Source organism: Sphingobacterium sp. SYP-B4668, assembly GCF_027627455.1.
In the GTDB taxonomy this organism is placed as follows: Bacteria; Bacteroidota; Bacteroidia; order Sphingobacteriales; family Sphingobacteriaceae; genus Sphingobacterium.
Window position 1 is genome coordinate 5305772 of the sequence record NZ_CP115483.1, and the last position, 57671, is coordinate 5363442.

Here is a 57671-nt window from a genome sequence, read left to right on the forward strand (position 1 = left end):
GTTTACCAATACGCTCCTAGAGGTATTAAAAAATCAAAAACCATCCCATATCGCGGTTGTCTTCGATACAGAAGCACCCACCAATAGACATCTAGAATTCGAATCTTATAAGGCTCATCGCGAAAAGATGCCGGAGGACCTCTCGGCGTCGATTCCTTATATCTTTAAACTTATCGAGGGCTTCAACATACCGATCATCACTATGGATGGATATGAAGCTGATGATATCATCGGGACATTGGCAAAAGAGGGCGAACAAAACGGTTTTACAGTGTATTGCATGACACCGGACAAAGATTTTGCTCAATTGGTATCGGACAATATATTTATATATAAACCTGCGAGGATGGGCAATGGCGCCGAGACCATAGGGGTACCGGAAGTATTGGCCAAATGGGAAATCTCAAATGTGCTCCAAGTGATAGACATTCTAGGCTTATGGGGTGATGCTGTAGATAATATCCCAGGCATACCTGGAATCGGCGAAAAAACAGCTAAAAAGCTTGTTCAAGACTTTGGTTCTGTAGAAGGCATCATCGCTAATTCGGATAAGTTAAAAGGCAAGATGAAGGAGAACGTTGAGAATTTTGCGGAACAGGGATTGCTCTCGAAGCGCTTAGCGACGATACAACTGGACGTACCGATAGCGTTTGATGAAAAGTCGTTAGAGCTGGAAATGCCGAATCGTGAGGTGCTAGAGCCTTTATTTGCCGAACTTGAATTTAGAACGCTTGGCAAGCGGGTATTTGGAGAGGATTTTTCTGTGGCTGATAATGGCCGCTCCTCGTCTGGACAAATGGATCTCTTCAGTGCGCCACCAACTGCAGAAATTTCACTCTCACAAGAGGAACCTACTATAACTGCCAGTAACAATATAGAAAATACTCCTCATGAGTATACGCTGGTGGATACCATCGCTGCCCAAAAGGGGCTCGCCCAACTTCTATCGGCTCAAAAAAGCATCTGCTTTGATACTGAATCAACAGGTATAGATGCTTTGATTGCGGATATCGTAGGGCTTTCCTTTGCTTTTGAAATCGGCAAGGCTTACTATGTGCCTACACCTCCTTCTCGTGAAGAGGCTCTACAGATAGTTGAAATTTTCAAGCCTGTGCTGGAGAATGAGCAGATTGAAAAAATAGGGCAGAATCTAAAATATGATATTCTCCTGTTGTCCAGATATGGTGTGCAAGTGAAAGGGGAGCTATTTGACACAATGCTGGCACACTACCTCATTGATCCAGACACGCGGCATGGAATGGATATCCTTGCTGAAAACTACCTCGGTTATATCCCCGTGTCAATCACGAAATTAATCGGAGAAAAGGGCAAGAAACAGGGAAATATGCGCGACGTAGAAATCAGTCTGGTGAAAGAATACGCATCTGAAGATGCTGATATTACGTTGCAGCTTAAGGAAAAATTTAAGCCTTTGCTGGCGGAAACCTCTACATTGGAACTGGCTCAACAGGTCGAATTCCCGCTTGTATATGTGCTTTCCGAAATTGAAAAAAATGGTGTAAAGGTAGATATAGATGTCCTTTCGCTATTTTCCAAAACGCTGGAAACTGACATCAAGACGTTGGAATCAACCATTTATGAAAAAACTGGCGCAAACTTCAACATCGCTTCGCCAAAACAATTGGGAGAAATCTTGTTTGATAAATTACAACTAGACCCGAAGGCAAAAAAAACGAAAACGGGCCAATATAAAACTGGTGAAGATGTCCTACTGGCCCTAGCACATAAGTCTGACATCGTACAAGATATACTGGATTTCCGGCAGCTTCAAAAGCTTAAATCTACATACGTGGATGCACTCCCGAGTCTTATCAATCCACACACAGGGCTAATCCATACTAGCTATAACCAGGCAGTGGCTGCTACAGGACGCTTAAGCTCAACGAATCCCAATCTCCAAAATATACCAATCCGGACGGAACGGGGTAGAGAGGTGAGAAAGGCATTCATCCCAAGGGCTGAGGGTCATGTCATTCTTTCGGCGGATTATTCTCAAATCGAACTTCGCCTTATGGCGGAGCTTAGTCAAGACAAAAATATGTTGGAAGCTTTTCAACTTGGACATGATATCCACCGAGCTACGGCAGCAAGGGTATATGGAGTGGAATTGGAGGAGGTCACATCTGAGCAACGCCGTAATGCGAAGGCTGTCAACTTCGGTATTATATACGGACAGTCGGCCTTCGGATTATCACAAAGCCTAGGCATCCCTCGTAAAGAGGCTGCAGAGATTATAGAACAGTATTTTGACCAGTACTCAGGTATCAAAACCTACATGTCAGAAGCAATTCAATCGGCCAAAGAAAATGGATTTGTGGAAACAATCTTGAAGAGAAGACGTTATTTAAGGGATATCAATTCGGCCAATATGACGGTCCGTGGATTTGCAGAGCGAAATGCGATTAATGCTCCGATTCAAGGCTCGGCTGCTGATCTTATTAAAGTCGCAATGATAAAGATACAGGAAGATATTCAGGCCAAGGGCTTACAGGGGAAAATGATTATGCAGGTGCATGATGAGTTGGTCTTCGATGTACCCCTACAGGAAGTGGAGAGTTTCAAAACATTGATTGAAAACCGAATGAAGACCGCGATAGAATTGCAAGTCCCGATAGAGGTCGAGGTAGGACAAGGTAACAACTGGCTTGAAGCCCACTAAATAAAAGACATCAAAATGGTTATATTCAGAAAATTAGGATTATTCATTTTATTCACATCGCTCGTCACATCACTTGTAAAGGGTCAAGAAGTGAAACCGATTTATTTTGAAGTGGTCTCGGATAGCTTGATGCGATTCTATTATGATAATTTTTATTATCTGACGGAAAAGGATTGCCAGTTTAAATCGATAGAACGTGTAGCGGGATTTAATAAAGAAACGAACAATTTTGACGGTAGCTTTAAGGATTTTGGACCAAATGGACATGTATTACTGACGGGACATTATCAAAATGGCAAAAAGGCCGGTGCTTTCAAAGCGTACCATCCAAATGGTATATTGAAATGGGAAGTGACCTTTGTTGACAATCAAGCTCAAGGGAACTGGAAATTCTACTATCCAGATGGACAGCCGATGTTGACATTATTATATCAAAACAACGGATTGAAAATCATGTCTTTTTGGAATCAAAAGAGAAAACAGTTGATTCAAGAAGGAAATGGAATATATGAATTTACAATTCCTTTTGAAGGTTATACAGAATATGGGTACCCTTTTCTGAGAAGAAGGGGTAAGGTGGTGAATGGTGTACCTGAAGAACGCTGGACAGTGCAATTTGTAGATGAAAAAAAGAACACGGTATTGGCAGCCGAAGAATATTACAGAGCGGGAGCGTTAGTAAGAGGGGATGATTATTTTAAAGATGAAAGTTATTCAGAAGCGCAATTTCCTCTTTTGCCAATGGAGTATTTTTTTCGAAGTGAATTATTAATATTCAAAAAATGCAACTTCGACGACTACAGCAACTTCACCAACTATCTATCGGATAAAATTGAAAAAAGATTTGAAGAATTTCGTCTCACCAACGGTATCGTGTCTGGAGAATTTGAATATACGGTCAAATTATCGTCGGACGGAGAGCCAAGGTCTACTGAATTTCAAAAACGAATTGATGACCACGATACGCAAGTCTTGCTGATGAGGGTGGTGAACGATGTGCCTTACTACTTTCCCTCACTAAAGGATGGACAGCCTGTGAATGACAATATTGTGGTTTCCGGGAGATTAGAGAAAAATGCTACTGGAGGGGTAGATGTCCACTCCTTGGTGATTAAGAGACCTGCTGAAGGCTAATGCAGCCTTTCAAATTATTTTATAATTTTCTATTTATAGCGTTCGGAAAAGGGTCAGTTTCTTTTATATAAAAGAAAGATTATCTAAGTTTGCACAATATTGTTAATAATGAAATTTCACAAAGAAGGTTATACCAGTTTAGCTATCGTCGTATTTGTTATTTTTGTAGCCAGTGCGCTTGCGGATTATTATGATGCTCCTACTGCTGTTAAGTGGATCATTTATATCGTGTCAGCATTCCTTTTTATTACTATTGTACAATTCTTTAGAAGTCCAATCCGTCATATCACGGTTGATGACGGTATCATCCTATGTCCTGCGGATGGAAAGGTCGTTGTCATCGAAGAGACAACGGAAGAAGAATACTTCAAGGACAAACGTATACAGGTATCGGTATTCATGTCGCCTATTAACGTACATTCGAACCGAAATCCTGTAGGTGGAATCGTCAAATATTTTAAATACCATCCTGGAAAGTTCTTAGTGGCTTGGCACCCGAAGTCATCGACTGAGAATGAGCGCACGACAACTGTTGTGCAAGCGAAGAATGGACAGGAAGTGCTTTTTAGGCAAATTGCTGGCGCTTTGGCTCGGAGGATCGTATGGTATGTTAAAGAAAACGATGCGGTAATCCAAGGCGAGGAATTTGGGTTTATCAAATTTGGATCACGTGTAGACGTGTTCTTACCCCTAGGCACTAAGATTGAGGTCAATCTTGAAGACAAGGTCGTGGGTGGCAAAACAATAATCGGGAGATTTTAACATAGATTTAATAAAGCATTACTTATCTTAGGCTTCGAAAGTATTTCGAAGCTTTTTTTATGAATTTTAAACTACTCGTTCTCATTAATGCTGCCGCAGTAGGCCTTTCTATTGCTATTGTCAGTTTCTATTACCAACATGACCTCATCGCGGCCCTTATCACCTTTGGAATATCACTAGTCGTAAGTTTCATCGTATTCTATTTTCTATTTGAAAAGTATATTTATCGACGAATAAATACAATTTACAAACTGATTCATAATTTAAAACTAGGAAAGGACCTTAAAGACGCCCTCGGAGAGTATGTGAGCGACGATCCTATCACGGATGCCGAAAGGGAGGTAAGGGATTGGGCTAAAGAGAAAAAATCAGAAATCGATCGGCTAAAAAATCAAGAAAAATTCAGAAGGGAATTTTTATCAAACATATCCCACGAATTCAAAACTCCGCTATTTGCAATTCAAGGCTACGTGGAAACGCTTCAAGACGGGTTAATTGATGATGATCCAGAGATGGCGAAAGGCTTCTTAGAGAAGGCTTCTAAAAACTTAGACAGACTTAGTTATCTCATCTATGATTTGGATGAAATATCGAAGTTGGAATCGGGACGTATATCTTTAAACATCGAAAAATTTGACGTCGTAGAACTTATTAAGGAGACTATCGAAAACCTTGATGATAAGGCGAAGTCTGAAAAAATCAGACTTATGTTCAAACAAAAATATCAAAACGTTTGTTTTGTAAAAGCTGATAGAAAGAAAATACAGCAGGTACTTACGAATTTGATAGACAATTCGATAAAATATGGTGTGGCTGGAGGTGATACGGATATTCGTATATTCCCACTCTTTGAACAAATCTTGATAGAGGTAACGGACAATGGACAAGGAATCGAAGAAAAGAACCTATCCCGTGTATTTGAACGTTTCTTCAGAACGGATAAAAGCCGTTCTAGAGGTATCGGTGGTTCGGGATTGGGACTTGCTATTGTCAAACACATTATAGAAGCTCACCAACAGAATGTAAACGTGAGAAGCACAGAAGGAATCGGGACCACCTTTGGATTCACACTTGAAAAAGCAAAAAATTAAGCCCCTAAGCGGAAGTGAACAATCCTAAATATGAACTTCGGTGAAACTTAACATTAACTTAACATAGACTTTATAACTTTGCACAAATTATATTAACATATGTCGTTAAATAGCATTTTTCACTATTTTGTTCCGAAGGACAAAAAATTCTTCCCTCTGTTCGAGCAAGCGGGAAGCAACCTAATAGATATGGCAAAGCTGTTGAAGCAGGCCGTCAACACAACCAATCTGGACACCCGAAGAGAAATCAGCAAACAGATTGAGGATCTAGAGCATAAGGGCGACAATATCACGCACCAAATCCACCTTGAATTAGGAAAGAATTTTATTACGCCTTTTGATAGGGAAGATATTCATGCTCTTGCGAGCTCATTAGACGACGTCGCTGATTTTATCCACGGCGCTTCCAACCGAATGGAACTCTATAAAGTGTTGGAACCAAGCCAACCAATGATTGAGATTACAGACTTAATCCTCGAAGCAACAGAACACGTTGCAAAAGCAATCTATGAACTAAAAGATCTGAAAAACATCCGCAATATTACGGACTCTTGTGTACGTATCAATAGTGTAGAAAACAAGGCTGACTATATCTTCGATAAAGCAGTCGCCGAACTTTTTGAATATGAAAAGGATGCTATCAACTTGATCAAGTATAAAGAAGTATTATCTGCAATGGAAGATGCTACAGACAAATGCGAAGATGTCGCAAATGTATTGGAAAGTATTTTAGTTAAAAATGCTTAGGACAAGTATCGTCTTTAAGTTTTAAGAATTTCACAATGATTTCAACCCTATTAGTTGTTGTAATTATACTCGCAATTGCATTTGACTACATCAATGGCTTCCATGATGCGGCCAATTCAATTGCTACAGTTGTTTCAACAAAAGTACTTACACCCTTTATGGCCGTACTATGGGCCGCAATATTCAATTTTGCTGCCTATTTCTATTTTACGGACCATAAGGTTGCCAATACAGTTGCCAAAACTGTTATTGAAGAATATATTACTTTGGAGGTAATTTTTGCAGGACTGGTAGCTGCAATTGGCTGGAACTTATTTACATGGTACTATGGTGTCCCTTCTAGCTCCTCGCATACACTTATCGGAGGTTTCGCTGGATCAGGGATGGCCTACGCCTTTATAATGGGAGGAGACCCTATTCATGCCATCAATATCGACGCAACATTAAAAATAATCTCATTCATAGTTCTTGCACCCGTAATAGGGATGGTCATATCGGTCATTATTACATTGATTATCATCAACTTGGCCAAGAACACCAAACCGCGGGTTGCAGAAAAATGGTTTAAGTTTTTGCAGCTTATCTCTTCTGCAGCACTGAGCTTTGCACATGGTGGTAACGATGCACAAAAAGTAATGGGTATTATCTTGGTGGCAATGGTCGCTGGTGGATATGTAGAGAATACCGAGCATATGCCCGAGTGGATCCCGCTTACATGTTATGCAGCTATATCTGCAGGAACGATGAGTGGAGGTTGGAAAATTGTGAAAACAATGGGTACCAAAATTACAAAAGTCACGCCCTTAGAAGGAGTAAGTGCTGAGACTGCAGGCGCTGTGACCTTAGGTATCACAGAGCACTTCGGTATCCCTGCTTCTACTACGCATACAATTACGGGTTCAATAATTGGGGTGGGCATTGTTAAGAGAGTATCGGCAGTAAGATGGGGAGTCACTATTAGCCTACTATGGGCATGGGTATTGACTATACCTGTATCTGCCTTACTCGGTGGAATCACACTTGCGATTATCCATTATCTTTTATAATTGTAGTTAAAACCCTACATTAATGTCTCATTTATTGGCAATCGATGAATAGAATGTTCAAAAACTTGCGAATAATAACCAAAATAACTACATTTACACGCTAGTTATATGAGTCTAAAGAAGATGGCTCCCTTAGATGGAATGCATTTTAGGCATTTTTGATTTTTGGTACAGTTATTGTTTGGATTAATAGCGTTAAATAAAGTTAAGAAAACAATTAAAATTTTAATAACCTTAAAAACAAGAGTATGAACTATTCTACAATTAAAAAAACAGCTATCGCTGCTTCACTAGTAGCCGCTCTAGGTTACGCTGAGGTTGCTCAAGCGCAACAGCCTACAGTATTCGGAGGAAGATCACAGTACAGAACTTGGTCTATCGGAGTACAAGGTGGTATCACTACTCCCAACGTACTTATCGGAGGTTCTAACAACTTCGGTCAGAAAGTTGGTTACTTCCAAAATAAAGTTGGTGAGTACTACGGTTTGACTGTACGTAAACAATTCTCTCACCTTTTCGGTTTAGAATTAGAAGGTAACAGAGGTAAGATCAAAACTTTCAACCACGATTTATCTGGTCCTGCTGCAGAAACTGCAAATGGAGCTAAATCTGCAAGAACTGATGTTAACTGGGCAGCTAGCTTGAACGGAGTATTCCAATTGGGTACTATCGACTTCATGAGAAGAGAAAATGCAGTTAACTTCTACGCAAAAGTAGGTTTGGGAGTATTGGCTAATAACCCTATCCAATACTTAAACAATGATTTCACTGGTACTGAAGTTTACAACAACAAAGGTAACTGGGGAGATGAAATCTTTGGAGACAGAGAAAAATCAGGAGATAGAGACAACAAATTGGCAGCTTACGTACCAGTTGGTGTAGGTGTTAAATTCAAATTATCTGAAGTTGTTGCCTTGAACTTAGGTTACACAATGAACTTCACTGATGACAACTTGCTTTACGGACCAGGTCGTTCTGATGTTAAAGGTAAATTTGCTAACGTATACGGTGGTTTAGAATTCACTTTAGGTTCAAGAGACAAACAAAACTTGACTTTTGCTAACCCAGTAGCTACCTTGTACGATGAGTTGAAAGATCCTTCATTGAAAAACGAAGTTGAAGCGTTGAAACAACGTGTATCTACTTTGGAAGGAACTGTTGACCAATTAGGTAAAGATTCTGATGGTGACGGAGTATCTGATAAATTTGACAAATGTCCTAACACTCCTGCTGGTACAGTAGTAGATGGTTCAGGATGTCCTATCAAATTCCCAGAAGCACCTAAAAATGACTATACTGCTTCTACAGGTCAGTACAGCAACATTCAATTCGAGTTTGATAGCTCTGTATTGAAAACTGAATCTTACTCTACATTAGACAGATTGGCTAAAGAATTACGTGATAACAACTCATCAATCTCTTTAGCAGGTTATGCATCAGCAGAAGGTACTGAAGCTTACAACCAAACTCTTTCTAAAGACCGCGCTAATGCAGTAAAACAATACTTGGTTAACGCTGGTGTTGCTGCTGCTAAAGTAACAGCTAACGGTTACGGAGAAGCTAATCCAGTTGCATCTAACGCTACTGAAGAAGGACGTATCCAAAACCGTCGCGTTGAGATCAAAAAATAATTATTCATAACCGAATAATTGGACATAAGAAGCCGGCTCAAATGAGCCGGCTTTTTGTCTTTCTAACACAATAAGTTTATTTGTTGTACCTTTGCAGTATGATTTTCACGAATTGTGGAAAACATGTACATCATATATTCAATAAAAAGTCTTATTTTTCTTTTAAGATTAGTGAATGGGATTATGATTTCTAAATAGAAAGGAATACGATGGAAGAGGAATTCGAATTTGGTTCTCCAGAAGAACAGAAATTTTCAGTTGACCGCTATGAAGAGATGATCAGAAATGAAGATCAATATTTCTTCGACACGAAGGCTTTTGAGGGAATCATCGAATACTATATGGATAAGAATGATCCTATAAAAGCATTACAAGTTGTTGACTACGCAATTAGTCAACATCCCTTCGAGACGAACTTCTTTTTGAAGCAGGCGCAACTATTTGCGGCAACCAACCAATTTCATAGTGCATTAACGGCACTAGAGAAAGCGGAGCTTTTAGAGCCGTCTGAAGGGGATATATATCTCATAAAAGGTAGTATACTTGGCTCTTTAAATAATTTTGAAGAGGCACACCGTAATTTAGAGCGAGCACTGGAACTTTCAGATAGCAAAGATGAAGTTTACTATCAAATCAGTGGTTTGTATCAATCTGAGGGAGATTATGATAAAGCAATCCATTACTTGCGCAAGTCCCTCGAACTCAATATGGAAAATCAAGACGCGCTCTATGAATTAGCCTTCTGTTACGACGTGTTAGACAAACAGGAGGAAAGTGTTGCTTTTTATCTCCAATATATTGACAATGACCCCTACTCCTACGCCGCTTGGTACAATCTTGGGAATGCATATCACAAGCTGAGTCAATACCGGGAGGCAATAGACGCTTACGACTATGCCATCCTGATTAAGGAAAACTTTTCGTCGGCGTATTTCAATAAGGGAAATGCGTTAGTCAACCTAGACTTTTTTCAAGAGGCAATAGATGTCTATAAGCAGACTTTTGAATATGAACCCCCAAGTGCCGAAACTTACTGCGCCATAGGCGAATGCTATGAAAAATTGGAGCAGATGGATGAAGCTCGCCAATATTATAAGAAAGCGGTCAAACTAGATAGCCACATGGGCGATGCGTGGTTCGGAATCGGCGTCACATTAGACTTTGAAGAACGTTACTTTGAATCGCTTCACTTTTATAAAAAGGCATTGGATATCGACGATAAAAACCCCGATTACTGGTTTGCGATTGCCGACGCTCGATATAAATTAAAACAACTTGAAGAAGCCGAGAAAGCCTATGCAAAGGTTGTAGAACTCAACCCTACTGATATAGAGGCATGGTTAGATTTCTCCTCTATTTACTTTGAACAAAGTAAGTTTTTGGAAGCCATTGATACTATCGCTGATGCGATCAAGAATAATCCAGAGGCGGCCGAACTGTATTACAGAATGGTTGCTTACCTGTTTGCAAATGGTCAATACAACGAGGCACTCAACTTTCTAGAAATAGGTCTAGCTACTGACCCGGACAAGCATTATATCATCTTTGAATACCTTCCACAGCTTCAGGGCAATAAGATTATTGTTGACATCATAAAAAAATACGCTTTAAAAGACTAATGAAGAAATTAGGCCTGATTGGCTTTCCACTGGGACATTCTTTTTCAAAAAAATTCTATCTGGAAAAATTTGAGAAAGAAAATATTAAAGATATAGAATATGACCTCTACGCTATCGAAGATATCGAGACTTTCCACAGTCTGTATCAGACTATGGAAGGTCTCTATGGCGTCAATGTCACCATTCCACACAAGCAAAGTATTATACGATTTTTAGATGAGCTGTCTGACGAGGCTAAAGAAATAAAAGCTGTCAACTGTATACAGATTCGCAAGAAAGGAGAACACTACCACCTGAAAGGCTTCAATACTGATGCCTTTGGATTTGAACAATCCTTAATCCCATTGTTAAAACCCCATCATCGAAATGCGCTGGTACTGGGTAATGGGGGAGCGGCTCAGGCAGTAGTATATGTACTGTCTAGGCTCGGTATTAACTACCGTTTCGTGAGCCGAATAAAAACGGAAGACAACCTTTGTTATCAAGATCTGAATAATGCCCTGATGCAGGAGTATAGCTTAATTATCAACTGCTCTCCCTTGGGTACATTTCCAAATATAGACAGCTGTCCGAATATCCCTTACGAGTCGCTATCCGAAAACCACCTACTATACGATTTGGTCTACAACCCCGAACTTACACTTTTCCTACAGAAAGGAAAAGAAAGAGGAGCAACAATCAAAAACGGATATGAGATGCTTCTATTACAAGCTGAGAAAAATTGGGAAGTCTGGAATGAAAGCCTATGAATCAACGAATCTACGTAGCTATTGTACTCGTGCTAATTGGACTATTGGGTCTTCAAGCCTGTCAAGAAGATTACTCGCCAAAACCACGCGGCTATTTTAGAATTGAATTTCCAGAGAAAAAATATGCTAGCACCCAAACTGGGTGTCCCTTTGATTTTGAAATCCCAACCTATGCTCGACTGAGCAAAGACGATAATAAAGAAGCGAAACCTTGCTGGCTAAATCTAGATTTTCCAGCATTCAATGCTCGTCTACATTTAAGCTACTTTCATATTGACAACAGTGCATCCTTGCAGCAACTGACGGAAGATGCTCGGACTTTTGCCTTCAATCACACGGTCAAAGCGACGGCTATTGAACAAAAGAGAATCTTCGACCAAAGCCGTCGAATCTATGGCATACAATATTATATTAGAGGAAATACGGCTTCAAATGACCAGTTTTTTGTATCTGACAGCACTACACACTATCTTAGAGGTGCGCTATATTTTAATGAAAAGCCACATCTGGACTCTATACAACCGGTATTGGATTTCATAAACAATGATATTGAACGTATCATCGAAACGATTCATTGGAAATAAATTGTATTTTTGATTCACTATGGTACACTTAAAACAGTTTGTCTGTAATCCCTATCAAGAAAATACCTACATACTCTACGATGATCAAGGAAATTGTGCGATCATCGACCCTGGTATGTATGGAAATACTGAAGAAACTGCTTTTCTACAATTTATTTCAGAGAAGTCACTGACGCCGGTTTTACTTCTTAACACACATTGTCACATAGACCATGTACTTGGCAATCATTTTGTACATGAACATTTTGGCCTCTTTCCACAATTTCATGAGGGAGAGCTCCCGCTACTCATTGAAGTTCAAAACTATGCACCACAAATGGGGATTCGTTATGAAGTATCACCTATAGGAGAGCATTTTTTAAGCGAGACGGGAACCGTTTCTTTTGGGGAGGAACAACTCCAACTAATTTTTGTACCAGGACACTCTCCTGCACATCTCTGCTTCTATCATGAAAAGCAAAAATTTGTGATTGGTGGGGATGCGCTATTCAGGGGAAGCATAGGTCGAACGGATTTACCAGGAGGAAATCATGATCAACTCCTCACGAGTATCAAACAACGGCTGTATACTTTGCCTGAGGACGTCACAGTATACCCTGGACATGGCCCCGCAACCACAATAGGTGAAGAGAAAAAATCCAATCCATTTGTTAGAGGTTAAGTAAAACATGAAGCTGTCTCACTTTTTTGCCCGACGATATCTTTTTTCGAAAAAATCGGTAAATGCCATCAACATTATCTCGACAATTAGTGTAGTGGGTGTTTTGGTAAGTAGTGCGGCACTAGTCATTGTACTTTCCTTCTATAACGGCATGGAAAAGGTAATCCTTTCCATGTTTAGTACCTTCTCTCCCGAATTGCGAGTCGAACCTGCTGAAGGAAAATTATTCTCAACCCACAACGAATTATTTGAAAACCTTCGCAAACAAAAAGAAATCAAAGGTTACAGCGAAGTGTTGGAGGAAAAAGTATTACTACAATATGGTAATCACCAGTTCATTGGCCAAATCAAAGGAATCGAGCCCAAAAGCCTGAACCAACATGCTGCAGATAGTATGCTATACGCTGGAGAATTCACCATTTCAAAAGAAAATGTAAGTTATGCTATTATCGGAGCTAGCGTACAGGCCAATTTACAAATCCCAATCGTAGGACTCCAAAATACAATGCTGGTCAATTCACCGAAGAAGGGTGGCGGTAACGCTGTAAATCCAGCTGATGATATCATACAGAGGGGAATTAGCCCTAGAGGGGTATTGAAGTACCAGCAAGGATTTGACAACCTCATTATAACGCCTATAGACTTTGCTAGAGATGCTTTAGGAGAATATGAGAAAGTCTCTGCTATCGAAATCTACACACACAATCCTGACGGCTTAACAACCATTGAGGAACAAATACAAGCTATGCTTGGGGATGAATTTAGAGTCTTGAATCGGGAAGAGCAAAATCCGACTCTATATAAGACTGTCCGTACCGAGAAATGGGCAGTTTTCTTCATTCTTACCTTTATCGGTATTATTGCAATCTTTAATATCATAGGCTCTATGACGATGCTCGTCATAGACAAGCGTCAAGATATGATTATCCTCAAGAGCTTAGGCGCTGAAAATTCACTGATTCAACGAATCTTTTACAATGAAGGGATGCTAATTTCACTAATAGGCAGCACTTTTGGAATACTGATTGGTTATATATTTTGTTTCGCTCAGGATACTTTCGGATTCATTCGCACGCAAGAAGGACAGAATAGTATTATAGATGCTTACCCGGTGGACATGAGGCTAACTGATTTTGGATTAGTCTTTTTGACAGTGCTATTAGTGTCTATCGTCATCTCGTACCTTTCGTCTTACTTAAGCGTCAAGGCTATCGGTAGCTTTCATACAAAAACATCAGAATAAAAAGAAAAGTTAGTATTTTAATTTCTTACGGCTGAAATCACCCTTTACGATGTCATTAATTAAGCTTCCCCAAGCGAAGGGATTCAAGAGGGGATTGGCATATTTTTGATTGATTGCTTTGTTGGTGAGTCCTATATGACGTTGAACCGAGTTAAAATTTTGAATTTCCTCTGCGCTTCGAGGTGTAATTCGCGCTAACGCTGCCAACGCTTCAGGAGAAACATTCTTACGTACTGTAGCAATCGCATCGTCTCCAACTTGCAGGGCCATAAAAGCAATATTAAACTCCTCGATACTTGCCCAAGGAAACGGAGTTACCATAGGCAATTCCTTTACCAAACTTTTCATCAGAATAGCAGCAGTATACTTATCATCTGCCGTGTGAGGAATGACAAAGGAAGTAGGGTCATACCCTATAGAAGAAAACCGCACCGTATCCCCCACATGCGCTACAAAGGAAAAAAAACCTTCATGATTAGATACGTAGACCTGCTCAGCTCGATCTCCATTTCTAATTGTTACAAATGGTACAGGCAATTCCGATCCAATAGCATGAATTATTCCGCTAAATTGTACAATCTTCTTTTCTTGTGCAAAAGAAAGAGAAGACAGCATTAAAGCTAAAAATAATAAAAAAGTATATTTTCGGTTTATTACCATGACTACAAAACTAAACAATTCACCATAAATGGTGCTGTTAAAATCTGTTAATAGTTTAACAACCAATGTTCTTACAGAACATTTGGAGAAGGTGTTGTAGCATTTGGATCATCTACACTTGTAATATTAAGTGCCTCTACTGCGGTTATCTCAGGTACAGCCTTTCGTATCGCCTGCTCCAACCCTGCTTTAAATGTCATAATGCTCATAGAACAGGAAGCACAAGCCCCTGTAAGTCTCAATTTTACAACATTATCAGCGGTAATCTCGTCCACGCTTACGTTCCCTCCATCTGTCTCTAAATAAGGTCTAATAGTATCTAAGGCCTGCTCAACTCTCTCGTGTAACGTCATATCAATTTATTTATATTAATTTGATTTGTAAATATAAGGAATTATTCGAAATTACCCTGTATCGCTGCCGTCACATTCACCTTTTTTCAACACCTTTGTGACAAAAATATACTTTGTCTATGATGTCAACGCTGTAGTTAAAGTTTGTTAAATTCGGAAGCGTAATTGTGAGGAACTTATCTTTGCGCTATATTGCATATCAAAAATTAATTGACTATTATATCAAATTCACTTATCTTTGTAAAATGTTTTTAAATAGGCGTTTAGTGGCAGTCGTTGCCGGGTTATTGCTCATTATATTTGTAAGTGGCTGTAAGAGTAAGTATGAGAAGTTGCGTGCAAGCAATAATCTACCTTTAAAGTATCAAGAGGCGGTTAAATATTACGAGAAGAAAAAGTACACAAAAGCACTGGCCCTATTTGATGATTTGATGCAGCGCTATAGAGGACAGGCTGAGGCAGAGGATTTGTATTATTATACGGCCTACACTAACTACCGCCTAAAAGACTACACATCAGCTCGTTACCATTTCAAACAATTTGCACAGACTTTTCCAAATAGTGCAAAAGCAGAAGAATGTCGTTTCATGTCTGCCTACTGTTTTTATCTTGATTCCCCTCGTTACAGCTTGGACCAAGAGAACACAAGAAAAGCTATAGATGAGTTACAATTATTTGTCAACCTATATCCAGAGTCGGAAAAAGCTAAAGAAGCGTCGGATTTGATTCAAACCCTCAGAGATAAATTAGAGCGAAAAGCATTTTCGAATGCCAGACTCTACTATGATATGGGATTAAACGACGACTATAAAGCCGCCGTAATTGCTTTAGAAAATGTCTTGAAAGATTACCCAGATACAAAGTATGCGGAGGAGATTAATTATCTTATCATCAAATCACAGTATAAATACGCAGAAAAAAGCCACCCTCGTAGACAAGAAGAACGCTACAGCAAAGTCATCGACTACTATCAAGAATTTATCGAAGACTATCCAGAGAGTAAGCACCTGAAAGAGGTAGAAGGAATAAGAAAAGATTCGGAGGTGAGTATGGCACAATCCATTAAGAAATGGAATGAAATTAAAAAATCTATTGAAGAGCAAGAAAGAGAGTTGGGCATCAACCAACAAGGTGAGAATACAGCTGAAGAGCAAAAATAATTAAGAAACTAGTAAATACCATCAATATGAGTCAAACAAACAACAACAGTCTTCCTAACAGTACTGTAACACGTGATTTGAGACAATTAGATAAAGGCACAGACAACCTATATGAATCTATTGTAGTAATATCCAAAAGAGCGAATCAAATTTCCGTTGATATTAAGGAAGAATTGAACAGTAAACTGGCCGAATTTGCTAGTAGCAACGATAACCTTGAGGAAGTTTTCGAAAATCGCGAACAAATCGAAATTTCAAAACATTACGAGCGCATGCCTAAGCCTAGCTTAGTGGCTATTGATGAATTCCTACATGATAAGGTTTATTACAGAAACCCATCTAAAGAGCAAGATTAATAATACAAAATGTCTTTGATAGGCAAAAATATTGTAATTGGTGTATGCGGCAGTATTGCCGCATACAAAATTGCGACACTTGTCCGCCTTCTTACTAAAGAAGGAGCCAAAGTCAAGGTCCTAATGACCCATGAGGCTACTCACTTCATTACTCCTCTTACCTTATCTACACTCTCTAATAATCCAGTGTTCGTTGATTATTTCGACGAAAAAACAGGAGAATGGAACAATCATGTCCATATTGGACTCGAAGCAGATATTCTACTATTTGCCCCGCTTACCGCGAACACATTGGGAAAATTAGCAAATGGTCTTTGCGACAATTTGCTAACAGCCGTATATCTTTCAGCCAAATGTCCGGTATTCTACGCTCCTGCTATGGATTTGGACATGTGGAAGCACCCAAGTACTATTCGTAATATTAGCTCATTAAATTCATATGGGAATATAATGATTCCACCAGGTGAAGGAGAGCTTGCCAGCGGATTAATTGGCGAGGGACGATTAGCCGAACCAGCTGAGATTCTTTCTCATTTAACTTCTTTTTTTGAAAATGGAGATGCTCTAAAAGGAAAAACAGCGTTAGTCACAGCAGGTCCAACACATGAAGCAATTGACCCAGTCAGATTCATAGGTAATCACTCCAGTGGAAAAATGGGCTATGCAATAGCTCAAAGGTTAAAAGAACTTGGTGCGACTGTTACCCTTATTTCAGGGCCAACTGCTTTAGAACACCCCCAAGGGGTAGATACAATTGCTGTCACATCTGCTCAAGAAATGTTTGAAAAGACGGAAGCTTGTTTTGAACAATCCGATATTATAGTCATGAGTGCAGCGGTTGCGGACTATACCCCTCAAACAGTTGCGGACCAAAAAATCAAAAAAAAGGAAGACACCTTCTCCATCGATATGAAAAAGACTATCGATATACTGGCAACTCTTGGAAAACGGAAGAGGGATAATCAAGTCCTTATTGGCTTTGCTTTAGAGACAAATAATGAATTAGAGAACGCAAAGGCGAAGCTCGTTAAGAAAAATCTAGACTTCATCGTCTTAAACTCTATGCAAGATATCGGTGCTGGCTTTGCTAAAGACACCAACAAAATTACCATTATTACTCAAAATGGCAAAGAGCAGGTCTTTGCATTGAAGTCAAAAATGGAAGTCGCAAAAGACATTTGTCAGATTATTGTGGAGCACCTAGCTAAAAGCTAAAGCTTACAAATGAACAATTCTACTTTCTTTAGGGTAGTAATTGTTAATTCTATTCTTCAACACCTTCACCCACCCCAAATCAACGCCATCATAGTAAACCAATGCCCATCCATTTGGCATTTCGTGCTGTGGAGATATATTTTCCTTTCGCAAATAATCTCGTGCTTCCTCAAGCGAGACAACTAGTTTTGGAATCTCTTTCTTAATGTGATTGCTCAGAGCCAATCCATGACTCGGAATTAAATCCTTCCCCGACATTTTACCTATATCCGTTCCGACTAACCTTAGATAAAGAACATTTTGAAGAATTTTCAAATCCAGTTCGTATCGTTTTGGAAAAATATGTATATGCTCATGGTGTAAGAAAGCCGTATGATCATCTGGAGTTTCTATCCAACTTGCTAAGAGGCTTTTCGGCACCTCTGACTTTTCCGCTTTTATTTTTCTCCTACTAAACGTCTCCTGAGCAGTGACTTTTTCAAAAACTGCAATGAAGAATCCCTCGCCCCTCACTTTATGTGGATAGAAACGATAGCCATAAGCAGCCTTTTCCTTTGATCTCGTCTCCTCTATACCCCAATCCGAATTCACAGCTATACGCTTAGATTGAAGTCCGTAGTTTCCAATCAACCAATCCGCAATATCCTCATTTTCCTCTTCCGAGTATGAGCAAGTCGAATACAAAAGTATTCCACCACTCCGAAGCGAATCAATTGAGTTCGCAAGAATACGCTGTTGTCTTTCCTTACAAAGTTTAACATTTGCCTCAGACCATTCGTCTATAGCAGAACTATCCTTTCTAAACATACCAGAGCCCGAACAGGGAGCATCGACCAACATCATATCAAAATATCCAGGTAACCTACTAAAGGCACTAGGATCATTGTTAGTCACTACAATATTAGAGTTACCCCATCGAATGACATTTTCCATTAGGATATTTACTCTAGACTTAATAATTTCATTTGCTACTATTAGGCTTTCGTCATCAAGGAAACTATTTAACAAAGTAGTCTTTCCTCCCGGCGCGGCACAAAGATCCAATACTCGAATAGGTTCCTTATCCAAACCCAACTTCTCGATAATATGCGCGATGAACATCGAAGAGGCATCCTGAGAATAATAACTTCCTGCATGGTAAAGTGGATCCAACGTAAAAGAGGGTCTATTACCTAAATAGAAACCTCTTGTACACCAAGGAACCTTCTCCGCTCCCAAAAATGGGACATTGGTAATCTTCTTATCATTAATACGTACGGCGCTCTGTCGCTCGCCTCTCTCATGAATTTCTATAAAAGCCTCCTTGTCAAATGTCGGATTTACACCTAGTTTCTCAATTAGCGAATTTGGCAGGATATTACTCATCGTGTAGTGATATGTTTATGCTTGTAAAGTTAATAATTATCAAAAAAAATCGAGGTTATTTATTGATAACAACCTTATACAATTAAGATTTATTCCTTCAATATACCATAGCTCACATGATGTAACTTGCAAAAAGATTTAACTTTGTCTAAGTTTGTATCTTACACAGTAACATGAAAGATTTAAAAAAATACTTTATCATACCCGCCCCACCACAGGATGTCTATCTGGCGCTCACCACTGAAACTACGGTTCGTCTTTGGACAGGTGACGAGGTCGAAATGGAAGCTATTGAGGGAGGCGAATTCTCCATGTGGGATGGTGCTATTGTTGGAAAATTTGTGACGCTAGAACCTTCCAAGAAAATCGTACAGCACTGGTATTTTGGAGAACAGGAAGATTCCATCGTAACAATCAAACTCCATGAGCATAAAAAGGGCACCTCCCTCGAGGTTGTCCAAACCAATATACCTGAAGAAGCATACCAAGAAATCTCTGAGGGCTGGGAAGATCCGTATATTTCTTCCTTAATCGAGTTTTATACAGAAGACTAAATCCAAATGGTATAACCTTATGAAACAAGGCCAGTAGAAGTAATCTACTGGCCTTGTCTCTACGTATGGTGTCGAGCTACTGTCCTACCTGCCATCCGCTGCGAATACGGTTCCCCTATCCCCTGGGATACGATGGGAATACGGGCTGTTGTGTGTCCCCGGGAGGGGCAACAAAAAAAGCCTCCCCGGTTTCCCGGGGGGGCGTATAAAAAAAGGCACCGACCTACTCTCCCACCTGTTACGGCAATACCATCGGCTCTGGCGGGCTTGACTTCTCTGTTCGGAATGGGAAGAGGTAGACACCGCCGATATAGGCACCTGAAATCCTTTTTGGTACGACACATTATGGTCGTATCTATAGACAATCGAAAGAAAAAAACAAAGAGGAAGACAACAGTGTCCTCTGCTTGAGAAAGCTTCGGGCTATTAGTATTGCTCGGCTATGGTATCTCTACCTTTACACCTACAACCTATCGACGTAGTCATCTACTACGGCCCTCTAAGGAAGTCTCATCTCGTGGCTAGTTTCGCACTTAGATGCTTTCAGCGCTTATCTATCCCCGACGTAGCTACCCTGCCGTACACCTGGCGGCATAACAGGTTCACCAGCGGTCGGTCCAACCCGGTCCTCTCGTACTAAGGTCAGATCCACTCAAACTTCCAACGCCCACAACAGATAGGGACCGAACTGTCTCGCGACGTTCTGAACCCAGCTCGCGTGCCACTTTAATGGGCGAACAGCCCAACCCTTGGGACCTTCTCCAGCCCCAGGATGTGACGAGCCGACATCGAGGTGCCAAACCTCCCCGTCGATATGAGCTCTTGGGGGAGATCAGCCTGTTATCCCCAGCGTACCTTTTATCCTTTGAGCGATGGCCCTTCCATACAGAACCACCGGATCACTATGTCCGTCTTTCGACCCTGTTCGACTTGTCGGTCTCACAGTCAAGCAAGCTTATGCCATTGCACTCCGCGTACGGTTACCAAGCGTACTGAGCTTACCTTTGAAAGCCTCCGTTACCTTTTTGGAGGCGACCACCCCAGTCAAACTACCCACCAAACAATGTCCTCGACATAATCGAGTTAGAAACCGGATACAGAAAGGGCGGTATTTCAAGGTTGATTCCATGGCTCCTGGCGAAGCCACTTCAACATCTCCCGCCTATCCTACACATCCTGTACCCAATTCCAATGTTAAGCTATAGTGAAGGTGCATGGGGTCTTTCCGTCCCGTTGCGGGTAATCGGCGTCTTCACCGATACCACAATTTCACCGAGCTCATGGCTGAGACAGCGCCCAGATCGTTACACCATTCGTGCAGGTCGGAACTTACCCGACAAGGAATTTCGCTACCTTAGGACCGTTATAGTTACGGCCGCCGTTTACTGGGGCTTCGATTCAATGCTTCTCTTGCGATGACATCCCCTCTTAACCTTCCAGCACCGGGCAGGTGTCAGGCCTTATACCTCATCTTGCGATTTCGCAAAGCCATATGTTTTTGTTAAACAGTCGCCTGGGCCTTTTCACTGCGGCTTCTCACTCTCGTGAGGAAGCGCCCCTTCTCCCGAAGTTACAGGGCCATTTTGCCGAGTTCCTTAGCCATGATTCACTCGAGCACCTTAGGATCCTCTCCTCGACTACCTGTGTCGGTTTACGGTACGGGTTTTTATAACCTGGAGCTTAGCGGGTTTTCTTGGAAGTCTGTTTACCTGCTCTATCAGCGCCGCCGGAGCTTTGCTGTACTATTGGGTTTCAGCAGGGTCGGCGGATTTGCCTACCGTCCCTATACCTACGCCTTTCAACGGACTATTCCGTCAGTCCGCGGCAGTGTCACTACTCCGTCACCACATCGCAGTTATAAAAAGTACTGGAATATTGACCAGTTGTCCATCGGTTATCCCCCTTCGGGTGTACCTTAGGCCCCGACTAACCCTGATCCGATTAGCGTTGATCAGGAAACCTTAGTCTTTCGGTGGGCGGGTTTCCCACCCGCCTTATCGTTACTTATGCCTACATTTGCTTTTCCATAAGGTCCACAGCACATTGCCATGCTGCTTCGCCCCCGATGGAATGCTCCCCTACCAGACATACATCGCTGTATGAATCCATGGCTTCGGTAGTAATCTTGATGCCCGTTTATTATCCACGCCCGGCCGCTCGACTAGTGAGCTGTTACGCACTCTTTAAATGAATGGCTGCTTCCAAGCCAACATCCTAGCTGTCTGGGCAACCGGACCTCGTTAGTTCAACTTAGACTACATTTGGGGACCTTAGCCGATGGTCTGGGTTCTTTCCCTCTCGGCCCTGGACCTTAGCACCCAGAGCCTCACTGCAAGACATATCTAACAGCATTCGGAGTTCGTCTGGATTTGGTAGGATTTGACTCCCCCGCACCCAATCGGTAGCTCTACCTCTGCTAGACTCTATTCTCACGCTGTTCCTAAAAACATTTCGGGGAGTACGAGCTATTTCCCAGTTTGATTGGCCTTTCACCCCTACCCTCAGGTCATCCGGAAACTTTTCAACGTTTATCGGTTCGGTCCTCCATTACATGTTACTGCAACTTCAACCTGCCCAAGGGTAGATCACAAGGTTTCGCGTCTACCTCATCTGACTATGCGCCCTATTAAGACTCGCTTTCGCTTCGGCTGCGCGGCTGAACCGCTTAACCTTGCCAGACAAGAGTAACTCGTAGGCTCATTATGCAAAAGGCACGCCGTCACGGAACTTGTCCGCTCCGACCGCTTGTAAGCACACGGTTTCAGGTTCTTTTCACTCCCCTGTTCGGGGTTCTTTTCACCTTTCCCTCACGGTACTGGTTCACTATCGGTCTCTCAGGAGTATTTAGCCTTGGCGGATGGTGCCGCCGGATTCCCACAGGGCGTCTCCGACCCCGCGGTACTCAGGATACCACTATGCTGGCATTCTTTGCCTGTACGGGGCTATCACCCATATCGCCCGGTTTCCCAACCGGTTCCAGTTCATAGCGCCAATGCAATATCGTGGTCCTACAACCCCCAAAATGCCGTAACATGATGGGTTTGGGCTCTTTCCCGTTCGCTCGCCACTACTTGGGAAATCATTGTTATTTTCTTCTCCTACGCCTACTTAGATGTTTCAGTTCAGCGCGTTCGCGTATTGTACGGCATACCTTCAGTATGCCAGGTTTCCCCATTCGGAAATCCACGGATCGAGTCGCATTTGCCGATCCCCGTGGCTTATCGCAGCTTATCACGTCCTTCATCGCCTCTGAGAGCCTAGGCATCCTCCGTGTGCCCTTATTTACTTTCTTCCTCCTCATGGCCCTTTTGCTACCATGGAAGTGCTTGTCGTTACGTTCCCCAAAAGGAAAACGTCCCTACTGTTGTCTTCTCTTGTAATTTTTTTCTTTCAATATGTCAAAGAACTCTTTGCGCACGCAATCCATATAGGACGGCGGCGTTCGTGGAGAATAACGGATTCGAACCGTTGACCCCCTGCGTGCAAGGCAGGTGCTCTAGCCAGCTGAGCTAATCCCCCGTATAACCGATCGTAGTCCCGAGCAGATTTGAACTGCTGACCCCTACATTATCAGTGTAGTGCTCTAACCAACTGAGCTACGGGACTAGCTTATATCTCTCTCGGTACCGACCTCCATATATAGGGACGGACCTTATTCCATTTCTTTTTCCTAGGTCGATCATGTATGTACGTAACGAGTACCTATCAGGTACTCTAGAAAGGAGGTATTCCAGCCGCACCTTCCGGTACGGCTACCTTGTTACGACTTAGCCCCAATTATCGGTTTTGCCCTAACACGCTCCTTGCGGTTACATGCTTTAGGCACCCCCAACTTTCATGGCTTGACGGGCGGTGTGTACAAGGCCCGGGAACGTATTCACCGCGTCATTGCTGATACGCGATTACTAGCGAATCCAACTTCATGAGGTCGAGTTGCAGACCTCAATCCGAACTGTGATCGGCTTTCAGAGATTGGCATCACATTACTGTGTAGCTGCCCGCTGTACCGACCATTGTAGCACGTGTGTAGCCCCGGACGTAAGGGCCATGATGACTTGACGTCGTCCCCACCTTCCTCTCTGCTTGCGCAGGCAGTCTGTTTAGAGTCCCCACCTTGACGTGCTGGCAACTAAACATAGGGGTTGCGCTCGTTGCGGGACTTAACCCAACACCTCACGGCACGAGCTGACGACAGCCATGCAGCACCTAGTTTCCTGTCCCGAAGGACGTATCCGTCTCTGGATACTTCAGTAACTTTCAAGCCCGGGTAAGGTTCCTCGCGTATCATCGAATTAAACCACATGCTCCTCCGCTTGTGCGGGCCCCCGTCAATTCCTTTGAGTTTCACCCTTGCGGGCGTACTCCCCAGGTGGATAACTTAACGCTTTCGCTTGGACGCTGACTGTCTATCGCCAACATCGAGTTATCATCGTTTAGGGCGTGGACTACCAGGGTATCTAATCCTGTTCGATCCCCACGCTTTCGTGCATCAGCGTCAATGATGGCTTGGGATGCTGCCTTCGCAATCGGTGTTCTGAGACATATCTATGCATTTCACCGCTACTTGTCTCATTCCGCATACCTCAACCATATTCAAGTCCTTCAGTATCAAGGGCACTGCGACAGTTGAGCTGCCGTATTTCACCCCTGACTTAAAAGACCGCCTACGCACCCTTTAAACCCAATAAATCCGGATAACGCTTGGATCCTCCGTATTACCGCGGCTGCTGGCACGGAGTTAGCCGATCCTTATTCTTCGGGTACGTTCAGCCACCTACTCGTAGGTGGGTTTATTCCCCGACAAAAGCAGTTTACAACCCATAGGGCAGTCATCCTGCACGCGGCATGGCTGGTTCAGGCTTGCGCCCATTGACCAATATTCCTTACTGCTGCCTCCCGTAGGAGTCTGGTCCGTGTCTCAGTACCAGTGTGGGGGATTCTCCTCTCAGAGCCCCTAGACATCGTCGCCTTGGTGGGCCGTTACCCCGCCAACTAGCTAATGTCACGCGAGCCCATCCCTGTCCTATGAATATTTGATCCCCGGAAGATGCCCTCCAGGGATGTCATGCGGTGTTAATCCGACTTTCGCCGGGCTATCCCCCTGACAAGGGTAGGTTGCTCACGCGTTACGCACCCGTGCGCCACTCTCACGGGGTGCAAGCACCCCGATCGCGTTCGACTTGCATGTATTAGGCCTGCCGCTAGCGTTCATCCTGAGCCAGGATCAAACTCTCCATTGTAAAATGAAGTGTCGACTCTAACTATCTATAACATAAATAGAATTGTCTTTTTTAATTTCCCGACCTGATTGGCTTGGCTTTCGTTTTCCGAACTTTCGCCCGGAAAAATCCCAGCTACTCGTTACGTTACATGATCATTTCCTTAAAGAACTCATCTGCCTCGACTCGCGTTCCGGCATATATCTCACAGGGCTTCGCGCCCCGATCGTTTTCCTGTTTCCAAAACCCTCCGTTTCCGAAGGGACTGCAAAGGTAGGGATATTTTCGACATCCGCAAACTTTATTTTAAAATTGTTCGCCGGAACACATCGCCAATCCCCTCTTTCAAACGGAACGACCTCTCGATCGGACCATACCTCCCTTGCGGAGTGGTGCAAAGGTAGCACTTTTAAACAACCACTTCCAAACTTTCAAACAAAGTTTTTTAATTAAAATAGGTAACGGCCTATCAACCTGCCGAATAAAAAACGATATGGGGGCGGAAAATCGGGGAAATCAGGCCCTATTTCCTATGGCCATGGCCCACGGCCCCGGATCATCTGAAGACCCAGTAGCGTTGCAGGGGATAGTTGAATCCCAGGGACACGACCAGCTCGACGGCCAGCCTACCTACCTTGTAATCTATACCGAAGACCTGCGACACGAACGGGGTCGCCTCGGATTTCAAGAGAATACTGCCCAACACCACCGATATAAACTTCCATACCTGCCCCCCGACCGGACTGTCGACTTTCTGGAACGCCCAATATCGATCTAGGGAAAAATTGACCACGGCACCTAGGGCTCCGGATATACGGATAGCATCCTTGGCATCGATCCCGACGACTTCCTTGCAGGACACCATTGCCACATAATCAAAAACTCCGCCCATAAAGATGGAGGCTCGGCTTTTGCAAACGCGAATATCTGCTGTTCCATATCTTTTTAAGGTCCAACAGGGCATCCGCGATGCTGTTGTGGGAATAACCTACCTGTCCTTGCCGAAAACAGGGGACCTATGGCCAAGAGGTGCTTTCCCCGTGCCCGGTAATAGACCGCTCCCATGTCCGGCCGACGAGGCTCCCCGGGAAATAAGGACCAACACCGCTGGCAGGCCATCGCAGGGTCCAGAAGGACGAAGGAGGCCTATCCTTGCGGAAATACCGACCAACGGGGACACCATCGAGCAAATCCTTTCCGGGGGGCGTTGTCTGCTCTATAGGAATGGCCATAAATGGAACGTGGGACAAAAGGAAAGGGCTACCTGGTGCTTGGTCGATATCCGGGTATCGAAAGGGCCTCTACGGGCTGCCCGAGGAGCAAGGCTGGACAGTCGTTGCGATCCTTGGCAGGACCGATGCCTTTACGGGCTTGCCAAGGGGGCGGATAAGGTAGGCCAAGCTGGTCCCAGGTTATTCGACAGGGTATCCAGGACCCCACATCTCCACCACAAAAAGATATCGCCTATTCCGATAGGAAGCTACGGGTGCAGCCGCTGGGTGTTTCGATGCAAAGGGATAAAAGCATATGCAAGTCGGCTCAGGATGCGGGGGGACATAGACCTCTTCCTATGCGGGCCAACCAGCTTATTTCCGTGGTCCACGGGCCCCCATCCTGATGCCCCGCTCGCTTATCCGCCATCTGGCGGACATCTGTACAAATTTATCCACAACGAAAAATCGGGTCAAGCTGAATTCTTGGGGGGAATACTAAAAATTCCTTAGTTTAGCTTCTTTAAATGAGATATCCCTTGGAAGACGCCGAACGTAAATTACTATCCTTACTGATGCCCGAAGGGCTTTTAGAATACTTTCAAATTTTAGCAGTCAATCAGGTTGACAATCAGCTCCACATCTATTTGGATGAACTCAATATAGCACCAGCAGGCTATGAGAACAGCAAACTGGAGTCCAAGGGCTTTATGCCATCTACTGAGATCTCAGACTTTCCCATTCGAGGACAGAAAGTTACGCTACATATTCGTCGTCGTCGCTGGACCGTTCTGGATAGCGGACAGGTTATCGCCAGAGATTGGAACCTAGTGCGTGAAGGTGCTCGAATGACAACAGAATTCGGCCTTTTTTTAAAGAAGATATTTGGATGACCATCCTGTAAGTGCACATTTGGTAGGCTTATTCTTTCAAATGGACGGTAAGCAGCTACAGGACCAATACAAGAACCATCTCAGCGACTTTCACGGTTGGGCCCAAAAAGGCCATGCAGAGCGTTGGACACTTTTTCCTGAAAACATTTCCGAACGCCTAAGCATTGATGAGACCAGCTTTAGCAACGGTGAGCTTTACACTATTGTAAGCAGTAAATCAGCAAAAGGCAGGAAAGGGACGATACTAGCCACTATTAAGGGCACAAAGGCGGAAGATATTACCGCTGTGCTCGAGCGAATCCCCTTGCGTTCAAGGAACAAAGTAAAAGAGGTGACCATGGATATGGCACCGAACATGGCAAGGGCAATCCGCAGATGTTTCCGGAATGCCAGGCGTGTGGTCGACCGATTCCATGTTCAAAAACTAGCTTACGATGCTGTTCAGGAACTCAGGATTAAATATCGTTGGGAAGTATTGGATGCAGAGAGCAAGAAGATAGTTGAATCTAGCAAAACAGGACATCCCCATGAAGCTGGGCTACTCCCCAATGGAGATACCCTCAAACAGTTATTGGCCAGGTCCAGACACCTATTGTTCAAACACCCAAGCCGGTGGACTGAAAGTCAAAAGCATCGTGCAGAATTACTGTTCATGCGCTTTCCGAAGCTAAAACAGGCTTATGACCTAGGCATTGCTTTAGGCGATATCTTCAATAAATGTAAAGACAAGAAAGTCGCTTTTACCAAGTTGGGGCTATGGCATAACCAGGTAGAGAATGCCGGAATATCCTCATTTGAGAGTGTCGCAAGGTCAATCGCAGCACATCACCAATACATTTTACACTACTTCGACAACAGAAGCACAAATGCTTCGGCAGAGTCTTTCAACGCAAAGCTCAAAGCTTTCAGGAGCGTCTTCCGTGGCGTAAGAGACACAACATTCTTCTTGTACAGAGTGACGAAATTGTATGCCTAAAAATGATTCCCCCCAAACTTTCGGTATGATCCGAAAAATCCCCCCGGGTTCACGCAGGGGCGTACGATAAGGTGTCGAGCTACTGTCCTATCTGCCATCCCCTGGGGTACGATGGGAATACGGGCTGTTGTGTCCCCCGGGGAGGGACAACAAAAAAAAGCCCCCCCGGTTTCCCGGGGGGGCGTATAAAAAAAGGCACCGACCTACTCTCCCACCTGTTACGGCAATACCATCGGCTCTGGCGGGCTTGACTTCTCTGTTCGGAATGGGAAGAGGTAGACACCGCCGATATAGGCACCTGAAATCCTTTTTGGTACGACACATTATGGTCGTATCTATAGACAATCGAAAGAAAAAAACAAAGAGGAAGACAACAGTGTCCTCTGCTTGAGAAAGCTTCGGGCTATTAGTATTGCTCGGCTATGGTATCTCTACCTTTACACCTACAACCTATCGACGTAGTCATCTACTACGGCCCTCTAAGGAAGTCTCATCTCGTGGCTAGTTTCGCACTTAGATGCTTTCAGCGCTTATCTATCCCCGACGTAGCTACCCTGCCGTACACCTGGCGGCATAACAGGTTCACCAGCGGTCGGTCCAACCCGGTCCTCTCGTACTAAGGTCAGATCCACTCAAACTTCCAACGCCCACAACAGATAGGGACCGAACTGTCTCGCGACGTTCTGAACCCAGCTCGCGTGCCACTTTAATGGGCGAACAGCCCAACCCTTGGGACCTTCTCCAGCCCCAGGATGTGACGAGCCGACATCGAGGTGCCAAACCTCCCCGTCGATATGAGCTCTTGGGGGAGATCAGCCTGTTATCCCCAGCGTACCTTTTATCCTTTGAGCGATGGCCCTTCCATACAGAACCACCGGATCACTATGTCCGTCTTTCGACCCTGTTCGACTTGTCGGTCTCACAGTCAAGCAAGCTTATGCCATTGCACTCCGCGTACGGTTACCAAGCGTACTGAGCTTACCTTTGAAAGCCTCCGTTACCTTTTTGGAGGCGACCACCCCAGTCAAACTACCCACCAAACAATGTCCTCGACATAATCGAGTTAGAAACCGGATACAGAAAGGGCGGTATTTCAAGGTTGATTCCATGGCTCCTGGCGAAGCCACTTCAACATCTCCCGCCTATCCTACACATCCTGTACCCAATTCCAATGTTAAGCTATAGTGAAGGTGCATGGGGTCTTTCCGTCCCGTTGCGGGTAATCGGCGTCTTCACCGATACCACAATTTCACCGAGCTCATGGCTGAGACAGCGCCCAGATCGTTACACCATTCGTGCAGGTCGGAACTTACCCGACAAGGAATTTCGCTACCTTAGGACCGTTATAGTTACGGCCGCCGTTTACTGGGGCTTCGATTCAATGCTTCTCTTGCGATGACATCCCCTCTTAACCTTCCAGCACCGGGCAGGTGTCAGGCCTTATACCTCATCTTGCGATTTCGCAAAGCCATATGTTTTTGTTAAACAGTCGCCTGGGCCTTTTCACTGCGGCTTCTCACTCTCGTGAGGAAGCGCCCCTTCTCCCGAAGTTACAGGGCCATTTTGCCGAGTTCCTTAGCCATGATTCACTCGAGCACCTTAGGATCCTCTCCTCGACTACCTGTGTCGGTTTACGGTACGGGTTTTTATAACCTGGAGCTTAGCGGGTTTTCTTGGAAGTCTGTTTACCTGCTCTATCAGCGCCGCCGGAGCTTTGCTGTACTATTGGGTTTCAGCAGGGTCGGCGGATTTGCCTACCGTCCCTATACCTACGCCTTTCAACGGACTATTCCGTCAGTCCGCGGCAGTGTCACTACTCCGTCACCACATCGCAGTTATAAAAAGTACTGGAATATTGACCAGTTGTCCATCGGTTATCCCCCTTCGGGTGTACCTTAGGCCCCGACTAACCCTGATCCGATTAGCGTTGATCAGGAAACCTTAGTCTTTCGGTGGGCGGGTTTCCCACCCGCCTTATCGTTACTTATGCCTACATTTGCTTTTCCATAAGGTCCACAGCACATTGCCATGCTGCTTCGCCCCCGATGGAATGCTCCCCTACCAGACATACATCGCTGTATGAATCCATGGCTTCGGTAGTAATCTTGATGCCCGTTTATTATCCACGCCCGGCCGCTCGACTAGTGAGCTGTTACGCACTCTTTAAATGAATGGCTGCTTCCAAGCCAACATCCTAGCTGTCTGGGCAACCGGACCTCGTTAGTTCAACTTAGACTACATTTGGGGACCTTAGCCGATGGTCTGGGTTCTTTCCCTCTCGGCCCTGGACCTTAGCACCCAGAGCCTCACTGCAAGACATATCTAACAGCATTCGGAGTTCGTCTGGATTTGGTAGGATTTGACTCCCCCGCACCCAATCGGTAGCTCTACCTCTGCTAGACTCTATTCTCACGCTGTTCCTAAAAACATTTCGGGGAGTACGAGCTATTTCCCAGTTTGATTGGCCTTTCACCCCTACCCTCAGGTCATCCGGAAACTTTTCAACGTTTATCGGTTCGGTCCTCCATTACATGTTACTGCAACTTCAACCTGCCCAAGGGTAGATCACAAGGTTTCGCGTCTACCTCATCTGACTATGCGCCCTATTAAGACTCGCTTTCGCTTCGGCTGCGCGGCTGAACCGCTTAACCTTGCCAGACAAGAGTAACTCGTAGGCTCATTATGCAAAAGGCACGCCGTCACGGAACTTGTCCGCTCCGACCGCTTGTAAGCACACGGTTTCAGGTTCTTTTCACTCCCCTGTTCGGGGTTCTTTTCACCTTTCCCTCACGGTACTGGTTCACTATCGGTCTCTCAGGAGTATTTAGCCTTGGCGGATGGTGCCGCCGGATTCCCACAGGGCGTCTCCGACCCCGCGGTACTCAGGATACCACTATGCTGGCATTCTTTGCCTGTACGGGGCTATCACCCATATCGCCCGGTTTCCCAACCGGTTCCAGTTCATAGCGCCAATGCAATATCGTGGTCCTACAACCCCCAAAATGCCGTAACATGATGGGTTTGGGCTCTTTCCCGTTCGCTCGCCACTACTTGGGAAATCATTGTTATTTTCTTCTCCTACGCCTACTTAGATGTTTCAGTTCAGCGCGTTCGCGTATTGTACGGCATACCTTCAGTATGCCAGGTTTCCCCATTCGGAAATCCACGGATCGAGTCGCATTTGCCGATCCCCGTGGCTTATCGCAGCTTATCACGTCCTTCATCGCCTCTGAGAGCCTAGGCATCCTCCGTGTGCCCTTATTTACTTTCTTCCTCCTCATGGCCCTTTTGCTACCATGGAAGTGCTTGTCGTTACGTTCCCCAAAAGGAAAACGTCCCTACTGTTGTCTTCTCTTGTAATTTTTTTCTTTCAATATGTCAAAGAACTCTTTGCGCACGCAATCCATATAGGACGGCGGCGTTCGTGGAGAATAACGGATTCGAACCGTTGACCCCCTGCGTGCAAGGCAGGTGCTCTAGCCAGCTGAGCTAATCCCCCGTATAACCGATCGTAGTCCCGAGCAGATTTGAACTGCTGACCCCTACATTATCAGTGTAGTGCTCTAACCAACTGAGCTACGGGACTAGCTTATATCTCTCTCGGTACCGACCTCCATATATAGGGACGGACCTTATTCCATTTCTTTTTCCTAGGTCGATCATGTATGTACGTAACGAGTACCTATCAGGTACTCTAGAAAGGAGGTATTCCAGCCGCACCTTCCGGTACGGCTACCTTGTTACGACTTAGCCCCAATTATCGGTTTTGCCCTAACACGCTCCTTGCGGTTACATGCTTTAGGCACCCCCAACTTTCATGGCTTGACGGGCGGTGTGTACAAGGCCCGGGAACGTATTCACCGCGTCATTGCTGATACGCGATTACTAGCGAATCCAACTTCATGAGGTCGAGTTGCAGACCTCAATCCGAACTGTGATCGGCTTTCAGAGATTGGCATCACATTACTGTGTAGCTGCCCGCTGTACCGACCATTGTAGCACGTGTGTAGCCCCGGACGTAAGGGCCATGATGACTTGACGTCGTCCCCACCTTCCTCTCTGCTTGCGCAGGCAGTCTGTTTAGAGTCCCCACCTTGACGTGCTGGCAACTAAACATAGGGGTTGCGCTCGTTGCGGGACTTAACCCAACACCTCACGGCACGAGCTGACGACAGCCATGCAGCACCTAGTTTCCTGTCCCGAAGGACGTATCCGTCTCTGGATACTTCAGTAACTTTCAAGCCCGGGTAAGGTTCCTCGCGTATCATCGAATTAAACCACATGCTCCTCCGCTTGTGCGGGCCCCCGTCAATTCCTTTGAGTTTCACCCTTGCGGGCGTACTCCCCAGGTGGATAACTTAACGCTTTCGCTTGGACGCTGACTGTCTATCGCCAACATCGAGTTATCATCGTTTAGGGCGTGGACTACCAGGGTATCTAATCCTGTTCGATCCCCACGCTTTCGTGCATCAGCGTCAATGATGGCTTGGGATGCTGCCTTCGCAATCGGTGTTCTGAGACATATCTATGCATTTCACCGCTACTTGTCTCATTCCGCATACCTCAACCATATTCAAGTCCTTCAGTATCAAGGGCACTGCGACAGTTGAGCTGCCGTATTTCACCCCTGACTTAAAAGACCGCCTACGCACCCTTTAAACCCAATAAATCCGGATAACGCTTGGATCCTCCGTATTACCGCGGCTGCTGGCACGGAGTTAGCCGATCCTTATTCTTCGGGTACGTTCAGCCACCTACTCGTAGGTGGGTTTATTCCCCGACAAAAGCAGTTTACAACCCATAGGGCAGTCATCCTGCACGCGGCATGGCTGGTTCAGGCTTGCGCCCATTGACCAATATTCCTTACTGCTGCCTCCCGTAGGAGTCTGGTCCGTGTCTCAGTACCAGTGTGGGGGATTCTCCTCTCAGAGCCCCTAGACATCGTCGCCTTGGTGGGCCGTTACCCCGCCAACTAGCTAATGTCACGCGAGCCCATCCCTGTCCTATGAATATTTGATCCCCGGAAGATGCCCTCCAGGGATGTCATGCGGTGTTAATCCGACTTTCGCCGGGCTATCCCCCTGACAAGGGTAGGTTGCTCACGCGTTACGCACCCGTGCGCCACTCTCACGGGGTGCAAGCACCCCGATCGCGTTCGACTTGCATGTATTAGGCCTGCCGCTAGCGTTCATCCTGAGCCAGGATCAAACTCTCCATTGTAAAATGAAGTGTCGACTCTAACTATCTATAACATAAATAGAATTGTCTTTTTTAATTTCCCGACCTGATTGGCTTGGCTTTCGTTTTCCGAACTTTCGCCCGGAAAAATCCCAGCTACTCGTTACGTTACATGATCATTTCCTTAAAGAACTCATCTGCCTCGACTCGCGTTCCGGCTTATATCTCACAGGGCTTCGCGCCCCGATCGTTTTCCTGTTTCCAAAACCCTCCGTTTCCGAAGGGACTGCAAAGGTAGGGATATTTTCGACATCCGCAAACTTTATTTTAAAATTGTTCGCCGGAACACATCGCCAATCCCCTCTTTCAAACGGAACGACCTCTCGATCGGACCATACCTCCCTTGCGGAGTGGTGCAAAGGTAGCACTTTTAAACAACCACTTCCAAACTTTCAAACAAAGTTTTTTAATTAAAATAGGTAACGGGTTGATATGTTGCTTACTTAGTTTTTAAAAATAGCGTCGCACAGATACTACAAAGTATTAAATTCATTAAAAATATGTTTGAACAACGTAAAACATATCTTACCGCATGCAAGTTTATCATCTTGTAGATATATTTACATTCTTATTTACGTATCTTTAATAATGGACTATAATACACTCATTGAACAGATAAAAAGCTATGTTGAGGACTATATTCGTCAGAATAAAATCTCCAAATTTTGCTTTCATAATGACATCCATACTTTTGAGGTTGTTGAAGCCGCATCTGAAATGTCTCGTCACTATCATTTAGGTGAGGAGGACAATTTTATTATTACCTGCGCCGCCTACTTTCACGACCTAGGGTATTTAAATGGGGGAGGGGTAGGTCACGAAGAGCGTGGAGCAACCCTTGCCACGTCCTACCTCCAAAGCCATCATCTACCAATAGAAGTCCAAAATCAGGTTGTCAATTGTATTAAGGCAACTAAAATGCCCCAAAACCCCAAAACACTATTAGAACAAATACTATGTGACGCCGATCTATTTCATTTAGGCGGAGAACAGTTCGAGACCCGAAACAAACTCATGCGAAAAGAAATCGAATCCGTGACGGGTACACCTATAGATAAAGATACTTGGCGCAAGCAAACAATCCAACTCATGCGCAGCCATAATTATCATACCGAGTATGCACAGCATAAATTAAATGCTACCAAACTGGCGAACTTAGAAAAGTTGGAAAAGAAAAAGAAAAAAACAGCCCCCCCAATAAACGAGACCATATTTACTTCCAAGGACGAGCGCATCAAAAAGCCAGAAAGAGGTATCGAAACCATGTTTCGTATAACCTCTTCCAATAATCAACGCCTTAGTGATATGGCGGATAATAAAGCTAATATTCTATTAACGGTCAATTCCATCATCCTATCCATGGTTATTGCTGTCCTTTTGCGTAAACTAGACAGTAACGAACACCTCGCGATTCCAACAATACTACTACTCACAATCAGTGTATCCACCATGGTTATTGCAATTCTCTCAACCATCCCAAAAGTTCCACCGGGCGTATTTACACAAGAAGAAATCAAAAATAAATCCGTCAATCTCCTTTTCTTTGGCAACTTCTACAAAATGAAACTCGACGAATACAAAGAAAGCATGGGAAAGGTCATGGATGACAGCGAATTTTTATATGGCATGTTGACCAAAGATGTATATTCTCAAGGCGTCGTATTAGGTCGCAAGTACAAGCTCTTACGACTTGCCTATGGAATTTTTATGTTCGGCCTAATTATTTCTTCTATCGCATTTTTGATAGCTGTTAGTGTGTAATCATTATTCACTTTAAAACCAATCACCCATGTACCGCAATTCACTCCCGCTAGCACTCCTTCTTCTGTTAAGCTGTTCCACTTTCCAGGCGTGCTCCCAAAAAGCAAAGCACAACTCGTCCTCGACTAACCAGAAGGGAAGCCAGCAATCAGCACTCCCTTATCAACTCAACGCAGGGCAAGCCATGCCTTTACCGACAGACTTGTTGGAAATTTCTGGCATCACCTTTTTACCGAATGAAGATGGCCAGATTTACGCCGTACAGGATGAGAAAGGCCTGCTATACACCTATTCGCTAGCTGGAAATAATCTAACGTCTTCTCCTTTCGAAAAAGATGGAGACTATGAAGACCTAGCTGTAAGTGCCTCACATTTCATAATATTAAAGAGCAATGGCACATTCTATACTTTTCCAATCATCGAATCACAAAATATCTCATCTGTCAAAACCTTCAAGAACCTTTTACCAAAAGGAGAGTATGAGGGACTTGCTACTGATGCGGCACAAGGAATCGTTTTTGCTTTGTGCAAATCTTGCTCGATAGATAAGAAAAATGCCCAGACTAGCGGCTACATATTAAAGATCGATGATAATGGAATATTAACTCTGTCGGGAGAGTTCAAAATTGACATTTCCCAAATACAAAAATTTGACAATAGTATTAAAAAGACATTCAAACCATCTGCTTTATCTCAGCATCCAAAAACAAAAGAATGGTATATCCTATCTTCTGTTGACAAGGTTCTGGCCATTGCTGATCCACAATGGAACATCAAAGCCGTGCATGCACTAGACCCAAAAAGGCATCAACAGCCGGAAGGTATTGCCTTTGATAGTCAGCACAACCTGTACATCAGCAATGAAGCGGGCACGGGTGATAAAGCTATTTTATACAAATTCGAGATTATTCAATAACACTCTCAACATATATATATATACTGAAAAACCGACAACAAGCATATGACAGCATCATTCTGTTTTTTCGTTAACCAAGCTAGTCTTATTGATTCAGCTGTATACAATTACTTCGCGAGCTCGCTACATTCAGTTTGATTTTTTTCATCATTAACTTGTCCAGGTCATCGAGACGGAACATCTCAGCCATATTATTAACATTTGTACAGCTAATGCTAGATGGCTACTTCATATGAAGTCAACATGAAGCGAACAAAGTGAGAGTAACATGACGATTTTTGAACATCAATAATGACTAAACAATCCTATTCACCAACAGGTAGACAAAGTAGTATTATGCAAATGAAAATCCTTTGTTTCCTTATCATTCAACTACTTTGCGCCCAATCCTTTGCCCAAAATCAATCGGTTAAGACACGTCTCATCCTTATTGGAGATGCAGGAGACCTCAGTCCTGAACAACAGGCCATTATCCCACAAGCAGCCTCCCTTATTCTCCCCCACCAAACCACAGTTTTATTCCTCGGAGATAATATATATCCTGACGGAATGGCGCTTAGCGGGCACAAAGACGAGCATCGCACACAAGAAATCTTAAAATCACAGTATCTCCCGCTGCGTGCGGTCGGCGCTCCTGTATATTTTATTCCTGGAAATCACGATTGGGATTATATGGGCAAAGATGGACTTGCCAAAATAAGAGCACAAGGACAGTTCATTCAAAATCAACAAGACTCACTTTTGAAATTGGTTCCCGCCAATGGTTGCCCAGGCCCCATAGAGATTCCCCTTTCTCGCGATTTAGTTCTTATTGCGTACGACAGTGAATACTGGCTATTCCCACACCAAAAGAATACCCCTAATGTAGATTGTGAATGTACCTCTAAGGCAGACTTTCTTCAACAACTAGACCAATTATTCTACGACAATCGTGACAAAACCATCATATTAGCCTCTCATCATCCCATGCGTACCTATGGTACACACGGAGGTTATTATTCTATTAAACAACATATTTTTCCGCTCACAGAAAAGTGGAAAAACCTATACCTTCCACTTCCCTTTGTAGGCTCTCTATATCCAATATTACGCTCTACTGTTCTTCAAACTCCTGAAGATAAACCACATCCACTTTATACAGATTTGGTTGACGAAGTGACAGCCCTTTTCAAATCATTTCCCAACATCATATATGTTTCTGGGCATGACCATGGCTTACAGCTCATTCAAGACCAAGATATCACACAGGTCGTCAGTGGCGCTGGGGCCAAAAGCGCGTACATACACCCAGGTAAGTACCTCAAATACAAATCTGCCAAACAAGGTCTCGTTGTTATAGACCAATTATTGGACAACAGCACTAGAATATCCTTCTACATCTACGATGGTCAACATCTTAAAGAAGAATACGCCCATATAAAACCCTACGTAGACGTACAACCACTGATTCATTCGGCTTATAATATAACCGCGGGAGAGGACAGTGTTACCGTTCAGGTCAATCCCAAATACAACACTGCCAACAAATTTCAACGTTTCTTTTTAGGAGAGAACTATAGAAAAGAATGGGCTGCACACACCACCTTGCCTATTCTACGGATTTCCCAAATCCAGGGCGGTCTTAAACCGACCAAAAGAGGAGGTGGCATGCAGTCGATTTCTATCCGATTAGAAGATTCGACAGGCCGCGAATGGGCCTTACGCTCTGTCAATAAACGAACGGAGTCTTTAATCCCTGAAGAACTGCATGATACCTTCGTTCAGAATATATTAGATGATGCCAATAGCGCCCAACATCCCTATTCCGCTCTGATGATTCCCCCTCTCGCCAATGCAATAAAATTGCCCGTTGCCCATCCCATTATAGGAGTGGTTGCCGCAGACTCCAGCCTTGGTGTTTACAATAATCTATTTGCAAATCAAGTCGCCCTTTTGGAAGAAAGGGAGCCTTTGGGCAAATCCGACAATACAATCAAGATGCTCCAAAAGCTACAAGATGATAATGACAATGAGGTAAAGGGGAAGGTTTTCCTCAGAGCCCGCATGTTAGACGTCTTGATCAACGATTGGGACAGACACGAAGATCAATGGCGTTGGTATGATGAAAATCGGGGCACTAAAAACAAGGACCGGGATTACATCCCTATACCTAGGGACCGTGACCAAGCCCTTCGTGTCACACAAGGCTTTATCACCTCCAATATCTATCAGCCTTTTATTATGCCGACAATGCAGGGATTCAGTTCGAAAATTTCTCGAATAAATTATTCCATGATCAAATCTCGCTTTCTAAATGCTGCACCAAGCGCCCAACTCTCTTATGACGATTGGATGAAGGAGGTCCATCAATTTAAAGCCAAACTAACCGACAGCGTACTTCAAGCCAGTGTCAATCAACTTCCGCAATCCGCTATTGAGATTAGAGGAAACGATATCTTTCAGACCCTAAAAGCTCGGAGAGATGCTCTTCCCACAGTTATGAAGAAGCATTATGCATTCATCAACAATATTGTTGATATCCATCTAAGTGACAAAAACGAAAAAGTGACGATCAAAGACACCGCAAATGGAGGGGTAAAACTGTCCATCGATAAAATCAACAAAGATGGAGTCCTCACCAAATCTATCCTAAATCGAACATTTACGACCAATCTCACGAAAGAAATACGGTTATATTTAGGAAAAGGTGCTGATTCAGTAGTCATCCTTGATAAAAAGTCAAAGATAAAGCTTCGTATTATTGGCGACTATGACCCTAAAACCTATTTAGTACAAGGGGAGGCCAAGCGGGTACAATTGTATGAAAATAATGATTCCTCGACCATAATTGGACCGTCAAAGCCGTTAAAACGACAAATCTCATCCGATTCATCCAATATCGCCTTTGTCCCGGTTAATTTATATAACACTTGGCTTCCCTTACTCTCCGCAGGCTACAACGTAGATGACGGCATACTTCTTGGAGTCGGCACAAAATACACCCATCAGCGTGGATTCCGCAAATCCCCATTTACCCATACCCAAGAATTTGGCGTTTTAGGCTCCATTCGGACAGGTGCCTACCGCATTAACTACCGAGGTCATTGGAAAGACCTCCTCGGCCAAGCCGATCTTGTTGTGGACGCACTCGCCAAAGCTCCCGACAACAGTCAGAATTTCTTTGGAATGGGCAATAGTTCCACTTTTTTAGAGGACATTTATGGTAGTAAATATTACCGTGCGCGATTCAATATCTACCAACTCACACCCCAATTGCATTGGGAACCCACCTCCACTCTTAGTTATAGCATCGGTCCATCCTTACAACACTATCATTTGGATCAATCACAAAATACTGGACGTTTCATATTAAGCAATCAGGCCCTCCATTCCTATGATAGTCTCACTGTTGACAAGGACAAAACATTTATCGGTATTTCAGCGCGCCTACAGCAAGACAATCGCAACAGCAAGCTCCATCCTACCAAAGGCGGCTATTTCAAGGCCTCTTTAGATGGCTTTACCGGCCTTAGTCGACATGCCCGTTCCTATGCTCAAGTCTCGGCCGAAATAGGCTTCTATAAAAGTATATCAAATGATGCAATCGTATTCGCTAATCGTCTCGGCGCCGGCAGTAATTTTGGAAAGCCCACGTTTTATCAATCGCTATTTCTAGGAGGTCAGGGAAATCTTCGAGGCTTTCGCCAATATAGATTTGCTGGAGATCAATATCTATACAACAATTTTGAGACACGCGCCCGAATCCGCCATATTAACAGTTACATTTTACCCGGTGAGATTGGAATCTTGGGCCTTTACGATGTCGGAAGAGTCTGGTCCAAAACCGAAGAGAAAGACAATCTACATCATGGAGTAGGGGGTGGGGTCTATTATATTCTAGCCAAAATGGTAGCCTTTCAATATGTCATGGCTCATTCCAAAGAAGGTTGGTATCCATATTTTTCAATGGGTTTTAGATTTTAGTTATGATTTATGCAAGCTACAGCACTTAATATTTTCAAATCCGAACAGCTCCTCGGGAGCAGCATATCCGAAGAGGTTTCACTTGTACCATTCCTGAATTATCTTCAGCAAAGGGCGCAAGTCCCCGATCCGAGCAAGCGTCTCATCCCAGCTTTCGTCCTTGACAAGTTAACAGAGCTACAACAGAAGTATGGAAGCATGTCCGCTTCCAATCACGAGCTATTTGCCGAAGGGCTCTATCTCATCTTCAACCTGACGACTTCTATGACGGGCGATGACGAACAGGCCCTATGGGGAATAGCATCTCCCATTAGCCAAACAGCCTTTTACGGCACCGACGCTTTTTATACGCTACTGACCCAACCCATCTTTACCGAGGACCAATTCAACAATCCCCCTATTACTGGATCTATTGCTCCCCATATCAGGCAGATGTATTCTTTAGTCTTGCAGCGGTTTTACGGCTTCCCCTTAACCGATACTCACAAACTATCTTACACCTTGAAAGATGACCACGGCAATCCACAAGCTTATTACGAACTTCATATCGATTATTCATTTGTCGACATTACCTATCGCGGCATCCTTCCAACGATTGATTATTCTCAACTCCGCAATCGAAATAAGAACGTCGAAGTTGACTGGTCTCAATTGATTGATGCATTAGATTTAAGCCAGTTCGAATTTTCAGGTTTCTCCATACTCTCACTCAAAGACATCACCGAAGAGCATGTCACGAGTCGAATCAAGTCCATGATGTCAAATTTGTCAATTTACGAGCCCAAGACCTATTTCTCCGAATTAGAACAGCATATTAAAACTTTCTTTGGGTCACAAGACATCAACTTCAGTCTATTTCCGCTCTTCTATCTCAACGGGGGAGCCATTTTAGACTCCGATTTTGCGCAGAAAAGCATCCTATTTGGTCCGTTTCAAAAATATATCAAGCAGTATGACCCCAATTTTCTAAGCCAATATCTCCAAATTCCATATTCTATCGTTTACAATTTAGTAGACGGTATGGACAATTCGGATACGCCTCTCCTACACACACTTCAAGAACAAGGTATTATGACATATCTAGCACTTCCGCTATATTACAACCATAGTCTCTCTGGGGTTCTTGAGATTTATTCCAGTAAAGAAGCCACGCTTGACAACACCATCCTTTCCAAACTAAGGCAACTCATTACCTTGTTATCTCAATTAGCTTTCGACCTTTCATTGGAATTCAAAAACAGATTAGACTCCGTTATCATTGAGCATTTCACGGCGCTTCAACCTGCCGTACAATGGAAGTTCAATGAAGTTGCCGCCGAGTACCTCGGCAAATTATTCTATCACAAGGAGAATTCCAGGATTCAGACCGTCCATTTTCCAAATGTATATCCGCTCTATGGAGCCATTGACGTCAGAGACTCGTCCGTGCTTCGAAACATAGCGATCAAAAAGGACTTCCAACAACAACACTTCGCATTAGAAAAATTAGTAAGTGACATCAGAAAAATATACGATCCAAGATCCACAAGAGAGTTCCATCTCCGTATACAACAATCCCAACACCTTCTAGAAATTAGCAGTTTTGACGAGGCCGTCATCAATGCTACCGATTTCCTACAAAACGAGACACCCTCTTTTTTTGCTGCACTTGCTGGTCAAAATCCAGTTGTTGATGGGCTTATCGCAGCCTATCATTGTAATAGTGAGCAACATCCAGATAACACCAATCGCTTTCAACGAGAATTTGAGACATCCATCCAACAACTTAATGCCATTATCAATGACGAGCTTGATGCTTTAAATGCCTTCATTCAAGGAAATTACCCCTCTTATTTTGAACGATTTAGGACTGACGGTGTTGAATACGACATCTACGTTGGATCATCCATCACCCCTCAACAAGTTTTTGATAACAACATTATTAGGATATTTAGACTTCAGCAACTCATTACAATGGCCAGGATTGGGGTCAAACTCCAACACATAAAATCCCATCTACCCCTTGCCCTTGAGACCACCCAACTTATATTCGTCAGTACCAACAATATCGACATCTCTTTTCGCAGTGACGAGCGCCGTTTTGATGTAGAGGGCTCTTACAATATCAGACATCAGATTATCAAAAAGCGATTGGACAAGATTAGGATCAAGGATACTTTGGAACGCCTTACGCAGCCCCAAAAGATTTCCATTGTATACTTTTCTGACCATGTTGTATCCGAATTAAAAGAAAGCATCCGCAATTTACAAACAGAGAGCCTCCTCGCACCAGGTATTGAGGATCTCGAACTGGAAAAAGTTCCAGGAGTAGATGGTCTCAGGGCATTAAGAGTGACTATTAATCTAGATTATTCCCTTTAATAACGAAGGGTGCGCATATTTATTTGACAAATTGCTTATACTTGAATCCAAATTAAGGTCATGACAGATGCCAACTATATTTATTACAGCGATCTTGTCGCCACCATGTTTTTCGCTATTTCAGGGGCCATGGCCGCCAATCGTAAAAACATAGACATGTTTGGCGCTACTTTTCTGGGTTTCGTTACCGCCATAGGAGGGGGTTCTCTTAGAGATATATTCCTCAATCTTCGGCCGGTTTGGGTAAATGATGGCAATTATCTAATTGCCATATTGATAGGAGTCATTATCGCCTTGTTAGCCAATGAAAGGTTAGATCGTTTTGCTCGGACACTATCTCTTTTCGATGCGATTGGTATTGGCTTTTTCACAATTGTTGGTGTCCAAAAGTCACTCACTTACGAAAGCACCGAAATTGCGGCTGTTGTCTTTGGAATGTTTACCGCTGTCATGGGAGGAGTCATTCGAGATACCCTTATGAATGAAACACCTTTAATCTTTCGTAAAGAAATATATGCCACCGCCTGCCTAGCAGGCGCAGTTTCCTTTATTCTGCTACGAAATACAGGAATGAATAATTCAGGTTGTGCATTTGTTGGTGCGGCCATTGTCTTTATCATACGCATGGTATCTATAAAATACCGATTATACCTTCCCGCCGTGGGTGAGTTAAAAAGACCTTTGTGATTCATCCAAGAGGGGAGACCCTTGGAGCTTTGATATAGCATCAAACATACACTTATCAGAGAAGAAAAAGCGTTAAGGAGTTCCCCTTAACGCTTTTTCTTCTCTAACGGAAATTTCATCTTGTATCCTACACGCACCATTCCCTTCGATATAGCATCCAGCTTGCTTTTCAGCATAGCTTTTTTCAGTGGGCCAAGTTTATCCGTAAATAGCTTTCCTTCCAGATGGTCGTATTCATGCTGCACCACTCTCGCCGCTAACCCCTTAAGTTCAATCTCTTGCTCTTCAAAGTTTTCATCAAGGTAGTTGATGACGACATCCGAGTAGCGGAATACCTCTTCATTAATATCCGGAATACTTAGACACCCCTCACTAAACCCCCATTTTTCCCCCTTCTCTTCTACTATGATCGGATTGATAAATACCTTTTTAAAGCCCTTCAATGATTGATCTTCATCATCGTCCTCTGCAAAGGGCGAAGCATCTATCACAAATAGACGAATAGGAACCCCGATTTGAGGTGCCGCTAGGCCTACACCATTTGCAGCATACATCGTATCAAACATATTTACGATTAATTCTTTAATTTGCGGATAATCTTCATCTATCTCTGCCGTCTTCTTTCTTAAGACAGGATCTCCATACGCTACTATTGGAAGTTTCATCTCTATTAATTTTGTGGGTACAAAGTTACCAATATTTTTTTTGAAAGTACTTTCTTTTCCACTCGCAGATACAATCGCATTCTTCTTCCACACACATTGATCCTCTACAAAAAATTCCTTAGACTCTTTTTTATCCCCTAATATGCCTTACTTTTGTCAATACAACCCACATGGATATGGATTCAGAGCACCACTCTTCTCAGTATTTTACACAGCAACTTTCAAGAGCATTGAATCAAGAGCTCTCCCTCTCGATAATACAACCAGGAGTCTTCGGTATCTCTGGCCCAACCTTTCCATTTCACATTTACATATACACGCATTTCATCGCGCAAAGAATATCCTCTACGATACATGACATCGACAACATACATATAGATGCTGAAGATATCCTCATCCAGCAACATAAGATAATCCAAAGGATAAAAACACTTGCTGGACAAGCCGTTCGTATATATGCTCGGCATACTGTTGTTGCCAGAATAGACAAAAAGATGAGCCTTGAATTTCAACAAGACCATCATCTTCAAAAAGCTGTAGCAGGCAAGTATCGTTATGGCCTATTTTTCAATGGTGATTTAGTTTCCATTGCGATTTTCTCAGGTGGCCGCCATATGGATGAAAGGCCTCTATCATACCGCTCCTTCGAGTTGATCCGATTTTGTCATAAACAAGGCATTATCGTCGTCGGCGGAATCAGCAAATTGATACAAGCCTTTCAAGCTGATTTTCATCCAGGAGATATCATGACCTATGCCGATCGAGATTGGAGTCAAGATTCCAGTCTTACCAAAATTGGCTTTCTAAAAAAAAGTCAGACCAGCCCCCAGCAATTTTGGTTTAATGGCCAAGAACGTCATACACTTACTCCATCCAACGAAGACGAGCTTAAGAAATTATATCCCTCTGGATATCCAAAGAGCAATAGTGGGAGTTTAAAAATGGTCCTAACATTATGAAAGCAAACCACAATTGTGTATATTTAACACAGTAAACTTGAGTCTAAACAGAAAAATACAAATTATAAATATGAAACGTAAACTACGCATGGGCATGGTGGGCGGAGGTAACGATGCCTTTATCGGAGCTGTACACCGTATTGCCGCCTTTATGGATGGAAAGATAGAATTGGTTTGTGGCGCCTTTAGCATTGACCCACAGATATCGAAGCAGTCAGGAGAAGATTTGTTCATTTCCCCTGATCGCGTCTATGAAAACTATGAAGAGATGATTACCAAAGAAGCTTCCCTCCCAGAGGGAGAGCGCATGGATTTTGTCACGATTGTCACTCCTAATTTTTTACATTTCGGCCCTGCAAAACTCGCCTTGGAAAATGGCTTTGACGTAGTCGTTGAAAAACCAATGACAGTTTCCTTAGAAGAAGCGGAAGAACTTCGAAGCATTGTAGAAAAGACAGGTCGTACACTTTGCCTTACCCATACCTATTCTGGTTATCCTATGGTCAAGCAGGCAAAAGCCATGGTCAAAGCAGGCCATTTCGGAAAGGTACGCAAGATTGTTGTTGAGTATCCTCAAGGTTGGTTGAGCCGCCTATCTGAACGAGAAGGCAATGCAGGTGCAGCATGGAGAGCAGATCCCAAGCGTTCAGGCAAATCACTCGTTATGGGTGATATCGGTACACACGCCGCGCATCTAGCCGAGTACGTATCTGGATTAAAAATAACCGAACTTTGCGCAGACTTGACAACATTTGTCGAAGGTCGATTATTGGATGATGATGGCTCTGTATTATTACGATTTGAAGGAGGTGCAAAGGGAGTACTCATGGCATCGCAAATTTCCGCAGGAGAGGAAAATGCTGTCCGCATTCGTATATACGGTGAAAAAGGAGGGTTAGAATGGGCTAACGAAGACCCCAACAACCTCATTATAAAAATGTTAGACCAACCTCGCCAACTCTACCGTACGGGCAATGCATATGCCGCACCTTACACCTTGAGTTCATTTGCCACTCACAATACACGTATTCCTGCCGGGCATCCAGAAGGCTTGTTAGAATCCTTCGCTAATATCTATCGTAACTTTGCACAGACCGTGTCCGCCAAACGTGATGGCGTCACACCATCTGCCGAATCTCTAGATTTTCCAAATGTCCAAGATGGAGTAAGAGGCATGGCCTTTATAGAAACCGTTGTCTTGAATAACGAAGGCAACGAAAAATGGACTAAATTTGTTGTGTGATAACTTCACTAGATAAACTACTTTCTTCATTGGAGCAACACCATGTTCCAATGAAGAAAATTATCACCATACTCGGACCCACCGCTTCCGGCAAGACCGCCCTCGCCGTCCAAGTTGCCAGGCATATTGGTGCCGAAATTATAAGTGCAGATTCCAGACAAGTGTATCGTCGAATGGACATTGGCACAGGAAAAGACCTTTTAGAATATCAAGATGTACCCTATCATCTTATTGACATTTGTGAACCAGGAGATAAATATCACCTCGGCCAATTCATACAAGACTTCCAACAAGCCCATCAACAAATATTAGCGCGCAATAAATACACTATTCTATGTGGCGGCACGGGTTTATACCTACAAAGCATTATCCAGCACAACAAATATGCTCTAACTCCCATTATCGAAGGTTTCAAAGATCAACTTATTAAGTGCCCCAAAGAAGACCTAATAAATACGTTATCCCATTACACCATTCCCTCGGATTTCCGCATTGACACCTCTACTAATAAAAGAATCGTTCGTGCTATTGAGATTCTCGAATTTTTAAAAATCCACCCCAATCATTCCCTTCAACAATCCCCTCCACAATCGATTGTATTTGGATTGAATCCTCCCGCAGAAGCAAGACGAAAGCAAATCAGCATCCGTCTACACGATCGTTTGAAGCAAGGACTTATACAAGAAGTTACCCATTTACTCGCGCAAGGATTACGACACGAAGATTTGCAGTATTATGGGTTAGAATACAAATATACCTCTCTGTACCTCCTTGGAGAGATAAATGAAGCCTATTTTATAGACAAGCTCGAGACAGAGATACACCGCTACGCCAAACGACAGATGACCTATTTCAGAAAGATGGAAAAGGACGGCATACACATTCACTGGATTTCCTCCACCTAGCCAATATCAAGATGTTGAAACATATCTCTCAATGCCAACATGCAGCCCACAATCACGATCAATAACCTGAGCAAACCACTACCTTCAAAGCCATCTTTAACTTCAGATACTGCCCATACGGCATAAGATGGGTTCCTTCTTACCGTTTGTCTTTTCCATTCCAATCTTTATACCCGTTTCATGAACCAATCATCTATCATAAAAAAAGGGCCGGTATCACTACCAGCCCTTTCAATGTCTTTTTTTCTATTATAACTTAATTTCTTCATCCTTAGCATTGAAGAAGTGAAACTCGGTTAAGCTGTAAGAAGCTATGGATTTAACTTTTATCCATCGTCCGTACTTCATTAACCACTTCCATCTCTTCGACACAAAACCAGATTTGATGTAGGCCTCTATATAAGGGTGCACACATAATGTTATTCCCTTATCGTTTTGCTCCTGAAGGATAAAACTCAAGTTACTTTCAATATCGTCCATTAAGACGATGCTTGATCGGATTTCGCCCGTCCCATCGCAGGTCGGACATTTTTCATTTGTCACTACGCTCATTTCTGGGCGCACACGTTGCCGTGTGATTTGCACCAAGCCAAATTTGCTCGGCGGCAATATAGTGTGTCTTGCGCGATCGACCAGCATACATTCCCTAAGGTAGGTAAACAGTTCCTTCCGATTGGTTGGTTTATGCATATCGATAAAGTCGATTACCACTATCCCTCCCATATCCCGCAGACGCAGTTGTCTTGCTATTTCGCGTGCAGCTTCTTTATTGACCAACAACGCGTTATCTTCTTGATTTTCTTTATTGGCAGTCCGGTTTCCGCTATTGACATCAACAACGTGCAGGGCCTCTGTGTGCTCTATTACCAAGTAGGCACCCCCTTGCAGATTGACCGTCTTACCAAAAGAGGCCTTAATTTGTTTCTCTACACCGAAATGTTCAAAGATAGGTTCCTTATGCTTATAAAGCTTTACTATCTTCTCCAAATCAGGCGATATCTCCTGCACATACGATTTTGTTTCCTCGTAGATGACGGGGTCATTAACATATATATGCGTAAACTCGTCCGTCAAGATATCGCGTAAGATGGTAGAAGCTCTATCCATCTCGCCCAATACCTTCTGGGGAGGTTCAGCAGATTTAAGGCGTTTGGTAAATAATTCCCATTTCGAAATCAGGTCTAATAAATCTTTCTGCAATTCATCAACACCTTTTCCTTCGGATACTGTCCGGATGATTACGCCAAAATTAGCCGGCTTTATTCCCTCGACTATTTTCTTAAGACGTGTCCTTTCAGCACTTCCTTTGATTCGCTTCGAAATAGAAACTGTACTTGAGAAAGGGACCAATACCACAAACCTTCCAGCGATCGACAAATCCGAGCTCAATCGTGGACCTTTTGTAGAGATAGGCTCTTTGGCTATCTGAACAGGCAATAGTACATTTCGGCTCAAGATATCCGAAATTTTGCCTGCCTTATCGATGTCCTTTTCTAACTTTAAACTATTGAGCAACTTCTCTTGATAGCTGCCATTCTTTACTATACGGGTAAGCTTGAGCAAAGATTGCACTTGAGGACCAAGGTCCAAATAATGCAAGAATGCATCCTTTTCGTAACCTACATCTACGAAAGCAGCATTAAGTCCAGGCATGATTTTCTTTATCCTTCCCAGATAAATATCTCCAACAGCAAAATTGTTGTTTGCCTGTTCCTTGTTTAATTCAACAAGCTGTTTGTCCTGTAGTAAAGCAATAGTTACCCCTTTATCTGGGGTAGAATCGATAATTAATTCCTTTACCAACAGCTACATATTTAAGATACCGACCCGACACAATCGTCAAGGCAGCATCAATGAAACATAAATCCCGTTTAATGAAAAAATACAATCCATGTTTCCACAACCGCAGATTCACAGATTGTACTCCGTTACTTCTGTTTATTGACCTCAGGACCACAAACATCCATAACTCACACAAGCCTATTTTTTCTTGTGTCTATTTTTTCTTAAACGTTTTTTACGCTTGTGTGTAGCCATTTTGTGTCTTTTTCTTTTTTTTCCGCTTGGCATAGCTCTAATGTTTTTAAATGATTATAAAATAATATGTTACTTACTTAATTCTTCGATACGTTTATCGATGAACTGAGAGAGAGAAGGATCAGAAGCCAGTTCTTTGCTTTTTTGAAAAGCAGCGATAGCATCACTCTTCATCCCAATGTTTTCATAGCCCGTGGCTAGATAAAAATATGACTCCGCATCCGGTTTCAATTCGATTACCGTCTTGAAACGTTCTACTGCTTTGTCAAATTGACGAGATTGCAATGAAAACAATCCCAACGTTTTGTTAGCTTCTAAATTTTTAGGCTCTTTTGCTATAACCTCTCTTAAAATTGCAATACCGGACATTGGATTATTCGTACCTGTTACCATTGCAGCCCCCAAACCAGTTTTAGCATCAAGGTTAGCACCATCCAGCTTAGTCGCTTCTTCAAATGCATGGATTGCACTTTTATTTAGCTCCATCGCCAAGGTCGTATCTTGAAGGTTCGTATAGGCCGCACGGTAAGCTTGTCCCGCTTTCAACCAGTATTCAAATTTTGGAGAAATCTTAGCCATTTCCTCATAAACCAATGCTTGAGGAGCAGGCTTTGCAACGTCATCCCACTTTTGTGCCAATTGTTGATAGAGGTCAACCTTTTCATCATCCGATGCTTTTTCGATTTTTGCTTCCAAATCAGCAATCTCCTGAATGATATTGGCATCCAATCCTTGTTTAGCAGATTGGGAAATTTCATCAAGACTAATAACAGAAGAAGCCCCGGTACTTGCTGTACGCGATGCTTCTTCTTTTCCATCTACCAAACCACTGATTGGCTGTGCCAACAATGCTCCTACAAGAAGAACAACGAGGGCTACGACGACAATCTGTTTGGTGTTTTTCATGATGAATCGTTTTTAAATAATATTATTTATTCCCGTTTTTAACTTTCTCTACAAAAACCTTTGCTGGTTTGAAGCTTGGAACAAAGTGTTCAGGAATAATGATTGCTGTGTTTTTTGAAATGTTTCTTGCAGTTTTTTCAGCTCTTTTTTTCACTACAAAACTTCCGAAACCTCTTACATAAACATTTTCTCCGCCGATCATAGCGTTTTTAACCACCTTGAAGAATGCTTCAACTGTCTCTTGTACATCTACCTTCTCTAAACCCGTTTTGTTAGAGATTTCCGCGATAATTTCTGCTTTAGTCATATCTATTATTACTGTATTATTTTGTATTTCAACCCTTAGGCACACAGCACTTTGGGGACGCAAAGGTATTGCTTTAAAATGAGCTTTGGAAATTATTTATGCGTTTTTTAATGAAAATGACTGCAAATACGCAAGACATTTTCCCTGACTACTCAAAATCACAAAAATTTACCTAAGCAAATAAGCCACAAAAATACAGTTTTTTATACTGAATATCAAAGAGTTATTTTAAAAACATTCATTCCACGTGAAACGGATTTTTTACAAGCAACTTTATTAGCATCATCTATGTTTAAACGTTCAGTATTCGACTCTCCAACATTGTACTATCCAAAAATAAATAGCACATAATCCGCACTCCCCTCTCAGTAAAAGACATTGACCAAGCCGGCCAATCGTTCCAAATCCCCTTGCCGATGCTGGCCACTGATTACAATGCGGTTCAGCAAGGGATCATCCTCCAGTGGATAGGGGAAACTTGATATCAATATCTTGTTCCTAACCAAATAGTCGTACAATTCAGCATCCCCAGAAGTAAATACAGCAAACTGAGCTGTATGGTTCAGTTGACTTCCCGCCAAATTTGCGAATTGTGAAATATTACGCTGAAGCTTTTCGAATTGATCCCCATATATTTGTTCTCCGTGCAATAGCGCATATATCGCAGCAGGTGCCCCAGGAGATGCCCCTGTAAAAAAAGTAGACCGCCTAAGTTCTGAGATTGTCGCTTTCTTTCCAAATATAACCCCAGCATCAGTCCCCATCCCCTTCGCAAGTGAAGCCACGACCAGCACTTCGATATGCTCGGGCAAATGAGCAATATCTACCGATGGTCTATTAAAATTCACCACACCTATCCCATGCGAATCATCCAACAGCAAGGTTATTTTTTTACAAACATCGATATCTCGGAGTAATCCGAAATCGTACATCATCGGCGTCATATTGTCCATCGCATTGCTGATTAGCACAAACGAAGTTTCGGAAGAACCATTGATATAACGAACAGTATCCGCTATCCAATCTTCAAAAGCACCACCTCTTCTTGGATTGCCCCCCAACCATAGTGCAGGATGACTGTGAGGAGCATACAAAATTTCTCCCTTTTCAACCAATCCTTTCACCGTAAGCTGGCCAGCGAGATAGCCGCTAGATAACAAAATTGCATCCTCAAATCCAAATCGCGACGCCACTACAGACTCCGCTTCGCCATATATCCCCAACTGCACATTGTTGTTCCTAGAGGTTCCATTATTAAGACCTAATTTCCGAATACCCTCCACGTACAACTCAATATATGCCGCGTGATTCAATAAGCCTAGATAGGCCGTTCCTCCGAAAAACAAATACTCATCATCTTCCATCTGAATCGATCGTCCCGTAGGTTGACTTAACTGTCTAAAAGTATTCATTATTGAAACTAGGTTTATACACGGCTTGTAACTTGTAGCATCCAATAACTTTCGCTGCCCAATTTACGAACAAAGCCCCCAAAGACAAATACTTTGAAGGCTTTCTTTTGTGACCCCGCTGAGGCTCGAACTCAGGACCCACAGATTAAGAGTCTGTTGCTCTACCAACTGAGCTACGAAGTCATTTCTTTCCTTACCGAATGCAAAACAAAGTTACAGTTGTACATGACAAAACCAAACGTTTTTTTCATTTTTTTCAGTAAAATTCTACACAACAAAATATAGAAAAATTCCATCGCCAAATCAACACGGGTGGCAACCCACATATCCACTAACGGATAAAAAAGTTAAGCGGAATATTGACGCTAATAGACCCCGTCAATCCATCTATCTTCTTGAAACCCGATTTTTGATTGACATCAAAACCATACCCCACTCCAATATCCACCAGAGACATCAAACTGATTCCAACCTTAGGCGTAATCGTATAAGGAGTAGCTTCAGCTTTTAGAAAAGGCCATATTCCGCTATCGCTAAGATAATAGGTAATCCCTAGTTCGGGGATTACAGTTGTACGATTCATCATCCATGTCAGATTTGCGCCAGCATCAATCTTCATATATTGATGGTCATTAGGAGCAAAGAGCCCCCATCCAGACAATTTTAAGAAATTGCCACTTTGATACTGATATCCAATTGAAGGTCCCCATATCCAAGAAGTGCCAGTCCGCTGTTGCGGACGGATATCCTGCGCAAAAGAGGAGATTGTAACCACAGCCGATACTATCGAAAGAAATATCTTCTTCATATCAAGGGATTTTAATGTACACTAATTTACGACATATAATGACATTATTGACATTCCAAATAAATTAAAAAACAACTAGCTTTTTCTTATCAAAGTCCGGATTAAACAAATTCCTCCCCTTAACAAAAAATTCATATTGGGTTGATTCATCTTTTAGCTAAATTTGAAAGACAAAATATTAAAAGACAAATGGATTACTGCAATTATTTACGAACCTACACCATTAGAGTGGTATTGCTCCTATTAACATGCTCAAGCCTACACGTCCATGCCCAATTTGGCAAACTTGGGGACCTGGTCAACAAGAGTGTCAGTAAGGCCCTCAACAGCACGCAACTCAAAATGTTGAAGACAGACCCCATCACAACCAATTTCGATGATTGTAATCAAGACGACCTCCTTCCTTTGGACTTTGGAAGTGATTCCGTCAAGACCCCGCTCTGCGACCTTCACTCTGACTACTCCACCACTACAGGGTTTCGGTTAAAACCAGGATTCTACATCGGTACATTTAAGAGCTTCTGTCTACAAGCGGGCACTTATGGTCCCACTAAAGGCGATGGTTATCTATTTGCACCTCTCGCTGGCCCAAAAGAGAAGACGGCGAGAACACTTATTGCCAATTGGGAAAACCATCCCGAAATAGAACAATCCCAGGTTCAACTTTTACTATGGGCGCTTATTGCCAAGACTAATTTCTCCAAACTATCTCCTCAACTACAAGCCACCGCAGCTGTCCTACTCAGCCAAAACGACCTTAGCGCATTAGGAAGTTCCGTGATTGACTACCTTAGCGAAGAAGCCATACAGTCTGTCACCACCAACCTCCCCGAACCCGCCAAAACCATCATCGAAATCGAAAATAAGATTAGAGGTCTCATGTATCAAGCCAATGCCTCCTATCAGGACATTGAAAATCTTGCCATGCTTACAGGCGCCGCACCGACAAACGAAAAATTCCCCAGAGGGGTTTGGAGCCGTCATCCCGATGGATATTATATCAAATACCTTCCTACAAGCTACGCTAAGACTACCGTAGAAATTTACATACCACAGCAAATCGAATACATAGATTTCTTTCCAACAGGCGATGTCGCCGTGCCCGCTTCGCGCGGCTCACAGCGACTAGGCCAATCTAATGTACTTATCTGCGAAAATGACTAAATAGAAAAAGAGAGCCCAATCAAGCTCCCTTTTTTATTATTTCAAATCATTAATAATTTCCTGTATTGCCCTTTCAAGTTGAGGATCTCGCTCCTCTATCCGGTCCACAAAGGTATTCCTGACGGCAATGTCTGGAGAGACCCCCGTCAATTCCAAGTCCTTTCCGTCCAACGTATAACAGCCCCAAGCGGGCACCCGATACATCGAGCCATCCACTAGGCCCTTTGCCGACGTAAAAATAATCCAACGATAAGTCTCTGTTCCAATAATTTTTCCCAATTTCAACTCCTTGAAGCCCGCCGCTGTCATCTCAGCATCACTCAAAGACTGCTCATTGATCAACAGTACAATCGGCTTGGCCGCGGGAGCAAAGTTACTCTGCGGCGATCGTTTACCATCCCTATACTGCCAATGTAAATACGGCCGTTGTGACAAAAACCGCAGCACCTCGTCATGCACATTGCCTCCAGTGTTGTAACGAAGATCTAAGATAATAGCTTCCTTATTATTCTCTTGCTCTGCCATGTCCAATAAAAATTGCTCCAGCTGCTCCCCGCCCATATTTTTCATATGCGAGTAAGCAATTCGGTTCTTGCTCAAAGCGTCTACCCTCGACCGATTTCCCTTAATCCATTCGTCATACAATTGTTCCCTTTGCGTCGTCGTAGATTGTGGCCTTATATTAGTCTTGACCTTCTTTCCATCACGAACGAATGTTAACTCCAATTCCTCCGCAAGGGATGGTTGCGTAAAGTAAAAGTCTCGATCCATCGATTTATCCAGTTTTCGTCCATTTATTTCCACCAGCTGATCTCCCACCTTTACATCCACACCCTTTCTCCCCGCAGGTCCTCTTTGGATGATTTGCGACACCTTATAGGGATCTTTTTGGTCATATAATATTCCTGTTTCATTCGTCACATACACAAAGTTTCTTCGCTCCTCAGGACCAGACGAATTGAAGCCCAAATGTGAGGCATTCAACTCTCCCAGCATATCGTTCAATAGAATCCGAAGGTCTGACCTATTATTGATATTTGGGAGGTAAGCCTCATACCTTCTCTTTATTCCCTCCCAATCCACTCCGTGAAATGTTCCGTCGTAAAAATTTTCCTCAATTCCAGCCCATGTTTCGTAAAACATTTGTGCAAACTCCTTTTCCAGATTACGTTGAAATTTCAATGATACTTCCACTTTATCAAGCTTATTGGCCTCCAAATTATATTTTTGGATACCTCCGCGGCTCAACGCGTAATATTTCCCTCCCGATTCAAAAAAAGAATTCACCCCGCCATCGACCACCTTTTCCGTCTTATTTGGAACAAAGGGCTCCATCACCGTCCTATATAGCGCCCCACGCCCTTCATGATTAGAAGAGAAGAATAGGTACGTCTTATCGCCCTTCTTAAATACAGATGGATTGTACTGCGATCCGAACGCTGGACTCGCCAATGTAATACGATCCATTAGCCCTTGTGTATCTATCATCACCATCGGTTTTATGGTTGAGGCAGCCTTCGTCTCATCCTTCTTATCTTGACCATTCTTCTTCACCGCCGTAGAGTCGCGCTTCGTGTTGCTCGACTCGTCAAACAACTCATCAAACTTAGCGCTGCGGTAGTCTTCATCAAAATCCTCCAAAGCCATCCTATAAATCCTAGCATTTTGCATACCAGTAGGGTAGGAGGGCTTCGTCCTATTACTCGCAAAGTAAATATACTTCCCATCTGGCGACCAAGCAGGCGAAGTTTCGGATACTCCGGTGTTCGTCAAATTAATAGTACTATTTGTTTTCAAGTGATGTACCAAGATATCCTGCTCAAAATTACGGTACGCTGTGAACAATACATATTCGCCATCTGGGGAGAATGACGGAGACGAATTTTGAAAAGCCCAAATTTCATCCTTCACAATAGTTTTGCTTTTTAAGCTCGTTAAATCCAGCAAGCGCACTTCATCACGACCACTGAGGTATACCGCCTGCGTCCGTTCCTTATTAAATGCGATATCTCTATTATTACGATGGTCCTGCGTAAGCTGTTTCTCTCCACCTTTTCCATCGGCAGTCGTCGTAAACCAGTTTAAGTACCCCTCGTACGTCTGGCTATAGAGTAATGTCTTGTTGTCCTTTAACCAACTCACCTCCATTACTCTTTCACCGTGGCTTGGCATCTGTCTAACAAATTTCCCATCAATATCACTCACAAACAGTTCACCCCTAGACACAAATGCCATCTTCTTTCCATCCACCGAAACGTCCAGATAACTAACATTATCTTTGATATCGAATTCCTGCTGCTTCCCTAAAACCTGATTTCTACTCAGGGAGATTTTAGGCTGTATAGTCTTTTTAGTTTCGACATCATAAACAAACAGTTGGTAATCCTTTTCAAACACCACCTTCGCTCCATTTGCCGATACAACCGGTCGCTTGATTGAGGTTGAAAATTTTGTCAATGCCACCTTCTTGTCGTTCGCAAATGTATAAAGGTTAAATTCATCGCTCCCTTCATCAGAAGCGAAATAGATATTCCCCTTTAAATCCACACTCGCCCAAAAATCTTTGCCTTCATAATCCGTATACTGTTTAAACACTTTGCTTTTCAGGTTATAAGAAAGAATATCAGGATTGAAAGCTCCTTTATAGCGTTTTCGATTCGCTGACGAATAGCTCTCCCAAGAATCGTTGAACAACAATTCCCCTTTTGGAGACTCTACCACATTGTGTATGGTATTAAAATAATGAGGAAAGAGCCTTTCGGCAGTACCTCCGCCAATATTCACCCTATAACTTGTAAACCTATTGTAGCGGGAGGACGTAAAATAGATTGATTGACTATCCCAACTCCAACTATCTACTTCATCTCCAGCATCGTGATACGTCAATTGCTTGATATCTCCTCCCTCCATCGGCATCGTATAGACATCCATATTTCCATTTTGACTTGAGGAGAAAGCAAGCCACTTCCCATCGGGAGATATCCTTGGTGCAATTTCGTTTCCTGACATCGCAGTCAAACGTAGAGCGAGCCCCCCTTCAGAAGGTACCCGCCACAGGTCTCCATCGTAACTAAACACAACGGTATTTCCATCTGGACTTAGTGTAGGATAAGACAAAAATGAGACCGGTGATTGAGCGTGAGCCCCAAGCAGACTACCGAAAGAAAGTCCCAATGAACACAGAAAAACTTTTATCATGCAAAAATAGGTTATACTGTTTTATAATCTCTAAGCACCAAATTTAACATACTAATTCTGTTTAAACTCGCTTCTCCATCAAGTATTTGTTTTTTTACAATCACTTGCCGAGCCTAACAAGCTATTACAACCCGGAAGAACTCTCCTTTTTAACCTTTTTTCACACACTCATCGCCAGTAGCTATTTTGTAGCATTCAAACTTTTACTATTTTTGCTGCCATTAATGAAAGCATTAGTATACATCGTCACTACGTGCTTGCTCCTCTTTTGGGGGCATGGGGAGACTTTCGCATTCCCGCACGATAGCGGGACCGCACACTTCTCTGTCCCGTATACTAAAACTCAACACTCTTCCTATACTCACCACCTATCCAAAAAGAATGTATCTTCCGAATTAGAGAAAGATTTAACATCCATTGAAAGCGAAGACACCGATATCGCTTTTAATAGAAAATATACTCTGCTTCCTAGCTATTATTTAGTTCTTTCCTATACACTACTTTACAATCAAGCGTACAATGAGACCACACAACTTCCATCCTGCAGTTTCAATCTCACCTATCACGCACCCGACAAATACATCCTCCAACATGCTTTGAGGATTTGATTCCAATTAAACGACCTTCCTCAGCTTTCATGTAGTCTCGCAGCACTAGATACCAACCGTTTTTAGTATTGCCGCAGTATATTATTTTTTTGCTGTAGAAGCCCCTTTTATTCAGAACTCGCTTCCCGATTTCTATTCTCCATTTTGCTCATTATCAAAATAACAGCACATCGTGAACCTGCTCTTTGATTCTATCAGAAGTCAAACATTTGTCAACCACGCACGTGCCCTCATAATACATCCATACAATGAAAATAATTGTCCTATCTATAATTGCTTGCACACTTATGCTACAATTTGCTTGCAGTCCTAAGAAAGAAGAAAAACAAGAAATCGCCAGATATGCGATTACCAGCCCCTTAATAATGGACACCACCTTTACCAAGGAGTACGTTTCTCAAATAAAGTCCTTTCAAAACATTGAAATCAGAGCCCAGGAAAAGGGCTTTCTGCAGCAGATATACGTAGACGAAGGACAATTCGTAAAGGCTGGTCAACTTCTGTTTCGGATTATGCCTAAAATATACGAAGCCGAATATCAAAAGGCCGAAGCCGAAGCCAAAGTCGCCGAAATTGAACTGCAGAACACTCGATCCCTTGTTGATAAGGATATCGTATCCAAGA

Annotated in this window: 42 protein-coding genes, 5 tRNA genes and 6 rRNA genes (2 of these 53 running past the window's edge); 30 read left to right on the forward strand and 23 right to left on the reverse strand. The window is 43.2% G+C overall.

Annotated features, from left to right (window positions below):
- The 12 genes from polA to OQ289_RS21640 all read left to right on the forward strand — a co-directional run.
- A protein-coding gene (polA, locus tag OQ289_RS21585; RefSeq protein ID WP_270088776.1) for a DNA polymerase I crosses the window boundary here: on the forward strand, positions 1-2680 show its 3' portion. 113 nt of this gene lie to the left of the window's left edge; 2680 of the gene's 2793 nt are visible here — the last part of the coding sequence; the start codon falls outside the window, past its left edge; the stop codon is at positions 2678-2680.
- A 15-nt stretch (positions 2681-2695) separates the two neighbouring features.
- A complete protein-coding gene (locus OQ289_RS21590) occupies positions 2696-3814 on the forward strand; it encodes a toxin-antitoxin system YwqK family antitoxin (protein WP_270088777.1) in 1119 nt (372 codons plus the stop codon).
- Positions 3815-3922: 108 nt separating this feature from the next.
- Positions 3923-4576 (forward strand): phosphatidylserine decarboxylase family protein, encoded by a 654-nt coding sequence (locus OQ289_RS21595; protein WP_270088778.1) that lies wholly within the window; start codon positions 3923-3925, stop codon positions 4574-4576.
- 59 nt (positions 4577-4635) lie between these two features.
- Positions 4636-5667 carry a sensor histidine kinase gene (locus OQ289_RS21600; RefSeq protein ID WP_270088779.1) on the forward strand — a complete coding sequence of 344 codons (1032 nt, stop codon included), beginning with the start codon at positions 4636-4638 and terminating at the stop codon, positions 5665-5667.
- A 99-nt stretch (positions 5668-5766) separates the two neighbouring features.
- Positions 5767-6414, forward strand: a complete 648-nt coding sequence (locus tag OQ289_RS21605; protein WP_033565720.1) for a DUF47 domain-containing protein — start codon at positions 5767-5769, stop codon at positions 6412-6414.
- Positions 6415-6449: 35 nt separating this feature from the next.
- Positions 6450-7460: an inorganic phosphate transporter gene (locus OQ289_RS21610; RefSeq protein ID WP_270088780.1), complete on the forward strand. Its 1011-nt coding sequence runs from the start codon at positions 6450-6452 to the stop codon at positions 7458-7460.
- A gap of 248 nt (positions 7461-7708) precedes the next feature.
- Positions 7709-9091, forward strand: coding sequence for an OmpA family protein (locus OQ289_RS21615; RefSeq protein ID WP_270088781.1), 1383 nt, complete (start codon positions 7709-7711; stop codon positions 9089-9091).
- 209 nt (positions 9092-9300) lie between these two features.
- Positions 9301-10710: a tetratricopeptide repeat protein gene (locus OQ289_RS21620; RefSeq protein WP_270088782.1), complete on the forward strand. Its 1410-nt coding sequence runs from the start codon at positions 9301-9303 to the stop codon at positions 10708-10710.
- Entirely contained in the window at positions 10710-11459 is a 750-nt protein-coding gene (locus OQ289_RS21625) for a shikimate dehydrogenase family protein (RefSeq protein ID WP_270088783.1), read from the forward strand. The genes OQ289_RS21620 and OQ289_RS21625 overlap by 1 nt, the downstream gene beginning before the upstream one ends.
- The gene (gene gldD / locus OQ289_RS21630) at positions 11456-12043 is read left to right on the forward strand and encodes a gliding motility lipoprotein GldD (RefSeq protein WP_270088784.1); all 588 of its coding nucleotides are present in this window, start codon (positions 11456-11458) and stop codon (positions 12041-12043) included. The genes OQ289_RS21625 and gldD overlap by 4 nt, the downstream gene beginning before the upstream one ends.
- A 19-nt stretch (positions 12044-12062) precedes the next feature.
- Positions 12063-12704, forward strand: a complete 642-nt coding sequence (locus tag OQ289_RS21635; RefSeq protein ID WP_270088785.1) for an MBL fold metallo-hydrolase — start codon at positions 12063-12065, stop codon at positions 12702-12704.
- Between the two features lie 7 nt (positions 12705-12711).
- Positions 12712-13947, forward strand: a complete 1236-nt coding sequence (locus tag OQ289_RS21640; RefSeq protein ID WP_270088786.1) for an FtsX-like permease family protein — start codon at positions 12712-12714, stop codon at positions 13945-13947.
- A 9-nt stretch (positions 13948-13956) separates the two neighbouring features.
- Here the strand turns inward: OQ289_RS21640 and OQ289_RS21645 are convergent, their stop codons facing one another.
- Both OQ289_RS21645 and OQ289_RS21650 read right to left on the reverse strand, forming a co-directional pair.
- Complete coding sequence (locus OQ289_RS21645; RefSeq protein ID WP_270088787.1) at positions 13957-14607, reverse strand: hypothetical protein; 651 nt, start codon at positions 14605-14607, stop codon at positions 13957-13959.
- Between the two features lie 71 nt (positions 14608-14678).
- The gene (locus OQ289_RS21650) at positions 14679-14960 is read right to left on the reverse strand and encodes a NifU family protein (RefSeq protein WP_033565729.1); all 282 of its coding nucleotides are present in this window, start codon (positions 14958-14960) and stop codon (positions 14679-14681) included.
- A gap of 245 nt (positions 14961-15205) precedes the next feature.
- Between OQ289_RS21650 and OQ289_RS21655 the strand changes: the two genes are divergently transcribed.
- Genes OQ289_RS21655 through coaBC form a run of 3 tightly spaced genes read left to right on the forward strand, consistent with a single transcriptional unit; the run spans position 15206 to position 17691 of the window.
- Positions 15206-16120 (forward strand): outer membrane protein assembly factor BamD, encoded by a 915-nt coding sequence (locus OQ289_RS21655; RefSeq protein ID WP_033565730.1) that lies wholly within the window; start codon positions 15206-15208, stop codon positions 16118-16120.
- A gap of 26 nt (positions 16121-16146) precedes the next feature.
- Positions 16147-16476: a DNA-directed RNA polymerase subunit omega gene (locus tag OQ289_RS21660; protein ID WP_033565731.1), complete on the forward strand. Its 330-nt coding sequence runs from the start codon at positions 16147-16149 to the stop codon at positions 16474-16476.
- A 9-nt stretch (positions 16477-16485) separates the two neighbouring features.
- The gene (gene coaBC / locus OQ289_RS21665) at positions 16486-17691 is read left to right on the forward strand and encodes a bifunctional phosphopantothenoylcysteine decarboxylase/phosphopantothenate--cysteine ligase CoaBC (protein WP_270088788.1); all 1206 of its coding nucleotides are present in this window, start codon (positions 16486-16488) and stop codon (positions 17689-17691) included.
- A 3-nt stretch (positions 17692-17694) separates the two neighbouring features.
- Here coaBC and OQ289_RS21670 read toward each other — a convergent pair whose 3' ends face one another.
- A complete protein-coding gene (locus tag OQ289_RS21670) occupies positions 17695-19056 on the reverse strand; it encodes a methyltransferase RsmF C-terminal domain-like protein (RefSeq protein ID WP_270088789.1) in 1362 nt (453 codons plus the stop codon).
- 173 nt (positions 19057-19229) lie between these two features.
- On the opposite strand from OQ289_RS21670, the gene OQ289_RS21675 reads away from it, so the two are divergent.
- Complete coding sequence (locus tag OQ289_RS21675) at positions 19230-19610, forward strand: SRPBCC family protein (protein ID WP_033565734.1); 381 nt, start codon at positions 19230-19232, stop codon at positions 19608-19610.
- Between the two features lie 210 nt (positions 19611-19820).
- Here OQ289_RS21675 and rrf (OQ289_RS21680) read toward each other — a convergent pair.
- The 6 genes from rrf (OQ289_RS21680) to OQ289_RS21705 form a co-directional block, all read right to left on the reverse strand.
- A 5S ribosomal RNA gene (gene rrf / locus OQ289_RS21680) occupies positions 19821-19932 on the reverse strand.
- An 85-nt stretch (positions 19933-20017) separates the two neighbouring features.
- Positions 20018-22902: ribosomal RNA gene (locus tag OQ289_RS21685) — 23S ribosomal RNA — on the reverse strand.
- A gap of 153 nt (positions 22903-23055) precedes the next feature.
- A tRNA-Ala gene (locus tag OQ289_RS21690) sits at positions 23056-23129 on the reverse strand.
- A gap of 13 nt (positions 23130-23142) precedes the next feature.
- Positions 23143-23216: transfer RNA gene (locus tag OQ289_RS21695), tRNA-Ile, on the reverse strand.
- Positions 23217-23328: 112 nt separating this feature from the next.
- A 16S ribosomal RNA gene (locus OQ289_RS21700) occupies positions 23329-24850 on the reverse strand.
- The 16S, 23S and 5S rRNA genes sit together here with 2 tRNA genes alongside, the layout of an rRNA operon.
- A 535-nt stretch (positions 24851-25385) precedes the next feature.
- Positions 25386-25793 carry a GtrA family protein gene (locus OQ289_RS21705; protein WP_270088790.1) on the reverse strand — a complete coding sequence of 136 codons (408 nt, stop codon included), beginning with the start codon at positions 25791-25793 and terminating at the stop codon, positions 25386-25388.
- Positions 25794-26063: 270 nt separating this feature from the next.
- Here OQ289_RS21705 and OQ289_RS21710 point away from each other — a divergent pair, with 270 nt between their 5' ends.
- The 3 genes from OQ289_RS21710 (at position 26064) to OQ289_RS21720 (ending at position 27909) form a co-directional block, all read left to right on the forward strand.
- On the forward strand, positions 26064-26219 hold the full coding sequence (locus OQ289_RS21710; protein WP_270088791.1) for a hypothetical protein: 156 nt from the start codon (positions 26064-26066) through the stop codon (positions 26217-26219).
- A 348-nt stretch (positions 26220-26567) separates the two neighbouring features.
- Entirely contained in the window at positions 26568-26933 is a 366-nt protein-coding gene (locus OQ289_RS21715) for an ISAon1 family transposase N-terminal region protein (protein WP_270088792.1), read from the forward strand.
- The gene (locus tag OQ289_RS21720; RefSeq protein ID WP_333485559.1) at positions 26926-27909 is read left to right on the forward strand and encodes an ISAon1 family transposase; all 984 of its coding nucleotides are present in this window, start codon (positions 26926-26928) and stop codon (positions 27907-27909) included. The genes OQ289_RS21715 and OQ289_RS21720 overlap by 8 nt, the downstream gene beginning before the upstream one ends.
- 190 nt (positions 27910-28099) lie before the next feature.
- Here OQ289_RS21720 and rrf (OQ289_RS21725) read toward each other — a convergent pair.
- From rrf (OQ289_RS21725) to OQ289_RS21745, 5 genes are all read right to left on the reverse strand, one after another.
- Positions 28100-28211, reverse strand: a 5S ribosomal RNA gene (gene rrf / locus OQ289_RS21725).
- 85 nt (positions 28212-28296) lie between these two features.
- Positions 28297-31181: ribosomal RNA gene (locus tag OQ289_RS21730) — 23S ribosomal RNA — on the reverse strand.
- Positions 31182-31334: 153 nt separating this feature from the next.
- A tRNA-Ala gene (locus OQ289_RS21735) sits at positions 31335-31408 on the reverse strand.
- 13 nt (positions 31409-31421) lie between these two features.
- Positions 31422-31495, reverse strand: a tRNA-Ile gene (locus OQ289_RS21740).
- Positions 31496-31607: 112 nt separating this feature from the next.
- Positions 31608-33129, reverse strand: a 16S ribosomal RNA gene (locus tag OQ289_RS21745).
- A 606-nt stretch (positions 33130-33735) separates the two neighbouring features.
- Here OQ289_RS21745 and OQ289_RS21750 point away from each other — a divergent pair.
- The 5 genes from OQ289_RS21750 (at position 33736) to OQ289_RS21770 (ending at position 42835) form a co-directional block, all read left to right on the forward strand.
- Positions 33736-34908: a Pycsar system effector family protein gene (locus OQ289_RS21750; RefSeq protein WP_270088793.1), complete on the forward strand. Its 1173-nt coding sequence runs from the start codon at positions 33736-33738 to the stop codon at positions 34906-34908.
- 28 nt (positions 34909-34936) lie between these two features.
- Positions 34937-35824, forward strand: coding sequence for an SdiA-regulated domain-containing protein (locus tag OQ289_RS21755; RefSeq protein ID WP_270088794.1), 888 nt, complete (start codon positions 34937-34939; stop codon positions 35822-35824).
- Positions 35825-36160: 336 nt separating this feature from the next.
- Entirely contained in the window at positions 36161-39787 is a 3627-nt protein-coding gene (locus OQ289_RS21760) for a BamA/TamA family outer membrane protein (protein ID WP_270088795.1), read from the forward strand.
- A 9-nt stretch (positions 39788-39796) separates the two neighbouring features.
- Positions 39797-42148, forward strand: a complete 2352-nt coding sequence (locus OQ289_RS21765) for a GAF domain-containing protein (RefSeq protein ID WP_270088796.1) — start codon at positions 39797-39799, stop codon at positions 42146-42148.
- Positions 42149-42208: 60 nt separating this feature from the next.
- Positions 42209-42835, forward strand: a complete 627-nt coding sequence (locus OQ289_RS21770; protein ID WP_270088797.1) for a trimeric intracellular cation channel family protein — start codon at positions 42209-42211, stop codon at positions 42833-42835.
- A gap of 86 nt (positions 42836-42921) precedes the next feature.
- Here the strand turns inward: OQ289_RS21770 and def are convergent, their stop codons facing one another.
- On the reverse strand, positions 42922-43500 hold the full coding sequence (gene def, locus OQ289_RS21775; protein WP_270088798.1) for a peptide deformylase: 579 nt from the start codon (positions 43498-43500) through the stop codon (positions 42922-42924).
- 176 nt (positions 43501-43676) lie between these two features.
- Here def and OQ289_RS21780 point away from each other — a divergent pair, with 176 nt between their 5' ends.
- The 3 genes from OQ289_RS21780 (at position 43677) to miaA (ending at position 46607) form a co-directional block, all read left to right on the forward strand.
- Positions 43677-44459, forward strand: coding sequence for a hypothetical protein (locus OQ289_RS21780; protein WP_270088799.1), 783 nt, complete (start codon positions 43677-43679; stop codon positions 44457-44459).
- A 70-nt stretch (positions 44460-44529) separates the two neighbouring features.
- Positions 44530-45702, forward strand: a complete 1173-nt coding sequence (locus OQ289_RS21785; protein ID WP_033563891.1) for a Gfo/Idh/MocA family protein — start codon at positions 44530-44532, stop codon at positions 45700-45702.
- Positions 45703-45752: 50 nt separating this feature from the next.
- Positions 45753-46607, forward strand: a complete 855-nt coding sequence (gene miaA, locus OQ289_RS21790; protein WP_270088800.1) for a tRNA (adenosine(37)-N6)-dimethylallyltransferase MiaA — start codon at positions 45753-45755, stop codon at positions 46605-46607.
- Here the strand turns inward: miaA and OQ289_RS21795 are convergent.
- The 7 genes from OQ289_RS21795 to OQ289_RS21830 form a co-directional block, all read right to left on the reverse strand.
- Positions 46604-46771, reverse strand: coding sequence for a hypothetical protein (locus OQ289_RS21795; protein ID WP_270088801.1), 168 nt, complete (start codon positions 46769-46771; stop codon positions 46604-46606). The two genes, miaA and OQ289_RS21795, sit on opposite strands and share 4 nt — an antisense overlap.
- 85 nt (positions 46772-46856) lie before the next feature.
- Complete coding sequence (locus OQ289_RS21800; RefSeq protein WP_270088802.1) at positions 46857-48410, reverse strand: Rne/Rng family ribonuclease; 1554 nt, start codon at positions 48408-48410, stop codon at positions 46857-46859.
- Between the two features lie 303 nt (positions 48411-48713).
- Entirely contained in the window at positions 48714-49550 is an 837-nt protein-coding gene (locus tag OQ289_RS21810; protein WP_033563889.1) for a tetratricopeptide repeat protein, read from the reverse strand.
- A 22-nt stretch (positions 49551-49572) separates the two neighbouring features.
- A complete protein-coding gene (locus OQ289_RS21815) occupies positions 49573-49857 on the reverse strand; it encodes an HU family DNA-binding protein (RefSeq protein WP_033563994.1) in 285 nt (94 codons plus the stop codon).
- A 365-nt stretch (positions 49858-50222) separates the two neighbouring features.
- Positions 50223-51269, reverse strand: a complete 1047-nt coding sequence (locus OQ289_RS21820) for an aminotransferase class I/II-fold pyridoxal phosphate-dependent enzyme (protein ID WP_270088803.1) — start codon at positions 51267-51269, stop codon at positions 50223-50225.
- A 110-nt stretch (positions 51270-51379) separates the two neighbouring features.
- A tRNA-Lys gene (locus OQ289_RS21825) sits at positions 51380-51452 on the reverse strand.
- A 148-nt stretch (positions 51453-51600) separates the two neighbouring features.
- Entirely contained in the window at positions 51601-52077 is a 477-nt protein-coding gene (locus tag OQ289_RS21830; RefSeq protein ID WP_270088804.1) for a hypothetical protein, read from the reverse strand.
- A 189-nt stretch (positions 52078-52266) separates the two neighbouring features.
- Between OQ289_RS21830 and OQ289_RS21835 the strand changes: the two genes are divergently transcribed.
- Entirely contained in the window at positions 52267-53241 is a 975-nt protein-coding gene (locus OQ289_RS21835) for a hypothetical protein (protein WP_270088805.1), read from the forward strand.
- 36 nt (positions 53242-53277) lie between these two features.
- Here OQ289_RS21835 and OQ289_RS21840 read toward each other — a convergent pair whose 3' ends face one another.
- The gene (locus tag OQ289_RS21840; protein ID WP_270088806.1) at positions 53278-56439 is read right to left on the reverse strand and encodes a S41 family peptidase; all 3162 of its coding nucleotides are present in this window, start codon (positions 56437-56439) and stop codon (positions 53278-53280) included.
- Positions 56440-56663: 224 nt separating this feature from the next.
- On the opposite strand from OQ289_RS21840, the gene OQ289_RS21845 reads away from it, so the two are divergent.
- Both OQ289_RS21845 and OQ289_RS21850 read left to right on the forward strand, forming a co-directional pair.
- Positions 56664-57047: a hypothetical protein gene (locus OQ289_RS21845; protein ID WP_270088807.1), complete on the forward strand. Its 384-nt coding sequence runs from the start codon at positions 56664-56666 to the stop codon at positions 57045-57047.
- A 248-nt stretch (positions 57048-57295) separates the two neighbouring features.
- A protein-coding gene (locus OQ289_RS21850) for an efflux RND transporter periplasmic adaptor subunit (RefSeq protein ID WP_270088808.1) crosses the window boundary here: on the forward strand, positions 57296-57671 show its beginning. 707 nt of this gene lie beyond the right edge of the window; the window shows 376 of its 1083 coding nt (coding positions 1-376); the start codon lies at positions 57296-57298; its stop codon lies beyond the right edge, outside the window.

Bases quoted from the DNA above. Each gene is read 5' to 3' on its own strand.
- OQ289_RS21705 (WP_270088790.1), bottom strand. From the start codon at position 25,793: ATGCCCTGTTGGACCTTAAAAAGATATGGAACAGCAGATATTCGCGTT.
- OQ289_RS21620 (WP_270088782.1), top strand. From the start codon at position 9,301: ATGGAAGAGGAATTCGAATTTGGTTCTCCAGAAGAACAGAAATTTTCA.
- OQ289_RS21595 (WP_270088778.1), top strand. From the start codon at position 3,923: ATGAAATTTCACAAAGAAGGTTATACCAGTTTAGCTATCGTCGTATTT.
- OQ289_RS21670 (WP_270088789.1), bottom strand. From the start codon at position 19,056: ATGAGTAATATCCTGCCAAATTCGCTAATTGAGAAACTAGGTGTAAAT.
- OQ289_RS21615 (WP_270088781.1), top strand. From the start codon at position 7,709: ATGAACTATTCTACAATTAAAAAAACAGCTATCGCTGCTTCACTAGTA.
- OQ289_RS21710 (WP_270088791.1), top strand. From the start codon at position 26,064: ATGGAACGTGGGACAAAAGGAAAGGGCTACCTGGTGCTTGGTCGATAT.
- OQ289_RS21605 (WP_033565720.1), top strand. From the start codon at position 5,767: ATGTCGTTAAATAGCATTTTTCACTATTTTGTTCCGAAGGACAAAAAA.
- OQ289_RS21755 (WP_270088794.1), top strand. From the start codon at position 34,937: ATGTACCGCAATTCACTCCCGCTAGCACTCCTTCTTCTGTTAAGCTGT.
- OQ289_RS21815 (WP_033563994.1), bottom strand. From the start codon at position 49,857: ATGACTAAAGCAGAAATTATCGCGGAAATCTCTAACAAAACGGGTTTA.
- OQ289_RS21660 (WP_033565731.1), top strand. From the start codon at position 16,147: ATGAGTCAAACAAACAACAACAGTCTTCCTAACAGTACTGTAACACGT.
- OQ289_RS21765 (WP_270088796.1), top strand. From the start codon at position 39,797: ATGCAAGCTACAGCACTTAATATTTTCAAATCCGAACAGCTCCTCGGG.
- def (WP_270088798.1), bottom strand. From the start codon at position 43,500: ATGAAACTTCCAATAGTAGCGTATGGAGATCCTGTCTTAAGAAAGAAG.
- OQ289_RS21600 (WP_270088779.1), top strand. From the start codon at position 4,636: ATGAATTTTAAACTACTCGTTCTCATTAATGCTGCCGCAGTAGGCCTT.
- OQ289_RS21785 (WP_033563891.1), top strand. From the start codon at position 44,530: ATGAAACGTAAACTACGCATGGGCATGGTGGGCGGAGGTAACGATGCC.
- OQ289_RS21610 (WP_270088780.1), top strand. From the start codon at position 6,450: ATGATTTCAACCCTATTAGTTGTTGTAATTATACTCGCAATTGCATTT.
- OQ289_RS21715 (WP_270088792.1), top strand. From the start codon at position 26,568: ATGAGATATCCCTTGGAAGACGCCGAACGTAAATTACTATCCTTACTG.
- OQ289_RS21845 (WP_270088807.1), top strand. From the start codon at position 56,664: ATGAAAGCATTAGTATACATCGTCACTACGTGCTTGCTCCTCTTTTGG.
- OQ289_RS21840 (WP_270088806.1), bottom strand. From the start codon at position 56,439: ATGATAAAAGTTTTTCTGTGTTCATTGGGACTTTCTTTCGGTAGTCTG.
- OQ289_RS21625 (WP_270088783.1), top strand. From the start codon at position 10,710: ATGAAGAAATTAGGCCTGATTGGCTTTCCACTGGGACATTCTTTTTCA.
- OQ289_RS21760 (WP_270088795.1), top strand. From the start codon at position 36,161: ATGCAAATGAAAATCCTTTGTTTCCTTATCATTCAACTACTTTGCGCC.
- OQ289_RS21830 (WP_270088804.1), bottom strand. From the start codon at position 52,077: ATGAAGAAGATATTTCTTTCGATAGTATCGGCTGTGGTTACAATCTCC.
- OQ289_RS21635 (WP_270088785.1), top strand. From the start codon at position 12,063: ATGGTACACTTAAAACAGTTTGTCTGTAATCCCTATCAAGAAAATACC.
- OQ289_RS21780 (WP_270088799.1), top strand. From the start codon at position 43,677: ATGGATTCAGAGCACCACTCTTCTCAGTATTTTACACAGCAACTTTCA.
- OQ289_RS21820 (WP_270088803.1), bottom strand. From the start codon at position 51,269: ATGAATACTTTTAGACAGTTAAGTCAACCTACGGGACGATCGATTCAG.
- OQ289_RS21645 (WP_270088787.1), bottom strand. From the start codon at position 14,607: ATGGTAATAAACCGAAAATATACTTTTTTATTATTTTTAGCTTTAATG.
- coaBC (WP_270088788.1), top strand. From the start codon at position 16,486: ATGTCTTTGATAGGCAAAAATATTGTAATTGGTGTATGCGGCAGTATT.
- OQ289_RS21675 (WP_033565734.1), top strand. From the start codon at position 19,230: ATGAAAGATTTAAAAAAATACTTTATCATACCCGCCCCACCACAGGAT.
- OQ289_RS21770 (WP_270088797.1), top strand. From the start codon at position 42,209: ATGACAGATGCCAACTATATTTATTACAGCGATCTTGTCGCCACCATG.
- OQ289_RS21640 (WP_270088786.1), top strand. From the start codon at position 12,712: ATGAAGCTGTCTCACTTTTTTGCCCGACGATATCTTTTTTCGAAAAAA.
- gldD (WP_270088784.1), top strand. From the start codon at position 11,456: ATGAATCAACGAATCTACGTAGCTATTGTACTCGTGCTAATTGGACTA.
- OQ289_RS21810 (WP_033563889.1), bottom strand. From the start codon at position 49,550: ATGAAAAACACCAAACAGATTGTCGTCGTAGCCCTCGTTGTTCTTCTT.
- OQ289_RS21835 (WP_270088805.1), top strand. From the start codon at position 52,267: ATGGATTACTGCAATTATTTACGAACCTACACCATTAGAGTGGTATTG.
- miaA (WP_270088800.1), top strand. From the start codon at position 45,753: ATGAAGAAAATTATCACCATACTCGGACCCACCGCTTCCGGCAAGACC.
- OQ289_RS21750 (WP_270088793.1), top strand. From the start codon at position 33,736: ATGGACTATAATACACTCATTGAACAGATAAAAAGCTATGTTGAGGAC.
- OQ289_RS21590 (WP_270088777.1), top strand. From the start codon at position 2,696: ATGGTTATATTCAGAAAATTAGGATTATTCATTTTATTCACATCGCTC.
- OQ289_RS21650 (WP_033565729.1), bottom strand. From the start codon at position 14,960: ATGACGTTACACGAGAGAGTTGAGCAGGCCTTAGATACTATTAGACCT.
- OQ289_RS21655 (WP_033565730.1), top strand. From the start codon at position 15,206: ATGTTTTTAAATAGGCGTTTAGTGGCAGTCGTTGCCGGGTTATTGCTC.